This window comes from Paenibacillus barcinonensis (genome assembly GCF_003217495.1).
Classification (GTDB): domain Bacteria; phylum Bacillota; class Bacilli; order Paenibacillales; family Paenibacillaceae; genus Paenibacillus; species Paenibacillus barcinonensis.
Genome location: NZ_QJSW01000005.1, coordinates 230,687 through 288,357, shown reverse-complemented (window position 1 = coordinate 288,357; position 57,671 = coordinate 230,687). Strand labels below are relative to the sequence as shown.

Sequence of the window (57,671 nt, the reverse complement as noted above, 5' to 3'; positions counted from 1 at the left end):
ATCGAATGTATCCTTTCGCACTTTGGTCAATTTCTTTCCGAAACATGAAACATCTCTCATTCAACCTTCATGTTCCATACAACTCCTTTATAGTAAGCTTTATGGTAATGCCATATTAATAACCGTGTTGGTACACACGGTCACATAAGGGGGATCTTCAAGGATGAAAAATTTCATTGTGTTTGGGGCCAGTAAAGGACTAGGTGATGCATTTGTCAGAGGATTGCCGCAGGCTGGTGATAAAGTATGGGTTGTATCTCGTAGCCAGCCGGAAAGCCTAAAGCTGAACGATGGAGTGCAGCGTATATGGATTCAGGCGGATCTATCCGAGCTTCAGGCGGGCAAACACATTGCAGAACAGCTACGCGGCGAAACACTGGATGTGCTTATTTATAACGTGGGCATCTGGGAAAAGGAAGGCTTCGAGGAGCATTATACCTTTGATCAGGATGACCCTGCCGATATTCAACAGCTGATTCATGTCAATGTAACGTCCACCATTGTATGTATACAGGCACTACTGCCTCAATTGCGGCTATCGGCGGCAGGCAAAATTATTGTTATTGGCTCAACCGCCGGTTTAAGCAATGCGGGCAGTACACAGGTTTCTTTTGTCGCCTCCAAGTTTGCATTACGGGGTATTACAGAGGCTTTGCGGGAACATACAAGGCAGGATCGCATCGCGGTAACCTGCATTAATCCAGGAGAACTGGCAGCAGAAATTCCGTATGACGCAGGTCCAGAACGCGCATTATCCGAGTACGGCGGCACACGCATCCCTCTTCAGGACATCGTATCCATCGTGCAGTGTATTGTCAGCCTGTCCAACGCAGCCTGTGTCAAGGAGATTAACGTGCCTGCGCTTACCGATCTGAACACGTAAGGCAGCAGGCTGATTCCAAGCTGCTCCCTTTATCCGCCTGGCAGCATTTGTATCTGCTCACTGGATTGTGTATTGGGTTGTCTTGGATTCGATTAGATACACCTGGAATGGATTAGGGATACGACTTCGCATTCGATTCGACTACATTCTAATCTGATCGCTATTCCCTTCGCATTATTCTCTATGTCAAGTATCGGGATATATGCTCGATCGCCATGGATTGTACTTGAGCTTGTTCAGGAATATGCTCATACAGGATGTGTGACTTCCCTTGCCGTATGAGCTGTTCACGCATAGCAGCGATGCGTCCTTTATTAAAATCGATGAAGCGAAAATCAATCTGACGCAGCCGCTCAAGCTCGGACAGCCGGACGAATGATTCTGCTTTGAGTGCAGTATTGATCTCCTTCAGCTCCAGCACTTCAAGAGCTGTGGCCGTCCACAAATACTCCAGATTCCGAAGCGATTTCATATAACTCAGCTCAAGCTGTCTGAGCCGGGGCATTTGCGAGAAATCACATAATTGCTCCAGCTTGGACAAGGATAAATGCAGGAATTCCAGGCCATGCATACGTTCCAGTCCATGGATACTTGTCAGTTTTCGCACGGAGCTAAGCTTGAGTATACGGATGGATGACGGTGCCAATATCTCCAGTTCGCTTCTCAACTCACAGTTATCAAGAGACAAATATTGAAGCCTCGGAAGCGCTGCTAATACATCAAGACAATCGACTGGGCAGTTCAGGATAAGCGTCTCCAGAGACTTACATTTCTCAATCGAGGTCTTGCTTTCAAATTTCCCATGCAGCTCAAGATACGTTAACTGTGTGAAATGTTCAATAAAACTCAAATCCGTTTCCTTGGCAGGGGAGCTTATGATTAGAAAATGCATCTGACTCATTGTACCTAAAATAGTAAAATCCTGCTTCTGGGAAACATGCAGCTGTAAAGCAGATACATGTTTCAGCTGCGCCAATCGTCCGAGGAAACTGGATTCGTACTTTGCTTTGACATCTGCATTAGAGATGTGAAGAATGAGATCGGGTCTGACCGAGAAAACCTTCGCATCCAAATGGGCCAGATCCTCAACCGTATCCACACCGACGCGAAAATGAACCGTCGCCCTGCGCCGCAAATGCTGAACGGCCTGATTCATCTTCTCTTCATTCCAGGGCATGCCTTGCATGGAAGCATGCCAAAGCTGGGTCATCTTCATCTTTCTTCCTCCTGTCTCCACTTATATCTCAATCAGACTCCATCACTTTATTCCATTATAAACAAAATGCATTGAAGGAACGATCCTCCAAATTACATCAAAATTTAATTAAAACATTTTGATGTAATGAAAATATACATAATTCTATACCATATGCCGACATATAACTCAGGAGTTTAGCACTTCTTAATTAAACATCTGGGGAGATGGAACATGTTAAACATTTTCAAAAAACGGGGAAAAACGGGGACACGCAAATCCAGTATGGCTAATACGCTGTCCGTTGTGTTGTTAGTCATCATTGTCGTTGTGTTCGCTGTACTTGGCACATTTGTGTTCACCAGTACAAAAAACATTATGGTTCAACAGCAAGAATCTATGCTTCAGACCAAAACACAAGCCATCGTCAGTGAATTCGATGCACTGTTCAAAGAAAAAGGCGCATTGGTCAAGCAAATGTCTACGAACAAACTGTTCAAGCAATACATAGAAACAACAAAATCAGCAGCAGAAGCATCCACATCCACTTATGCTGAGGAAACCAAGGAAACACTCGCCGCTATTGTGGCAGCCGAGCCTTCTTTTGCCGATGCATGGGTTGCGGGGATGGATGGAAAAGGCTTCTGGATTCAAAATGACGGCGTTGTCTCTGCACCTGACTTTGATATTCAGGCTCGCCCATACTACCAGCCGGTCAAAGCTGCAGATGGACTTTATTATTCAGATCCCTACATCGACGTTGCAGCGGGTAGTGTGCTTATGGGGATTTTCTATCCAATCAAGGATGAGAACAACAATATGATTGGTTTTGTAGCTGCCGACATTGCATTTAAAGATATTCCGAATATCATGAAAAGTTATTCGTTGGGCAGTACGGGTTATTCCATTTTGCTCTCCAGGAGCGGAGAAATTCTGTACCACCCGGATGAGAGCAAGGTGCTGAAGGAGAACATTGTGAATAGTCAAGGCGATATGGCCGAAATAGGTAAAAAGATGATCGCTGGAGAATCGGGCGTAACCTTGATGAATGACAATGGGGAACATCGTTACATCGGCTATGCGACCAGCAAAGATACCGGATGGTCAGTAGGCTTGACCATTGCAGAAAAAGAGGTTTTGGATGAGCTTGGCAAGTTTACCTCCTTTACTGTCGGAGGATTTATTGTGGCTACATTGTTACTTGTAATTATTAGCAATATCACCCTTCGTCGTCAGCTGCGCACGATACCGCAGTTACTGGGCAAGATCAAACAGATTGAGCAAGGTGATCTGACGGTTAAACTGGATATCAAGTCCACGAATGAGATTGGACAGATTGCCGAAGGATTGAACACTATGGTGCATAAAATTCAGGGTATGCTGCAAATCGTGGGCAATTCAGCGCAAATTCTCAATCAATCATCCAATGACCTGCAAGCCATATCTTCAAGAACCGCAGTGACGATGAATGATACATCCACGGCGATTAATGAAATTGCCAACGCAACCAACTATCAATCCATTGAAACCGAAAATATTTTACGCAAAACGGGCTCATTATCGAACCAGATTGATGAGATTGCTGCGGATGCACAGGCTATGGGAGCTATGGTACAGACCTCTGCCGATCAGAGCGGTCATGGGCTTGCCGTCGTAGAGCAATTATCCAAATGGTCCGATGAAAACAATGCCTCAACTCAGGCGGTCTCCTCTATAATTCAGGAGATTGATCTCAGCCGGAATGAAATATCCAGCTTTGTGGATACAGTGAAACAAATCGCCTCACAAACCAATCTGCTTGCCCTCAATGCTTCCATTGAGGCCGCACGTGCTGGAGAGCATGGCAGAGGATTCGCCGTTGTAGCGGAAGAGGTTCGTAAGCTGGCTGAACAGACTGCACTGGCGACAGAGGAAATTAACAAGAAGGTCAATGTTATTGAAGAGAAAACCTCTCTATCAGTTGAACACACCATGCGCGGTCTGAAAATTGCGGAAGAGAACGCCAAGTCCGTGGAGAATACCCAGCAAGTATTCTACACCATTAACAAGGACCTGAAAGAGCTCCAGCTCCGCATGAAACAGATCACAAACAGTACAACCACTGTGCATCAGCACAAGGACGAAATTTTTCAGGCTCTGGAGATTATCTCCTCAACCACCGAGGAGAATTCTGCTTCAACAGAAGAGGTCAGTGCAAGTACACAGGAACAGCTCGATAGCATTAAGCAGGTGGCTGATCTTTCCGATGAGTTGAATCAGCTGTCTGCCAAGCTACGGGACGAATTGAGTCACTTCAAGGTGGAATAGACGGCACAGCTCTCTGCTCTTCTCTTTTGTGCGTTATGCATTTATTATTAATAAATATGCGTACGAAGAGCATTGGAGGCTGATGGAATCAACATGAAATTTGCTAAACGAATGAATCACTTTAGTGAAGGCATCTTCACCAAGCTGCTGGATATCAAACGTCGCCGGCTGGAACATGGACAGCCCGTCATTGATCTTAGTGTCGGAACCCCAAACATTCCACCGGCCCAGCATATTATGAATGCACTCTGTGAGGCCGCGGCTGATCCAGCCAATTATATTTACGCAGTGAATGACCAAAGTGAACTGCTGCAAGCGGCAAGCGAGTGGTATCAAGAACGATACCACGTCGAACTGGACCCGCAAACAGAAATCTGTTCACTGCTCGGCTCTCAGGAGGGGCTTGCACATATCTCCCTCTCGATCGTAGATGAGGGCGATCTCGTGCTGGTTCCTGATCCCTGTTATCCGGTGTTCGCAGATGGTCCTCTTCTGGCTGGGGCAGAGCTCTATTACTTGCCGCAAAAAGAAGAGCACAACTACGTTATTCAGCTGCATGAAATTCCTGAAGCTGTCGCACAGCGGGCAAAATTCATGCTGGTATCGTATCCGAACAACCCGACTACAGCGATGGCTCCCGACTCCTTTTATGGAGAGCTGATTGCCTTTGCCAAAAAATATAACATTATCGTGCTTCACGACAATGCATACAGTGAGCTTGTTTTTGACGGTAAAACATGTGGTAGCTTTCTGGCTTACCCCGGTGCCATGGATGTGGGAATCGAATTCAACTCCCTGTCCAAAACGTATGGACTGGCCGGAGCAAGAATCGGATTCTGTCTAGGCAACGCTGCCGTTGTCAGTACGCTGAAAAAACTGAAATCCAATATGGATTATGGTATGTTTATTCCGATTCAGCGGGCGGCCATCTCTGCCATTACAGGCGACCAAAGTGATGTGGCACGAGTACGGGCAATCTATGAGGAACGGCGTGATATGCTGTGTGAAGGTTTTGCTAAACTCGGATGGGCAATTAACAAACCGGAAGCGACGATGTTTATCTGGACACGGATTCCTGCCCATTACGATACATCGGAGCAGTTTGCGACCGACCTCGTTACCAAAGCAGGAGTCATCGTTACTCCGGGCAGTGCCTTTGGGCCATCAGGCGAAGGCTACGTCAGACTTGCTCTCGTTCAGGATATTGAACAGTTGCAGCAAGCGCTTGATGCTGTTGGAGAAAGTGGTATCCTTATTACGGATTAGGTCAGGCTGCTAAGCTTTACTGCAAAAAGTCAAAGCATCAAGCCATATTAAAGGGTTTGGTGCTTTTTGGCCTGCTGTCATCTCAGCTTATCTCACTATTATGGAGGCAACGCTCCCCATCATTGCTCAATTGATCAGCATACGTGATGATGGATCGTTCTTCAGATGCATGCTCAACAAGCAATCCATCCCATCCCCCGTATTCAATAAGCTTGACTGGCTTGAGAATACCTTACATCAACTGCATTGTTGTGATGCAGTTTTGATCATTTTTGTAGGTAGACAGCTGCGTCTCCGCCACCTTTCCGTCCTGAACAATACGGATCAGATAGGTTCGATCCCTCGGCACCCATAAATCCATGAACCCGTTCGCTCCAGACTTTAACACTTCATCCTTCATGAATGTGTTCCCTTCTGAATCATGAATCGTCACCGTGAATTCCTCATTCACCATCTCCCCCTGACAGCCCGTTAAACTATGAATTTCACAGGGATGGGTCTGCTGGACGTAAGGAGCAATGGACAGAAAAAATTCATTTTCCGGCAAAGTGTAGCTGGTTTCCTTGTTCCCTGCATCTGTCACTGTTAACGTTGTAGCACTAATCGAAGCAGACTTCGGTTTCTCCCGGCCTGTACTGATGTCCTCCACCAGCTTCCGAATATCCGTCTCTTCAGGCTGCTCAGCCTTATCCCGGCCTGCTGTGTTTGCAATCAGATACGTTCCAAGCAGGATTACAATAGCAACACTAGCAATGATCCATAATGGCTTTTTCATCAGGCAACTCCCTTCTTCTTTCCTCTAATTATATAAAGAAACAACCTTTAAAAGGGATGTGTTCCAGCATCGTTCACCATTTTTTCATATTTTTGGTGCATAGCTATATAGAAAAAGAAGCACGCCCATCACATCTGTGATCAGCTTGCTTCTTTGGTCTTTCTTTCCTCATTTCCTCAGCAGGAATATGGAAGGAATGCTTGGCGGGGATTACTTCGCAGAGGTCGTGCTTGCACGGAGCTGTTCATTCAGCTTCAATACATTTTCAAACTTAAAAATGCGTCCACCTTTTTCGGGTTTGTTGTAAGAACTTGGAATTGGAATCACGTAGTCTTCACCTCCTTTCAGAGTTCATTGGTCATCCCGACAGATCATGTATTCGTTTGAATCTTCAGATACACCAGCAAAGGGTCTAATTCAGCCGTATATACATGCTCCGTTCTACCATTACGTACCTGAACATCAGTACATACGGCAAATTTGCTGTATAACCGATTGATATAACGGTTGTTTGCGGCTGCGTGAAACTGTATGGTCTGAACATGCCTGTTCTCCTCACAAATCCATAAGACGACATCTCGAAGGCCTGCAAAAAACACTCTGCTGCTTCGATACTTTTTGTCCAGTACGGCTGAATCTATAAAGGCAGTATGCAGATCCTCTATGTAACGATATTGAATGAACGCGCTGAGCTGACCCTGATCATTATCGAATAAGAGCAGCTGGGTTTGCTGAATCGTATCCATTAAATGAAATAAAGCATCATGAAGCATATACTGCTCATCGAATTCATCACTGTTGGCCAGATAAAAACGGGCAAAACGGGCATAGTCCTCATCTTGTAAGGATTGATGGCCCTTTAGCTGCAAAATCAAGATGACGTCATCCTTTCCTTACACTTCTAAACACAGACTTCACGATCAAACGAAGCAAGATACGCACGAAGCTCAGCAAGCCTTACCACATAAGCATTTAAAGTACCTGCTTCAAGTGTTTTACTGGATACTTGTTCTGCAAATTTGGAGAAGAGCCGGTGCATGCGAACTTCGTGAGGAGCCCAAAATCGGATTTCCTGTACAGGCACAACCTCATCGACATGTTCATCCAGATGCTGTACTAGAAACCTCAACCCCTCCATAAAAACCCGGCTTCCGCGATATTTTTTTACGATAAAAGCAACCTGTAGCTGAACCACATGCTGATCCTCATAATTCCGCTCCCCCGTACCGTGAATAAAGCCAAATGCACCTGCTGGCTCATCTTCCTCATCAAAACACAATATTGCACTACCGGTCATGAATAGCGGACTGGAGATATAACTTAACGTGGTCGAAAAAGAATAAGGTAAATTTAATTCACTATAATGAGCCAGCAAAAAGTCCATATAGCGATGCTGGTACATAAATGTTATACAGTCCGAAAAGTAATACTTCATAAACCAATTCCCTTCCTCGTTGCCGGGCCTTAATGCCTATGTATTATGTGGACTATTGTACTTAGAGAAGTTTAAGTTTTGTTTAAGTTCATTGAGATTCAAGAACTTTTTCTTTCGACAAGCCCAACATCCATCTATAATAAAATATACAAATCCCCCTTGGCCGGAGGTCAAACCTGATGAAACAAAGCAAATCGGCATATGGTCTTATCCTCAAACATCCTGTCATGCTGGTTGGCCTGATGCTACTCTTTACTGCCATAGTCCTACTGAATCAATGGAGCCAGAAGGAGAGTATGTCATCCTCGGTTCCCATGACTCCTCCTGCTGCCAAGCAGGGAATGCTGGATTGGTCCAATCTGTATACGGATCAAGAAGAAAGCATCCCGCTGGATGGAGAATGGGAATTTTACTGGCGTCAGCTACTGGAGCCAACAGATTTCCAAGCCGCTCATACACCTGTATCCAATCTCGTGGAGCTGCCTGCACCGTGGACAAATTATTCGGATAACAGCGGTGGGTTTCTGTCCAGTGAAGGCTATGCAACATACCGGCTGCGTATCCTGCTCCCGCAGGAATTAAGCGAGGGGGCTCATCCTCTCGCGCTTTATCCCAAGAGCATTGCATCCGCTTACCGCATCTGGATCAATGGTCACCTTGTCGGCGGGAATGGCATTGTGGGTACGAACCGGATATCCGAGACCCCGAAAAGTTATCCTGAAGTTGTTTATTTTCAACCACGGACGGACTGGAACGAGATCATTATTCAAGTATCAAACTTCTCTCAGCGCAATGCAGGAATATGGCAGCACATCGAGCTGGGCTCAGCCGACAGCATCTCCTGGACCCGGATTCTGCATGTCTCTGCACAATCCGGTATTGTTGGCATTTTCGGCGTGATGGCACTGTACTACGCATTTGTCTTCTGGAATCGAAAAAAAGAAACCTCTGCACTGTTGTACAGTCTGCTCTGTATGGCGGTTGGTGTACGTACTGTAGTGCTTGGTGAATCTACTGCACTTTACCTGCTGCCCAGGTTGCCTTGGGAATGGGCGGTCAAAGCAGAATACATATCTGTTGCCATGACAGCTCTATTACTAATCTTGTTTATTAACCGGGAATACCCTGCGGAAGCCGTGCGCCAAGTCTCAGTCGTATCCGGCGTTATTCTGCCCGGCTGCATACTGCTATTTCTAATGACACCAGCACATGTATACACATATCTGTTAACGCCCTTTACATGGGGAGTTTTGTTTCCGGCTCTGCTGTACACGCTGTACATCTATCTCCGATCTGCGACAAAGCGCAGAAAAGGGGCGGTTAGCAGCATGATTGGCTTCCTGTTTTTCATGGCATTCGCTCTGAATGATATGCTGTTCTACACGGTCCATCTGCCCACAGAGGATATGCTGTCTATAGGGCTGCTGGTGTTCCTGCTAACCCAGGCATATAATCTCTCATCTCGTTTCTCGCGAGCATTACATGAATCAGAGCAATTATCACTACAGCTTCAGGAAACCAATCAACATCTGGAGCAGATCATCGAGGAACGAACAAGGTCACTGCGACGGACAAATGCGGAGCTTCAGGAGGCCAATCAAAAAATGTCTGATGCCGAGTTGTTCCGTACCCGACTGCTGTCCAATATCTCTCACGAATTGAGTACACCCATCACTTCGATTAAAGGCTTTGCCAAGGCGCTCCGGGATGGTATTATTACAGCCGATGCTCCGAAATATGTGAATCGGATCTACACCCGTTCGGTTATGCTCGAACGAATGATCCATGATCTGATTGACCTGACAAAGCTGGAGACGCATCAGGTACAATTCAGGATGCAGAACGTATATGTCATTCCATTTATGCAAGAGCTATTCCTTAAATATGAAACGGATGTTCAGGCAAACGGCATTCAGTACATAATGGATTTGCCTGCAGGATCGGACCTGCTGACTACCGGGAGCGAAGATTGGCTCGTGCAGTTGGACCCGATACGAATGGAACAAGTATTATCCAACCTGATCTCCAATGCACTGCGTTTTACTTCCCCTGCGGGCATCATTCATGTAAATTTGAGGTTAACTGAAGCTCCCGAGACGGAGAAGGGCTGGATGGCATGCATTTGTGTTAAGGACACAGGTGTAGGCATCCTGCCCGAATGGCAGGAACGGATCTTCGAACGCTTCGAACAGGCCAGCCCGCCCTCCGTTCAGGACGAGCATAAAGGGTCGGGGCTAGGGCTGGCCATCTGCAAGGAAATTATGCACTATCATCATGGAGACATAGGGGTAAGCAGCAAGCCGGGCTCGGGCAGTGAATTCTGCTTCCGACTACCTGCGTGGAAAGGAAGGTTGTCGCCGCATGACAAGCCATGAAGAAAAACGTCATATTCTCATCGTGGAGGATGATACAGATATTGCGGAGCTGGTACAGATTTATTTACATCATCAGCATTACAGCACTTCTGTAGCGCATACGTTAAAGGATGCATCCAGGCTGTTCGAAGAGCATGCTCCCGATCTCATACTGTGTGATATCGTCCTCCCCGATGGACTGGGGACAGATTGGGTGCAGCTGCTCAGAGAAAAAACAGAGCTGCCGGTTATTTTCCTAAGCAGCCGGCAGGAGACTGAAGATATTATTCAAGGATTAGAAATTGCCGATGACTATATGACCAAACCGTTTGATCCAGACATTATGGTCGCAAGAGTCAAGAAGAGAATTAAATCTTCAAAAATAAATCCACCCTATTCTGACGATTCGAGTGAAAAAGTATGGCGAGATGGCTGGCTGGATATACATTTTGATCGCTATGAGGTAGCCGTTGGAGGGAACGAGCTATCCTTGCCTGCAAAAGAGCTTCAGCTTCTGTTATTGATGGCCGGGCGCCCTGGACATGTTTTCAGCACCGATTACCTGTTTGAACAGATCTGGGGGCTCGACAACTGGAGTGATGTGCGTACCGTCATGGTGCATATGCACCATCTGAGACGTAAGATTGAAAACCCGCTTGACCCTCATCGTTATATTGTGACTGTGCGTGGTGTTGGATACAAATTCCAGACGCGGCAGAATCGCAGATAACTATGCTGCATGAACAGCGCCTCCGCTCCTTTGTCTGTTTAATTTCTTCATCATCAAAAATAACGAACAATAAAGGCTGCTCCATACAAGGTCACAACGGCATGACCTTGTGGAGCAGCCTCTATACTCTATATCGTGAGCGGAACAATCAGAACTTCATTTAACATTACTGCATCTTTCTTCTCATCATCATATAAGCAAATACTGCGGATATCACATAAGCTATGCCTACGCCGATACAAGTATGCAGCATATTCAACGTTCCCTCTTCAATGTAGAACGGAAGCTCCAGCAGACTTCCCGTTCCACCGATCACCAAGGATCTGACGGACAACAAGCCAAAATACAACGCGCCAAATGCACCGCCCAGCATAGCTCCACCAAATGTGGCCCAGCTTCTCATATTTACGGCGTACATTGCAGGCTCAGTTACGCCAAATAATGCGGCTGCACTTGCCCAAAAAGACAGTTTTCTGGACTGCGCCTGCTGGCTGCGTAAACCTGCTGCGAGTGCAGCGCCCGCCTGGGCAACGAAGGCAACCATCATGACGGGAACCAGGATGGTTGAGCCTGTCGTCATCAATTCATGAATCAAAATTGGAATTAACCAGTAATGCATGCCTGTGAGCATAAGAAGAGGCATGAGAGCTCCTAGCAGGATCAACAGGACGGTTGGAGCATCACTAAGAAGCGAGTTGATTCCCTCCGAAAACTGTTCACCACTCCATGTCCCCAACGGGCCAAGCACCATAAGTACAACGGGCACCATCAATCCGAGAGCTAATGCTGGTGCAAGGATACCTTTTAGCCATTCAGGACTGAGACGCTCCACATGTCTTTCCGCCCAGGATACGATAGCGATTGCAGCGATAACCCACAGTGAAGCCGAATAGAAGGGAGCCTGTGACACAAGCGGCACTTTCATAAAATGCACTTCTTCACCGCCGGCCATCAATTGAATCATCTGCGGGTACAGCATCAGTCCCCCTATCGCACCTGCTACATACAGGTTACTTCGCAAACGATGTGCCGTGCTTATTGCAACCAGGACAGGCAACAGATAGAAAGCACTGTCACCGATGGATTTCCAGATCATCCAGGTCTGACCGTTGATAAAAGAAGAACTGTCCGGCTCTCCGAAGGAATAGATAAATGCAATTAAGCCAAGTATACATTTCAGAACTGCTGCGCCCAGAAGCACAGGCATTAAGGGACTAAACACATCTGCAATAAAATGTAACAGCCGTGACAACCTGTTCGCTTTCATGACCTTGTTCTGGGAGCCCTCTTGTACCGCTTGTACTTCTTGCAACTCCTTCTCTTGATCGAGCTCCTTTGCTGCTTTACGTTCCTCCATTCGCTGCTCTTGTTCTACTTTTTGCTGTTCTTGCTTCTTTACTTCCTTGTTATCTTCCATATGTACCTGCTCCTTACGCTACGGTAAATCCGTGTTTTATGATGTATCCTAATTTATATAGACATATCCACGAAAAAACTTCAATAGGATTAAAACACTAATTATCCTGTTTTTTCTTTATTTTTACGCAAAAAGAATGTGGAAAATGCAAAGAACCTGCATCTGGTGCAGGCTCTCGTTCCTTCGATATATTCTAATTCAAGATAAAGCCAGCATAGCGTTCATATCCTCTTCCGCTGTCGTAATCAGCTTCAGACCAAACAGATCTACGAGCACATCCAGAACACCTTGTGAGATGAATTCGGGCGGTTTCGGCCCGATTCGAATATCCTGAATACCCAGACTGAACAGACCAAGCAGGATGGCAACCGCCTTTTGCTCAAACCAGGACAGCACAATGCTGACAGGCAGCTCATTCACGGTGCAGCCAAATGCGTCGGCCAGGGCCATTGCAATTTTCACTGTGGAACCGGAATTATTACACTGACCCAGGTCAATATACCGGGGGATTCCGGTGTTGCCCACTGTGCCGTAATCTACATCATTAAAACGGAATTTGCCGCAGGACGTGGTAAGGATCACCGTATCGTTAGGAAGCGATGTTGCCAGCTCCCGATAATAATGACCTCCCTTACCCGGTGCATCACAACCGGCAATGACGAAGAAACGACGGATATGTCCGTCTTTGACCGCTTGAATAATCTCTGGCGCAAGTCCGATGACTGTCTCGTGATGGTATCCTGTCGTTAATACCTGTTCCGATTGCACATTCGCCGCTGGCAAGGACAGCGCGCGCTTGATCAGAGGTGCGAAGTCTTCTCCCGTAATCTTGGTTACACCCTCAAGTCCAGCTACTTCATAGGAGTAGAAGCGATCCGCATACGTTCCTTTGATCGGCATCACACAGTTGGTTGTTGCCAGAATGGCACCGGGAAATTCCTCAAACAGTCTGCGCTGATCATACCAGGCCTTGCCGATGTTTCCTTTGAGATGAGCGTATTTCTTCAAAGCAGGATAACCGTGTGCTGGCAGCATTTCCGAGTGAGTGTAGATGTTGATGCCCTTGCCTTCTGTCTGGCGAAGCAGTTCTTCCAGGGCATACAGATTATGACCCGTTACTACGATGCACTGCCCTTCGATCCGGTTCTGGCTCACGGTAATCGGCTGTGGAATACCAAACCTGTCGGTATGCGCACGATCCAGTACATCCATAATTCGAATAGCTGCATTCCCTACTTTCATCGCCATCTCCAGATGCTCCTGCTGATTGAAATTGGAGTTGGTGAGCGTCATATACAAGGCCTCATGTGTAATTCGATCCACCTCAGGATCGGAATAACCCAACTGCCGTGCATGTGTGGCATACGCCGCAATGCCCTTGAGCGCAAAAATCATCGTATCCTGCAAGCTGGAAATCGTTTCATTTTTACCACATACCCCGATCACTTTACATCCACCGCTCGGTGTCTGCTCACATTGATAACAAAACATAAATATCCCCCTCCATATCTGGTTTAAACGCTCTTCGTTATAAAATCAGCGTACCAGACATGGGCAGTCACAAGTGTGATGAAGCACACAGTTTCACCTTCGGTGCATGGATTAATTTTCCATTAAAATATCTAGTGATTAATTACGATTGTACAGGTGCTCGATGATTTTTTGCTGCAATCGGCTGCTCTCCCTCATTTCTATATAATTCAGTGTCAGTAGAACCGTGATCAGGAGCAGAAAAACAGCCACAGTAACTCGAAACTTGTCCATTGTACCGTCCCCCTGTATTCCATACATTGTATTGATACGCCATCCTGCTCCGCTTACGTCTAATTCAAACTTCAATATGTGTTGTTGTCCTTACCCTGATTTTTACGAAAAATTATGACATTATTGCCATATATACAATTGAGGTGTAAAATAAACTATTGCTTTGTAGCAATTTACTATGCCCGAGCATAGATGAAACTCATTTTATTTCCATTAATATGATTACCCTATATACAGACAGGAATGGTTACGTGAAAGATAAAATTGTAATGCCGCTCTGGACCTGCTGCTTGTTCATCGTGGTGATGAACACCACCATGTTTAATGTGTCGCTGCCGGTTATTATTCGCGATCTGAAGATCACGTCCGACCTGGGGTCCTGGGTCATCTCCAGTTATTCCATCGGATATGCTTTATCAACCGTGATTTACAGTCGTCTGTCGGACCGTTTTCCAATTCGCAGACTGGTGACGATAGGTTTGCTGATTCTCGGCTGCTCATCCTTGCTGGGTTTGTTCGCACACAACTTTGCCTTGCTGCTCACAACACGTATTTTGCAATCAGCAGGTGCCGGTGTGATGGCCGGGCTCGGACTGGTTATTGCGAGCCGCTACATCCCGATTGAACGACGCGGTGCAGCGCTGGCACTCATCTCATCAGGCAGTGCGATGGCCTTTGGACTTGGCCCCATTGTCGGCGGTCTGATCAGTGAGTATTGGGGCTGGAACGGGCTGTTTGCCATAACGGTACTAGTGCTGCTTGCCCTGCCAATACTGCTTTATTTTCTGCCACGAGAAGCCGTCAACCGCGAGACCCCCTTCGATCTGGCTGGTGCCATGCTCACCATAATCAATGCAACTACCCTGCTGGTGGCGATTACACAGCGCTCATGGATATGGCTGATGGTTGGCGTCGTTTCACTGGGGGCGCATATTCTGTATATTCGCAAGGCAAATCTTCCTTTTGTGAACCCACATGTCTTTCGAACACCAGGCTTCGCCCGGCTTATTCTCATTGGCTTCTGCGTGCTGGTGGTTAATCTTGGAAATCTGTTTCTCATGCCGTTAGTGCTTGCCGATCTGTATCATCGCTCTGCCCTTTCCATTGGCCTGCTGATCGCTCCGGGCGCTCTCATATCCGCCTTCTGCACTCGTTATGTCGGGCGCTGGATTGATCGGTATGGTAATATGCGTTTTATGCTGATTGGACAAAGCATACTCGCTGCGGTGCTCCTGTTGTTCATGCTTGGACTTGACCAATCGGCCCTGATCATCACCGGCGGTTATGTGTTCTTCTCGCCAGCGCTGTCAGCATCCATGGCCTCCCTGAACAACGAAGCCTCACGTATATTGCCCAAACATCAGATCGGCTCAGGCATGGGCCTGCTACAGCTGATTCAGTTCTTCGGCGGTTCGGTATCTGTTGCTGTGTGTGGAATGTTACTCCATGGCGTACCTGGCTTCTCGGCAGAGCAAGCCTACCCTGTCGTATACGGCTGTCTGTTATTCGTATGTGTCGTTTCACTTGCACTGACCTTATGGCACAGCAAAGCAGCCTCCTATGCTAATCGTGATATCACTCCCGCTTCGTCTGCACGTTAATGTTAATACAGCATACTGCAAAAGGGCTCGCATATGCTTGCGAGCCCTTGATCCATGTTGATTCTAATGTTATCCCAGCGAGGGCCTCGCCTGAAGAAGCGTAACAAATGCCTCAAAATGCGTAGCAATCGGCTGCACATTTTCCTCCATGAACCGCTGTGCCTCCTCACTCGTGTCCGCTTCACTTTCGGCGTCTTCACGCACCATGGCCAGTTCATGCTCCATGAAGAGCACTGAGGGCGTCTCTTTGTTCTGACGATAGTCCAGCAAGTAGTTGTTGCCGCTGCTTACACTCCACACGATCGGAATAATCCACTGCGGATCAGGATTAACTTCATCCACCAGCTCCGCATTATTGGCAATAAACTGATCATCCAGCAGATGAAAACGAATATCCCAATCCTGCACCTCCGTACCCTGCATCCGATCAAAAGACATACCACCATGAAGTTGTATAAAGTCCAGATAACCTTGTGGAAATTGAATACCATAATGCTGCTGAATGCGAATCACCTTTGCATCTGCATCATTCATGCCAATCCACTCCTCCTTCGAGCCTGGTAAGTCGCTAACAGACTTCACCTGCTCCATGTTCACGTCACTTTGCTTCAAGCGCAGTTTTCCAGGCTTCAGTGATATGAATCGGCGCCTTGCTGCTGCTCTCTCCGCCGCCTTCCTTCGTCCATAGCGGGGGATAATATGCAAACACTTGTCCCGTTCCGAGCTGTGTCATATCCTCCTGCCACCCTTTCCAGCGAAACGTTTCATAAAACAGCTGCAAATCTCCCTCTGCCAGCCAAGTCATAAACTCCGAATAGGATAGATCTGTCGCTTCCCATTCAAGCGCGTCAGGAGCAAAATAGTAAACCTGTCCTGTGCCGCCATATTTGCCAGTATCCAGCGCAAAGAAACCACCTGCCACATCATATGCAACAACCATCATGCCTGTAAGCACGGGTAATGCAGGCTCATCACTCAGGCCATTCCAGCGAGTCAAGCTGCCATGCCCATTTTCATCGCCAGCACCCAGCAGTGTAATCCAGCCATGATCCACGACAATCCCCTGCGTCTCATAGGCCACCGCTCCAAGATAGGAGCGAGTGCTTACTTGCAGCCGGTACAATGCCTCCTCTCCCAGTTTCTGTTGTGCAGGAACATAGGTATATGTATGTTCTCCCTGATCAAGAAGCTCCTTGAGCTCCGGCCAGGCATGATTCTCTCGGTCCATTAATTCCTTAGCAGATAACCTGTTCATTTTTTGATCAACACCTCTCCCAGTTCCACGATTTTTCTAAAGCATAACATGGCTTATTCTTCCATTCAAATCCGGCATAATCCAGCTTCTCGAATCTGGTATAATTAGCATCCATACCGTTATTCAAGGAGGTGTCCCTTTGTTTCGTATAGCCTGGCTTTTCCCTGCTCTACTCCTGTCGTTAGTGACTTCCAACTGTTCGGATCAGGACCAGACCCTCTCAGTTACACAGCCAATGGCTGCCGAGACAACGTCCAACCAACGGACGATCTATTATATTTCACCACATGGAAACGATAAAAACCCGGGCACCATGCGCTCTCCATGGAAAAGCATTCAGTACGCGGCAGATCACGCAGCTCCCGGCAGCACCATCTATCTGCGCCAAGGTGTATACGCTCAGAAAGTCAAAATAACCCGCAGCGGGCTTTCCGCAAGCAGGCCTACCCTGCTCACCAGCTATCCTGGGGAGAGAGCCGTCCTCGATGGCAAAGGCCTTTCGGTGCGCGGCGTAGAGGGCTTGGTTGAACTGGATAATGTCAGCCATGTTACGATCCAGAATTTAGAGATTCGCAGCTTTGCCACTGCCCAGACAGGACAGGTTCCTGTAGGCATCTACGTACACGGAGCGGGGGAGAACGTGCAGCTTCTCGGCAACAACATCCACGCAATCGCCAATCGGGCTACGCCCAAGGGGGCTGATCTACAAGGCAGGGATGCTCACGGCATTGCCATCTATGGAACGGAGCATCCACAGGCCTTGCGCAGCATTATTATTAAAGATAATGAGCTATATGACCTCGTGTTAGGTTCAAGCGAATCCCTGGCGGTCAATGGCAATGTGGATACATTCGGCATCCTGAACAATACGATCCATGATAATGACAACATCGGAATTGATCTAATCGGATTTGAGGGTATTTCAGAGGATGATACGTATGATCAGGCAAGAAACGGTATCGTTCGTGGCAACACCATTTATAACATCACATCGAGCCGAAATCCATCCTACGGCTTTCCCCTTCCGAATCACAGCAACTCCGCAGGAGGCATCTATGTAGATGGCGGCAAAGATCATATCATTGACCAGAACAAAGTATATCGTAACGATATCGGCATCGAAATTGCCTCCGAGCACGCCGGACGCTCCACCAGTAACATTACCGTTCGTGACAACCTGATCTACGCCAACCGATTAACAGGCATCGCTATGGGTGGTTATGACCATGATCGGGGAGCAACGATAAACAGCAAAATCATGTATAATACCCTCGCTAACAATGATACGTTAAACACCGGCAACGGCCAGCTTCTGATCCAGACTCAAACCCGGAACAACCTCTTCACGCACAACATTGTTGCCGCCGGCCCATCCGGCGTCCTGGTCTACAACGAATATACGAGCAACAAGAACAATGTGTTTGACCACAATATCTATAATGTTGAGGATGATACAGCAGACCCCCTTTGGGTGTGGAAAAATAAAATCTATCCCGAGTGGACTGCGTACCAACGAGGATCAGGCAATGATGCACACTCACGCTACGTAGACCCGGCGTTTGTGAACAGTGCCCATGGAGATTATCGCCTGCGGAGTGACTCTCCAGCCAAAGCCTACGGCTATCTGGCTCCAAGATAACGGTAGACAGCCTCAGGGCTTCATAACAAATAAACGGATCAAGCAAGGCCAAGCCCCCTCTGCCTGCTGATTCGTTTTTTCTTTGAGTTGAAAAATATTAACTTTTGCGTTATTGTTCATCGCAGATCATCTTTCACAGAGTTACATATTGCCAAATATCTGGAGAGTGTAACCTCTACTCTATTGTAATAAAATTGATCAACGTCAGGAGGATTACCACACGATGCACACTTTGAAGATGGCTTTGACACGTTTTGTGGAACAGCAGGATCAATACAATGAAACATATGGACTTTTTCAAAATCACGATCTGCGACCTCGGGAAGTCCAGGTCCAGCCGGAAGTGGACACACGCATTCCCCTTTCACCCGAGCTTTTATATCTGTACAGTCACTATGAAATGGTCGATGCAAAAGCGGAAGGAACACTCAAAATGAAAAATGCAGCTGTGGAAATCGGTGACGCAGCTCTACTTTTTCTCGTGGCCCCGGAGCATCTGTATCGGCAACAGCTGGGATTTCGCTGGATTGGGATGCAGGAGCCGTATGAGGAAGCCCACGAATGGCCGCCTAATCATGTCGTCATTGGCAACGTGAATGATGATCCCTTAATTGTTGACACAGCAGCCCCGGATTCTGCTGTATATGTTGCATTTGAAGGAGGAGCACCGAAGCGTGCTGCCCATTCGTTGGCAGACTTTTTCAGCGCTCTCGCTCTTCTGATTGAAGCAGCACGTTCCTATTCAGGGGAAGTAAAGGACGAAGAAACATTTGAGACCAAGCCGGAATATTTTTCCGAGGTACAGCCACAGCTGGAGGAGCTGCTTGGGGAAGAAGGCGCTGCGCACCTTCTTGAATATCTATCCATATAAGAAACACAGGATGACTTCTGGTGGTTGAAGGCTGAGATCTAAATGAAGACAGGGGATGGATTGATGATCTATGTAGCTTTGCTGCGAGGCATTAACGTAGGTGGCAATAACAAAATCGACATGAAGCAGCTCAAAAAAACGTTTGAACAAGTGGGTATGCAGCAGGTAGTAACCTATATCAATTCCGGCAATATTATCTTCGCTGATCATCAGGACCGAACCAATGCCCAGGGTGAGATATCAGCATTGCTTGAACAGGCCATCACTGCCGATTTCGGCTTGCGGATTAAAGTGCTGGTGCTTGATATGAATGAGATCACCTCTATTATGCAGGCACTGCCTTCAAATTGGACGAACGATGATCAGGCCAAAAGTGATGTGTTGTTTTTATGGGATGAGTTGCATGATGTTGATATTCTGGAGAAACTGCCTCTGAAGCCGGGTGTTGGCGAGCTTATCCTTGTACCTGGAGCGCTTCTCTATTCGGTTAGCCGGGATGAAGCCTCTAGAAGTGGCATGAATAAGCTGGCTGGGTCCAAAATTTACTCCTACATGACCGTCAGAAACGTCAATACTACACGTAAAATCTATGAACTCATGCAAGCGGCGGTGGAGAAATAGACGTGCACCGCGATTCTGATGCTGCATCCCCCTGATACCGACTTTCATTCCTGAAGCAAAAAATTTCATTACACCATATAAAGGGCGTAACATTCTAGAAAGAATGCCAAGCCCTTTTGCAATGCTTCTATCTCAATCCTCTATCTCAAGCGATATACGGCGATAATCTTCATCTTGGTTCAATAGATGAGAAGAGGTATTTTTCATTCAATTTGACCATTTCTGACTTTCTGACTTTTCCTGATCAATTATTGATGGCTTCGCCGTACCTCATTGCACATGAATCTCCTGTCCAGACACCTCTACTTTCCTTTTGCTTGCCTCCCTAAACTGTAATATGGCCAACAAGAAAGCTATACCTACCGCTGCAAAGCCTGCCCAGTTCAAAACCAGGACAGAGGAGCGGCTAATCACAAGTCCGCCTAGACCGGAACCCAATGCAAACCCAAATTGAATAAATGACGTATTCACACTCAGGGCAATGTCCGGGCTGCGAGGAGCCAGCGTAACCAAATATAATTGCTGGGCAGGAGAAATACTCCATGTGGCTAACATAAATATCATCAGAACCAGGATGAGCACGATCAAATGTGCACCTGTCAGCGTAAATAAAAGAAGGGTCCCCCCTTGCAGCAGCAGCCCGAGATAAATCGTAAATTTTGATCCTTTCGTATCTGCTAATTGTCCGCCCATTTTCGAACCGATAAAGCTGCAGATGCCCGCCAGGAATAGGATCAGGGTGATCTCGGTCATGGAAAGGGACGAGGTCGCTTGCAAAAACGGCGTAATATACGTGAACAATGTTGCATAGCCGCCCACATACAACAGGGTCATCATCAAGGCGATCAGAATCGTTTTATTTTTCAGTATCGAGAGCTGCATCCCCATCGTAACCTTCTCTTCCTCTTTCATGGCCGGAACCTTTCGATAGATGATCAGCCATGGAACCATGCTTAGGATGCCAATGACAACGAACAGCACTTTCCAGCCAAACATCTCACTGAAAAAGGTACCGATTGGCACGCCAAGCACAAGCGAGCTGCTAAGTCCCATCAGAATAATGCCAATGGCATTGCCCCTCTTCTCGTTCTCCACAAGCCTTGTCGCCGCAGCCATGGCAACCACCGTTGTCATGCCGCCGCTTGCTCCCTGAATGATCCGTATCCAGAGCATCGCTCCATACGAAAGATCAAACATCATCATGCCATTGCTGACAATAAACACCCCAAGGGTAAGGAGCATCAGTTTCTTGCGATCAGCATTAATCGTTACAGCAATCAGAATCGGAGCCACAACAGCCGCAGCAAGGGCAAATACCGTCACAAGCATTCCGGCTTGCGCAGTTGATACACCAAAGTCCGTTGCCATCATCTCAATAATTCCAGTAATAATATATTCAATCGTACCGATCAGAAAAACTGCCAGCGCCAGAATATAGATCGTGCCTTTATTTTTCAATTGTTTTCACTCCATCTTCTATACGCTCTCACGTTAGGTGTTCCGTTACCTGCAGGTAATCGGTATTTGAATCTCGATATATTGTGCATCCTGCTCAAGGGATAAGGGCAAATATAGTTCTCTGCCCGGTTCATGCTCTTTAATCTGATAATTGTTATTCTCAATCCATCGTGCTAAATAAACACAGGCCGCCACATCAAAATTCGAATGCGAATGAAACGCCATGGAAGCCACCATGGGCTCCCGCGGCAGCGTTCTAAGCTGAAACGGTTCGGGAACAGAAGCTGGCTCACCCGTTAAGAAGTAACCCACTTCAAACTCGAATTCGTCCTCTTTTCCATCCACCTCTCGCCACAAAATGACCTGCGGACCTTGAATCCATGGACGTGTGTCTTTGGAGAGCAGTGAGTCCAGGTGAAGAAGCTGTGACGGAATAAGCTCTTCTCTCCCGCTTACGTTATAGAACATGAAGATCTGAGCAGCCTCGGCCTTGATTCGGATCTCCTGACCCGGCTCTAAATGTCCGTCTCTCTCCATAAGCTGGATACGCTCCTCAATGCGGGCAAGCTTGGTTTGCTCCATATCGATAATTTGCTGGATTTCACTTCGTTTCAGTCTGAGCATGCCCTGAATCTGCTCATGCGATATGTCTTCCTGAAGCAGCTGCGCGATCTGCGGCAGCGTAAAGCCCAATTCCTTATAGATCAGAATTCGGTTAAGTTCGAGCAACTGGTCTGCGGAATAGTATCGGTATCCGGTGTCATCGTGCACCTTGTGCGGCTTGAGGATGCCGATCTGGTCGTAATAGCGCAGCGTTTTCAGAGAGAGCTTGCTGAGCTTTGCAAACGTACTGATTTTGAACAAGATATCCTCTCCAATCCATAAGCTTAATGCGAGTATATAGTCTCCCGTACAGGGGAGAGTCAAGAGTTGTTCGATTATGTATAACCAAAGAGCAGGCAGACCATCGCGATTACCGATGTTCCTGCCTGCTTGCATAGTCTCTCCTCTGTCATGGAAGGAGGTTAGCATCTATCCAATATCTTATTGTATCTGACTATAACGAAACAGATTTTGCTGTTGTACGGGATGAATTATTTTTGCTCCCCCACAAAATAAAGCTCATGATCGCAACCAGTACAGCTACGAGCATAAACGGAAAATGCTTGTCCACCTGATACAACGTTGTAGTTAGTATCGGGGTAACTACTGCTGATATCCCCTGAACTGCTGCGACCAGCCCGGCGGCTCCTCCCTGCTGCTCTTTGCTGACGGCAAGTGAGGCACCTGCCATAAACCCCGGCATCATCAAGCCCGACCCTATACCGAACAGAAAAAATGAGAGATAATAAACAAATAGCTGGTTGTAGACCAGAAACAGGAGCATGCTTGCAAGCAAAAACAGCGAGCCCATCAGAATCATGCGGACCGGCTGCCATTTCAGCCACTTCATCTGGATAAGCTGCATAATCAGCATGGCTGCCCCGGAGAACATCAGTCCAAAGGATACCATTCGGGCGGTAGCTGCTGGTGATAAGGCAAGTTGATCCTGAAAATAAAACCCGCCAATAACTTGCAGCGTCATGATGCCAGCCATCGTAACCAAACCGGCCGCAAGGTACACTCCTAATCCGCGTTGGAAGGGACTCACCTTCGTCGGTTTCTCCTGAATGACGGGTTTAGCTGCCGGTATAAACCACAGGGCGATCATATATGCAGCGATCGCTATAACAATACCAAAATATAACGGCCACAGTAGCCCTATAATGGTAAAAGCACCTGCAATGGCAGGCCCAAATACGAGACCCAGCCCATTCGCTGCACTAATGATTGCCATTCCGCCGCTCCGCTCTTCGCCCTCCGTCACATCTCCCATATACGCCTGCGCAGAGGAAAGTACGGCAGGAATGAACATACCGATCAGACTGCGTATCACAATCAGCAGGGTAAGCAGGAGCCCACCTGTAATCCATTGATTTAAGCCGCCATACAATGTCACGGCAAATAATGTACAACTGATGGCCATGCCGATAAAGCCAATTAATATAACGGGCTTCCTGCCCTTCATATCACTGATTCTGCCCCACACCGGAGCCATCAAAGCCATCGCAATCGAGCCAAGCGAAATAATAAGCCCGGAATGACTTTCTCTCATCCCGAGTTCACGAATAAGTGGCGGCATAATGGGAGCAATAAGCATTAAACCCAGCATAGCCGCAAATACACTAAAAAAAATACTTCCTTTGATCCTGTTCATGCTTCTCCACCCCTCTGTATATTCAGTACAGTGCTCCACTGCATCTGAAGTATACATGGTGTGGATAAACTCGGACCGCCTCCATACGGAACAGTTTATCGCAAGACGGATTATTAATATATTTTTTTGACCTCTGAGGGCTTGACCCCGAATGTACGATGAAATTGCTGTGAAAATGCGCTGATATTGTTATAACCAACCGTGACTGCTGCCTCGGTAACGTTATTTCCCTGATGAAGCAACAATTTCATGGCTTGATTAAGCCGAACCTGACGCAAATGTTCGAATACAGTGCTTCCGAAAAGTGCCTTGAACCCTTTTTTCAACTTAAAATCATTCAGACCGACCTGTTTGGATAAGCACAGTAATGACGGAGGGTCCACCATAGAAGCCTCCATAATCTCGCGAGCAAGATATAGCCTTCTTATGTCTTCTCTGGAAAAGCCTGCAGGAAGCGGCGAAATATCAAACAGTTGAATCATAAATCGGTTTAATATTTCCAAGGCCGTAGCCTCCATTAGCAAGCATGATCTGTCGTTATTGTTCAATGCCGCAATCAGACTGTCGATCATCCATTGTATTCTGCTGTCCAGTTGAAAAACGATGGGCTTGAACACCCGATCCCCCAAAATTTGTTTAAATTGAAGCGAATTCATCGTGCTGAGCTGCGCCGCCGCGTAATTAAATAGAGGAATCGGGATGCCTAACGAAAAGGACGTGTAGAGCTCTTTGGCAGGAGGATGAAACCACGCTTCAAAATTATGCATGAAAATAAGGGCACCTTGTCCTATAGATAATGAATAATCCTCACCAGATATATCCACATGTCGCTCCCCTGACAAAGCAAATTGTAATTCCACAATAGGAGTTTCCGAGGCAAAATATGTAGGATACGGTTGCTGATATTCAACCTGTGAGCATAAGATTTCAATGCCGCTGTAGGTCGTTACCCTTTTGATCTGCCCGCTGCCCACTTTGGCTGAAAGCTGATATGTATGTGGATCCTCCTGACTGTAAGGTTCCATCGTTAAGTAATGCTGATAAACGGATGCTAATGCATCGTCAGTATACATGGGTGTTCACCTCATCTGTGTAGGTCATCTTCCTCAAGAAGATGTAAACTCAAAATAATTGAGAATTGTTCTCATACAATCTTAGCTTAATGGATCTATTGATGACAACCCTAATATCAGAAAACCGCCCAGCAATGATGCTCGCTGGACGGTTCAACTTGTCTTATATATTTACCTGTTCTTTCAACTTACTCCCAGAAGAAACGACCCGCAAACACTTTTTCAGTCAACAGTTTATAGGTTTCTTCAGGCAATTCCTTTTTCATCTTCGCCATTACGGCTTCTTTCCCCTGATTATATTGAGAAGACATACCAATCTCGGCCGTCGTATTGTTGGCATCCAGGCGCATGATCGGTGCCTTCGCATCCTTCGTCCATGGTGTCCATGCAGCAAGTGCTTCCGTGCCGCCTGTGCCCGGATTGCCTGTGTACAGGAATTGCTTCAGATAAGCTGCCATCGCAGCCGATAACTGCTCACGTCCTGGCTTGTTCACATCACTGAAGTAACCTTGCGGGAAGTAAGCTGCGATTCCAGCCGCATGCCCAGTGTAGAAGTCCATGTCTGCACCGTGAGGAGCACCAAGCAATGTTAACAGACGTTCCGAGATCACTCCCGGCTGCGTACCCCATGCAAAACGATATGCATATACTGGCGGCTGACCTGCTGCGCCGGTTAACTTCTCCGCTACACGCTCTGCATTAAAGCCTGCGTACGCTTCGCTGCCGTATTTAAGCGCCGCTGCATAATGCGCTGCTTTCGTCTGATCGGTAAACAGTGTTCCGTCATTAATGGATGGTGCAAAGTTTGGATCACCGAAAGCGAATGCCGAAAATTCCGTTTCCAGACTGCCCAATAGCACAGGAACTTTAGCATACTTGCCACTGTTAATCGCATCAAAGCCTTCTTTTGGAATCACTGTGCCATCACGGAACAGATGCGGGAATGGCTGCATGCGGATGGCTGTTGCGCCAAATGCAGTCACCAGTTTGTCCGCAGGAACTGCACGCAGATATGTTTCGAGCTGTGCTGGCGTCTGCTTGGCAATCCATGCTTTCGCTTCTTCAGCATTTGCTGCTTTGCCTTCCTGCACGAGAATTTTTACAATTGCATCCTCGGATTTCTGTTCTCCTTCTTTAGGTGAAGCTGTTGTCAGACCGCCACTGAAAGCAATAACTTTCTGGTATAGCCCTTTGCTCAGCGGGGAAATCATTGTTGCCAGCACATCACGCGCTCCGGCTGATTGTCCGGCAAGGGTAACATTTCCTTTGTCTCCACCAAATCCTTCAATGTTATCCTGAACCCAGGCTAATGCACGGAACGCATCCAACAGACCATAGTTGCCTGAATCGTCAAGTGAATTGCCTGTTTTTAGCGCAGCATTCTGGAAGAAGCCAAGCGCTCCCAAACGATAGTTTACGGAGATGATAATGCTGTTGGTATTGCGCGCAAGCTGTTCCCCCTGAAAATCCTTGCCAGATCCCGTCATATTACCACCGCCGTGCAGGAAAACCATAACTGGCAGTTTTGTGCTGCTTGTGTTTGGACGCCAGATATTCAGATATAAGGAGTCCTCGCTTCCCGCTGTGCTTTTACCCGAAATTTGCAGACTGTTCGCAGCAAATTCCTTAGCTTCTCTCGTACCCGTCCAAGCCTTCGGCTCCTGTGGTGCCTTCCAGCGCAGCTCGCCTACAGGAGGTGCTGCGTATGGAACGCCAAGCCAGCCAAGTGTACCGAATTGCTCATACGTTTTGCCATCAATGGCACCATACTTGGTTTGTTGCAGTGTCTGAGGTTTAAAGGCACCGTTCTGTGCATGTTTCGACCAGAGTTGCTCCAGCGTTCCTGTACCGTTTTTCAGTTGAGATTGCAGTGCCTGTGCGGTCGCTTCTGCCATCAGGCGGTTAGTCAGCTGTTCCGTTCCTTTGCCTTGAAGAGATTTGATGCCTTGGCCTGCTGCAAATACAGAAGCTTCTCCCGAGGGGTAATCCACACCTGCTTCATAACCAAGAACCTTAAGCAACAGCATAGCATATTCCTCTGCCGTCAGCGGAGCGTTAGGATTGAAATGTTCTGTATCTGTAACCAGTCCAGCCAGGTACGGATGCTGCTTCAGATACCCCACCACTGGTGCGAGCACTTTACCGGCTTGCGTAGCATCTCCATAGGTTTCTGTACCCTGATAAGCGAGTGCTTCTTTTTCCAGACCCGACAAACGCAAGTACAATACGGCAGCCTGAATACGTGAAGCCTTTTTATTCAAATACGCTGCATTTACACCTTGACCGTTGCCTCGAATCAGCTCTGCCTGAATCAGCTTCTCCATAGCCGGGGACATCACTGAACTTGTATTACCTGCACCTGCTGCATATACCGGAAGACCTGACACACACAAGCTTAGAATCGCTGCTACTGCAATAGAACGTTTCATTTTTTTCATTAGTTAATTCTCCTCGCTGTCTAATCGTGTATGATTCAAATGATTTCATCGTCACGCTGTGCTCTTTGCACAGTATGCCAATGTTTGGAGCTTTCTATTTCTCTGTAACGGCCTAACGAACGATGACCCTCCTTCCTGCTGGACATGGAATAACCGATGCACTTTCGATCATGGCCTCAGGCGATTTAGAATATAAAAAAACCTGAATCAAAGGCAATCCGACTGCGCTAAAGCGTAGTCTTCCGCCCTCAATTCAGGTTTTGCCTGCAATTTCGTAACAACCCTGAGCATAATGAGGTTTTGTTATTTGGTTATACTTCGAAAATTTGAAACGCAATCATACGTGAGAGTCCAATTGATCTAACGAATGAACTGGAACAGGTCTTGCCCTGAATTCGGTTACAATCCTGTTATTATCGTGATATTAGCACACTTTGAAAGCGTTAGCAATGTTTTTTCGTACTGAAATTATAATCTAGACGTGTTACTCCTGAAGCTTTTTGACTTGTTTGATCAGGTCCTTTACTAATAATCACAACAACTCGGGCAGGCAAAATATAGGGCTTTGGCTTTGGCTTTGGCTTTGACTCCTGTTCTGGCCTGAGCAAAATATGGCGAGCATCTAGAAGCTTACCCTGATGTGTATTCCACCATTGAATGGCTTCTGACCATTCTTCATTCTGTCCAGCCTCTCCGCTATTCAAGTCCTATATGTAATTTCTTACATTAATCGTAATTTTTACACTTATTTAACCCAATTCCAACTCTCATTTAGCAATTGTTGTATACACTAGATTCTGGATACTACACTATACATGTCTATTAGGAGGATGTTCATGTTAAATCGCTTCAGTACCCGTGCAGCCAAAATGATGCTCGCGGTGACCACCATTGTAACAGCTACGCTGGGAGGCAGTAGTGCAGCTTGGGCAGTAGAAGACGGTACGTCAGCTACATCAGGTTCAGCAATCAAAAATGTTATCATTCTCATTCCTGACGGTATGGCGAACGATGCTACTGCCTTAGCTCGTTGGTATAAGGGTTCATCCCTCACTATTGATTCCATGGCAAGTGGTATGGTTCGTACACATTCCGCGGATGCGCCGATTGCGGACTCGGCCCCTGCGGGAACAGCCTTTGCAACAGGTCATAAATCTCACACTGGTTACGTCGGTGTATTGCCGGATAAAGCAACCATGCCTGGGCAAAAGCCTATTGCTTCCGGAGATGAAAAAAAACCGGTTGCTTCCGTATTGGAGGCTTCCAGACTTGCGGGCAAATCCACCGGCATTGTAGCGACATCTGAAATTATGCACGCTACACCTGCAGACTTCTCTGCACATTACCCTGATCGTAAAAACTATGATGCTCTCAGCAAACAGCAGGTGTTCAATGGCATCGACGTTGTACTGGGCGGCGGTAGCAAATATCTGGAGCCAGCAGGACGTAAAGACGGTGATAACCTTGTCGCCTCCATCAAAGCGCTCGGCTACGATTACGTAACTACACCAGCGGCAATGAAAGCATCCACATCAAACAAGCTGTGGGGCATGTTCGCTCCAACAGGCCTGTCATACAACATGGACCGTGACCCTGCCAAGCAGCCAAGTCTTGCGCAGATGACTTCCAAAGCCATTGATGTGCTCTCCAAAAATGAAAAAGGCTTCTTCCTGATGGTTGAAGGCAGCAAGGTGGACTGGGCAGCTCATGCCAATGACCCGATTGGCATTATCAGTGACGTGCTCGCTTTTGATGATGCGGTCAAGGTTGCCATGGATTTTGCCAAAGCTGATGGACAGACCGCTGTCGTTGCAGTATCCGACCACCAGAACGGCGGTCTTACCATCGGTAACGCTGCTACAACACGTACGTATGATAAAGAGCCATTGTCTACATTTATCAGCCCTCTGAAAAAAGCAAAGCTCACAGGTGAAGGCGTGGAAGCAAAGCTGGATGCCAAACGCACCAACATCAAAGCAGTGATGAAACAATATTATGGCATTACCGATCTGACTTCTGAGGAAATCGCTGCAATTAAAGCTGCAGAGCCAGGCAGCCTGAACTATGTTGTAGGCCCAATGATCAGCAAACGTGCTGGCATTGGCTGGACAACAGGCGGACACACGGGCGGGGACGTTGTACTGTACACATATGCGCCTAACAATGATCGTCCATTTGGTGTTATTGACAACACTGATGTAGCCAAATACATGGCACGTGTGCTCAATCTGGATCTGGATGGTGTGAGCAAGCAGCTGTTTGTACCTGCCAAACAGGCATTTACAGCAAAAGGTGCAGCGTACAAGCTCGACCTGACGGATGTTAAAAACCCTAAAATCCTCGTTACCAAAGGCAGCACCAAGCTTGAATTGCAAATCTACAAAAACGTAGCACTTGTAAACGGCAAGAAGACAGCACTTGAAGGTGTTATTGTGTACAACGGTGTCGATGCTTTTGTACCGCAAGACGCTGTCGATTTAATCCAATAATAGAAGGTGTTTAACTTCTAAACAAGAGTATAAACCCAAAAAAGCTGCCGAGATGATCTCGCAGCTTTTTTGGGCGCTTGCCTATAGTGGACGATGACTCTTCAGCCTCGTATCCCCAATCCTTGTATTTTCCAGCCTTCTGCTTACTTGGAGAACGTCAGAATGCCATACTGGGAAGTGTTCTTCCAGCTATCATTGGTCACGTCATTCCATTTGGCTGTGCTTTTGTTATTATTCCCCTGATTATCGTTAACCTGAAGCTCGAATCCGATGACATCCCCTGCCTTAGGTGTGACCGATTGCAGTCTGATCTTTGCCTCCACCTGATACCCCTTCGCCGTTTTCTTAACGGCACTCACAAGACGTCCTGGAGAAGCACTGCCTGCAAATGTGGCCACATTATCTGCACTGATTCGGAACTGAGCATCGTCATACTGGAAAAATGGGGTGCGCTGATGATTCTCATCCAGGAAAATCTCAACCGAATCCTGATCCCAAGGATCGGTGGCGTTTGTTATAATGTTCGGATCGGTGACATCAATAAACAGATACAGGTCTTGACCAGACCACATTGCACGAGCTTCCGCAGATGCTCCCCCGCCTTGATTCAAAGGCATAACCTGGAATGGAGCAACTTTGTTCCACTTGGCATCCTTATCACCGTCAATCGTGACGGTCCCTTGCAATGCTTTAGCAGCTTTAGGCATGCTGGCCAGCTGGATCACACCGTATTTGCTCGTATCGGTATGCTGAGATAACGTTCGGTCATTCCAGTACAATATCTGATTGCCATTCGCTCCACCTGTCCCACCGTCCGTCACCCGTACATCCAGCCCGATCTCACGCGCAAGTGCACCTGGTGTGTTAGCCCAAGGAATGGATAACTCCACCTGATATCCGTTCGCAGTCTGGCGCACATGATACGTATGTGGCTGCGCTCCTGTCGCTGTACCTGAACGGTTTATCGTGATATGTCGATCATCCGCTTCATAAACGGGAGTTTTACCATTATTGAGATCTACAAACAACTCCACCTTGTCCTGCGGGTTCTTCATTGTGTCCTGCACATCAACCAAAACATACAAATTGTTGTTATCCCACAGCGTACGGAACGCTGCTGTCCCTGCACCCGAATTGCCTTTCAAGGCTGTAGCCACAGCCTTGCTCCAGACCGCATCTTGCTTGGATGCTTTGATATTCGGTGTGCCTGACAATGTAACAGCTCGATTCGTCAAAACAGGCAGGCTTGATGCATCCGCCAGACCCCAATAGGCCGGTTTGGATTGCAGGGCGCCATCAAACAAAAAGGCCTGATTGTTATAAGACTTCTCATCCTGAAGCCCCCATAAGGTCACGGAGGAGATGACATCACTATGCTTTTCATACAGATCGAGTAACTCCTTATACCGATAGGCCTGCTTCACTGCAACATCCTGTGGCAGCTTCTCGCCAAAAGGAATGCCGCTATCTACATCCAGCTCGGTAATCTGGATATCAAGTCCGAGCCCGGCAAACAGATTAATCGTTTTCTCAATTTCGGCAATAGGTGGAGATTCCAGATTATAGTGAGATTGCAGGCCTACACCGTCAATCAAGCCTTTTTCCTTTAATTTCTTCACCAATTGGTACATATGCTCCCTTTTCTCAGGAACCTCTGTGAAATACTCGTTATAATATAATTTTGCATCGGGGTCGGCGGCTCGGGCAAATTCGAACGTTTTCTCAACATAATCAGGACCAATCAGCTCATAGAACGGGCTCTTGCGCAACCCATTGGCATCCCCGTTGCTGTCCGCAATCGCTTCATTCACAACGTCCCAGGCATAGATTTTGCCCTTATATCGTTTCATGACCGTATCCACATAGTTCTGAATGCGGCTGAGAAGCATATCTCTGCTTGCGGGATTGCCTTGATCATCCTTGAACATCCACTCCGCTGCATCAACATGCCACAGCAAGGCATGTCCACGCAGACCCATTTGATGCTGCTCTGCAAATTGCACATATTCATCCGAAGCCTGGAAATCATATACCCCTTTCGCAGGGGATACAAATTTCGGCTTCATCTCATATGTTGCCGTCAGGCTGTTAAAGTGTTTGGATAACAATTGCCCGTAAGCCCCTTCGAGTTGCCAGCGATACACCGCAGCCCCGATTGGAAACTTGTTCTGGTACAGGTCTTGCAAGGATGCAATATTCGTCTCAATGGCGAGCTCTCCCGCCTCCTCAATCTGCACATCATCCACGTAAAAGGACAGTGTATCTACCGCGTCCTCCGAAACATAAGGCGTTTCAATAAACAAGTTCAATTCCTGGGGATTATCACTGTATTGAAACGTTGCAGTAATCTTGTGCCATTGCTGCCACTGGTCTTTGGGAATCGTCACCTTGTCCAGCATGTTCCAGCTCTCTGCCCCGTTTTTCTTATACGCTGTGAGTTGAATCGTCTGATCTGCAGCAGGCTTCTCCGTTAGTCTGACATAAACGGATATGTTATACGTTGTATTCGGCTTCAACAGCCCCTTCATCGGCAAACTCGGACCATAATAGGAACGCTCCCGATTCGTGACCAGCATGCTGTATGTACCTTGGTGTGCTTCCTGCTGCGTTACCGTCAGCTTCTCACTGCCAATACGAGGAACCCAGCCTTGAAGTGTGCCGTCCTCAAAGTCGGCGTTCAACGAACTACCATTCTTTTTGACCGTTGTCGCAGCCCCCGGGTTGAATGTCTTCTCCATCTGCTGCTCTTGTGCAAATACAGGCTGCTGGACAGGCAGCATGGTCATCACCAGCGTTGCAGCAAGCACGGTTGAACTCCATTTTTTTAACGTATTCATTATTTGCCTCCTCTCATTTTTTACATTATACTCCATAAAATAACGCTTACATATATATTTTTGTAAAATTTTTCAATATAATCAGGACATTTTGCTTTCTTCGCGTATAATAAACATGAACTGACAACATCCCTGTTACAAAGGAGCCCACAGCCATGTTAACCAAACTCAACTGGATTACACTGCGAGTACGTAATCTGGACGCATCCATTCACTTCTATCACGATCTGCTCGGCATGATCGTGCAGCGCAGATTCGAAAGCCGCGGACGGCAGATTGCCATGCTCGGTCTGGGTCTGACCAGTGAAACCCTGCTGGAGTTGATTGAAGGAAGTGAGCAGGTGCTTAAACCAGAAGCCGGCATATCCATAGGATATGAAGTCCCGGATCTAAATGTCGCAATGGAGCGCCTGGCTGAGATGCATATCCCCCTGCTGCGTGGACCTGTGCAGCCCAATTCCCGCCTGCGTTTTATTTACATTGCAGACCCGGACGGGTTCGAGGTACAGCTTGCCGAGCATCTGCATCTGGAATAACCATGCCTTACGCAAGCAGCAGAACAAGCCGCAAGCGGGCGTACGGGGAGTTACACAGCCCTGCTTATAGCTTCATGCGGCGCATCAGCGGCACACCTATGCGGTTCAGCAATTGATCCAGTAGCGCCCAGTACCACCGTCTATGCAGTGGAAGATGACGGTCATATACAGCCGAATATTCGAAATCCGCTTCCGCGCCGCGATTGCGCTTGAACTGGGCCGCCCCCGCACTCTCATGCAGCAGCACACCGTTGTCACGAGCTTGTTCAAGGAGACAGGCTGACAGCATGCGGTACAAGCCGACGGATTGTGGAATGTCTGTATCATATCCGAACAGTGGAGTGGTCATCATGCCATTCCGGCAAAAATAACCCATAACGGCATCCAGACGCCCCTGCTGGCGTAAGCCGTATATCCTTAATGAACCGTTCGTTCTTGCTGCGGCAATAAAACGTTCGTTGAACTGTGGATTATCGTAGGAGTATTTATCCAGATATAACATTCGGTACAGCTCCACAATTCGCGGAATATCTGCTTCTGTCATTTCTGCGTCTGAAACCAGCTCATAACCATGCTTGTCCAGCAGTGCTTTATCTCGCTTGAGCAGCCAGCGCGACTTGGCATTGCCAAAGCTCGGATCACTCGCTTGATACAGATAAATTTGCCTGCTCGGTATGGAACGGCATCCGGCACTCTGAAGCTTGGCTATCATCTCCGAATGCAGCCGGGCACTCAGGGAACGAAAGATCACCGTATGCTGAGGATATCGCTGTTTCACCGCTTCAAGAATACGAACTGCCTGTTCGCCCGTCATGGCTGGATACAGATTAGTGGATAACAGCCAGTTGTTTACATGAACAACCTTGTTGATTTTAGCTTTTTTCATGCCCCAGCCGAGCACACCGAGTAACAGGGAAAGCCCCTTTTCCAGCATCGGTCTCTGAAGCATACTCAGTTCCTGCTTGGCATACGTTACATAATGAGTATACGGCGAACAGACATACGCGTTATCATATTCTTCTTCATTTACAGTCACCGGCAGCACAAGCTCATCCATACAGACAAGGAGCAGCGTCGTACTCACATTGCTCATATATTCCATGGTCCCGTGCTTCATCATCGGTTCTAGATAAGCTCGAGCGTATTTCGCATCTGCAGTACCGGGCCAGGTCATATCCTGGATTGAATCGCGATCATAGAAGGTGACCTGTGCATCTATCACTCTTTTCCCCTCCATGTGTTATGGATGTAAGCAAAGGCTCTCTCCCCTTATTTCACACCAGACAGATTATCATCGGTCATAATGAACTACTTCGGAATCATTCCCCTGTTCTTCACCTAGTATTTCTCCACTCTTACTCTATCGAAAAAGACAGAGCGCTACAAGGGACCTTTGAACGCCAGAAAAAGCCCGTACAGCGCGCAAAAACGTGCTGACGGGCTCTGATGTGAGGTTCTTCTACACACATCGTGTATCCCTAGCGTATCTGTTCCTGTACCGATGGATACAGGACGTGACGATGCATGAAATTACTGAGCTGGATCAGAAGACTGCTGGTCCGAGATCAGTTCATTCAGGTTTACGATGAGCTTCTCCAGCTCTCCAAAGCTTTCCACCATATTTTGCGTCAGGTTGCGCTGCTCTTCCATACTCGCCAGAATCTCTTCGGTTGCTGCACTGGACTGCTGTGTCACGCTGGAGATTTCGGATACCTCGTTCACCACTCGGGTTGAAGAGGTCTTCATCGTGGCTGAGCTTGTCTCAATCTCCGTGGCCTGACTGAGCACCTCATGGGAGTTATCATTAATCGAATGGAATACATTCTCCGCGGTCTGTACACTTTCCCTTCCACGCTGTAACAACTCACGAATGCCTTCAAATCGGCTCGTCAATGCCTGTGTTTGTGCACCAAGTCCTGTGAGAATTGTTGTAATCTGATGAGCTGACTGGCCAGAGCTCTCCGCCAGCTTGCGTACTTCCTCCGATACGACAGCGAATCCGCGTCCATGCTCACCTGCACGCGCTGCTTCGATCGCCGCATTCAGTGCAAGCAAGTTCGTTTGTGTCGCTATATCAGAGATGCTGTTTAGCATCATCGTCATGGATTCACTCTGTTCATTAAACTTCTGCATATCATCGGCGGTTGTATTAATCGTCTCATACAATTCACTCATCTGCATATTTAATTGTTCCATCTTTTCACTGCCAGTCTGTGTGCTTGAGGCCATACTTGTAGACAGCTCTTTCATCTGTAAGGAATAGGAGGCCACATCCTTGATATGGCTGTCAGACAAGGAGAGAGATTCCGAGATCTCAGCAATACTTGTCGCTTGAAATTCCACACCTCTGGCAACCTCACTAAACCCTACCGTCACCTCATTGGTGATGGCTCCCGTTGCATCCACCTTTTGCTTCAATTGGTCTGTGTATCGGGACAGGCCAACTACAGCAGCCTTTACCCGATCCAGCATCACTTCTACACGTGTACGAGATTCTTCTACCTGTTCACGCCGTGTTTCGCTATCTTCAAACAATTTTTTGTTCACTCGGGACACCGTGATCATAATGATACCGGTTATGATGTACATACTGTAATTGATCAGATCAGCAAAGAGCTGAGTAATGGTAGCTGAAGATACGAGTACCAGTTGAAGCGTGAAAAAAGCAACCATCGCTGAAAATGCAATGTTGTAATATTTGCTGTTTGGATATAACAGTAGCGGCGCAGTAACAAGAATGCCTTGCAACGCATTCATTCCGTCAATGCTGACATACACACCACTTGCAAGAATCGCTGCGGTTACAAACCAGGGAATGATGTGAATGCCTTTTTTCATAAGATTGCACACAGTAACCACCGAGGTAACCACAATCGAGAGTAGCGTGGACAGCCACAGATCAGGGACAATAATGGTGATACCCGCGCTGATGGCCGTAATGGCCCACATCATGTAACTCACTAGCTTGTTTCTTTGCCACGTAATTTCGTCGATACGATTCATGCTTACCCCGTCCTTTATGTAGGTTAGAAATTGTGGGCTGCTGAAGGTTTCTCCTAAGACCATAGTCCTGCTTGTACACAGATCGGAAATCACTGCGCCATAAGCTAGTACATAATCACTTCATAAACATGCAGTAGCCGTCACTTTATGTATATCGGCATTTTGAAATATAAATGAATATGTACATAAAAATATATAATTCTATGACAAATGAAGCTCATTTGTCTTCTGGATTCAGCTTTTGCAAAGGAAAAAAAAGCCCACATATGCGACATCCTTACGCACATGCGGACTCCCTTTCAGCTTGTCTCCATTCCATCAAACCTGCTCGTGTATTGCTTCCTTTCCATCTGCGGTCTAACCTGAAACTAAGCTGTCTTGGCTTCCAGACTGACCTTGGCTGCTTCCGGGTTTGTACGAAGCTTTGTCTCCTTCACCGCCACTACGCTGTCGGCCTGGTGATCTGATACCAATGCACTTAAATCCACAATCAGCCTCTCCAGCTCAACAAAGCTCTCCACCATATTCTGTGTCAGATTACGTTGTTCCTCCATGCTCGCCAGAATCTCTTCCGTGGCCGCACTGGACTGCTGTGTTACACTCGAAATTTCAGATACCTCATTCACCACTCGGGTGGAGGACGCCTTCATCGTTGCCGAGCTTGTCTCAATCTCCGTCGCCTGTCCTAGTACATCCTGCGAACTATGATTAATAGATTGGAACACTTCACCTGCTGTCTGTACACTTTCTCTTCCTTGCTGCAAGGACTGGCGAATGTCTTCAAACCGGCTTGTCAGTGCCTGTGTTTGTGTTCTCAACCCTGTTAAAATCGTTGTAATCTCTCTGGCAGAATGACCCGAGCTTTCAGCCAGCTTGCGTACTTCCTCTGACACCACAGCGAATCCCCGTCCATGCTCGCCTGCACGCGCTGCCTCAATTGCCGCATTCAGCGCAAGCAGGTTCGTTTGCGTTGCAATATCGGAGATGCTGTTCAGCATCATTGTCATGGATTCACTCTGTTCGTTGAACCTCTGCATATCATCAGCGGTGGTATGAATAGCTGTATACAATCCTTGCATTTGCTCATTCAACTCATGCATTTGGTTGCTGCCCCTTTGTGTACTTGAGGCCATGCTTGCTGAAAGTTCTTTCATCTGCTGGGAATAGGAGGCCACATCTTGAATATGACGGTCAGACAAAGAAAGCGACTCTGAAATATCAGCAATACTTGTGGCCTGAAACTCTACTCCTTTGGCAACCTCGCTGAACCCAAGCGTTACCTCATTCGTGATGGAACCTGTAGCATCCACCTTTTGCTTGAGCTGCTCCGTATAACCCGAAAGTCCTATTACGGAACTTTTCACCCGTTCCAACATAGATTCTACACGATTTCGAGAACCCTCTACCTCGTTCCATCTCTTCTCGCTCTCTTGAAAGAGCTTTTGATTCAATGTAGAGACAACAACTAAAACAATCCCTCCCAATGCAAAAGTCACCACACTTGTAATGTTCGTGATCATCTGCGCCTGAGTTGATACAGGAACGATCAGAAGCTGCAAAATGCTGTTTGCCAGTGAAACCACAAAGCCACTCAGATATAAACGTTTGTCAGGATACAGCAGCAGTAGGAATAAAACCAAAAAAGAGCTTACCGGATCAATATCGCCCCAAGTGCTGGAGATACCAACTCCCGATAAAAGCGCTGTAAATATCCATGGTATTTGATAGATATGCTTCTTTTTCGAATTAGCATAAGTCACCCAGAGAATAAACAAAAACGAAATCGCGGTCGAAACATACAACTTTGGATCATTGAGAGCTAACACTAATCCAAAAATTAACATCGCCCATAAGATCATCGTAATCAATTTGTTTCTTTTCCATATTATTTCGTCATTACGATTCATGTATATCCCGCCCTTTATGTAATTTAAGCCAATGTAGAACGCGCACTTCACAGGCAAGTTGGAAGCGCTACTTAAATATATATCGGCAGCGATTTATACAAATGAATATGCTCCGAAAAATAATATAGTTACATATCATATAACACGCAAAATAAAGAGCCTGCTCGTGCGCTGAATAACGCACAATGCAAGCTCTGCTCTTCCTTCTAATCTCGTTTCAGAATCCTCTGTTATTTACCAAACACCAATGTTGTATTCGATGATCCAGCATATTTTGTAACAAATTCACGTGCATAAGCGGCGCTCTCCACCTGATAGCTGTAGTTGGAGCTTGGTCTCCAATTGGTTTTTGGGGAAACTTTGCTGCTCAGAGCGGGTGTGCTGCCTGTATCTGTGAACTCTCCCTTGCCCTTATCATCCAGAATGCCGCCTTTTTCGGCACCTGCGCCAAAGTAGTTATTTTCCGAATAGATGCGTGCCTTCTCACCGATCGTAATGGCTTGATTAAAGTTGTTAGCATAATTGTTTTTGATATGGAAATAGCCATAACGCATAAGGCCAGGACCGCGTACATACAGATTTTCGAAATAGTTGTTGGACATCGTCACATGAGGCACACCGTTGTAACTGCTGTTGCCATCATTCGGGTGTCCCAAAATAATACCGTATTTATGATTGGCAAATTTGGAATTGCTGATCGTAATATAATCTGCCCGGTCACCGACATACAAAAGCTTGTCCAGATCACTGCCGCCAGAGCTGTAGCTGTGGCCGGAGAAGGTTACATGGTCAATCCAGTAGTTTGATCCAGAGGTGATGTACATCTGGATGTCATCGTTCGCGTTGATATTAGCTGAATGATTAAACGTCAGATTTTGAAATATAACGTTGCTCGATCCTGAAGTGGATCTGAAGTGAATGTTCGTTAACGTGTGTTTGTCAAAAGAGCCTACCAAGGTTTTGTTGGAACCAAATTCAACTTTTTGCAAGCTGGAGGAAGAAATATTTTGTTCAACAACGACAATCTTGGCCGTGGAGCCCGCCATATGGGTTCTTAGATCATTCAGATTACTGACATACACCACTTGACCATTACGGCCGCCTGTTGTAGCCGACTTGGATGCACCATTCTCATTTTTGGCATTACCTGCAAAACCCGTCAGACCGTTCGTGCCTGTGTTCGGATAGCTGGCTGCACCATAAGTAGCAGGAGCCGTGGACACGGTCAACAACAGCAATGTAACGGCGAGCAAAAGCAAAGAAAATTTCTTCAAAATATCACCATCCTTTGTAATTTGTCCCTTCAAACAACTCGATTATAGCTTGTAACCTGCACTGTGACAATACAATCCTTGCAAAAAGACAATAATTTTATCTTTTTTGCAACAGCAGGTCAGATATAGTGAAAAATAAAAAGATGAGAGCCATTCACACTTCACTCGTGAACGCATCCCATCTTTTGGTATTAATTTAATTATGATCTCAAATGGATCCTTCGCAGCAGCCTGTGCACTCTCGTAGACCTTACCAGGCTTTCCCTGTACCACTGCTTACAGATTGCCTGTCACTTCAATGCCGTCAGCATGGTCCAAAACCTTTCGAATCCAAACCGTAAGTTTATCCAAAAACATCTGCAAATCGGGATCAGCGCTGTTCACCTGCTTGAAGTCCGCAACTATCGTCTGCCATGCTTCCTTCGCAATGGGATTGTTCCAGCACGGATCAAACGCCTGCACCGTTTCTCCGCTCCACGGGTCCGTTATCGGGAAAATATGACTGATAGCTGGCCGAATATGCTCAAAATCCTCGTCATAAATAAACAGCATGTCTTCCTGCCGAACTTGGGACGTATCTTCATTCAAATATAAGGGGGAAAAGGTAAACCCGATATTCCGCGCCGGACCTTCATATCGGTACAGAAGTACCGGGATTTTGCTTTTAGATGTTCTCGCCACAAAAAATCCCTTCCATTCCTGTGTTATTCACTCACTCACGTTATCAAAGCTCAAACCATTCAAGCATACCCGAGTACTGGCTCGTCACGTCCTGCAGCTGCTTCATCCAAGCACGTCCTTCTTCACCCCAGATATGAAACAAGCAATAGAAGTAGTGTTCTCCGTCATCAACTTCATCCAGGTCGCTCGCTTCCTCCAGCCATACTTCCAAAGCTCTCGGCCAGGATGCATCATGCCGCAGAAGAACAAAACCGTCGGGGGTGATGTTCCAGACTATACCTGCTGCTGTACGTAAGTGAAGCTGCCAGCCGATGCATCACTTCCGTTAACCCAACCGACGCCAGCGTTCGGATTCCATACTCCCACCCCATAGATCCCCCCACCTCTCAAACGATTCCACTCCGGCCCACTGCACCGCGTATCCGTAATGTTGCAATTTTTCTTGTGCTACCAGCTCAAACTGTGGATCAAGTCCTGTTATGTAATCAGTAATCTCACTAAATCCGTATCAAATCGTGCAGCAGGTTCTGCCCCAGAACACTTGGCGAGAGAGTAACCGTGATCTGGTTTGCCTTTCTGAGTACAGCACAGGCATAATTCCCTGGTTTCAATTGCAAAAAGATGCCTTGAGACAGCTCGTCCGGCTCCAGCTCCCCGCCGCTTACATCATCAGCCGAGCCCAAGTAAACATTGCCTGAAGGAGCCTGAAAATAAAAGCACATCCCCTGCTCTGATATCAACGGCGCTTCTTGCACACCCCACTGCACTTCATATAATCCATCGTCACCCAGATTCATAAACAGACAATGACCTGCATTAACCTCCTGCAGTTCATCCTCCGGAATTGACCACCAGTCGCATGTATCCTCAAGTCGATGCTCCAGGGCCGCCAGATCATAGCAGCAGAGCGTCGCTGTGTCTGTATCCATATGAAATGTTCCTCGCATGATCACCCATCCTCTCTTTCTTTCATTATAACAAGCTGACAACACCCGTAAAATGCAACTCGCGAACCATCTATGCCGCCATACTCTTCATTTCTCATTCGAAACTGTCGATATAACGATAACTCAATTTTTTGGAATGTGATGGAGGAATCTATGCCAATTAACAATAGGAAAGAACCTTTTCGTTATACTCTGAGGGAACCGATGTCCTTCGAAATCTACATTTTGAGCATTAACGGCATTGACGGCCCATCCAAGCCAATTCAGGCCGAATTGTGCGACATCAGCCGGTCTGGCTGTCAGCTAGCCTTTCCGCTGTCCCTGCCTGTAGAAAATAACGACATTCGCATCGCGATCAATCTCAAGCTGTTTGAAGATTTATTATATTTTGAGGGCACTCTTCGATGGGCACTGGAAAAAAACACGGTGTGGCACTATGGCGTTCAGCTTGAGGTTGAAAAGGAAAATCAGGACCGCCTATCCAGAGAGATGCGTATGCTGGCAGGTCAGGGTAGAATTGTTGTGAAGTAAGAGATGCTCCCTTACCAGCCATAACAGATGCTTATACATAAACCAGATATAGATATCTTCATTTAGAGCGTGTCCTCAAACCTAATCATCCGAACTCCAAAAAAGCAGCTGCTTCCCGGATATCATCTGGGAAAACAGCTGCTTTGTCGTTTTCAGTATACTATTGGGCTTTAAGCTTTGGCAGTGAACAACAGTTCTTGTTCCTTCACGGCTGTACGACCCGCAGATTCGATGGATGCATACTGATGCATATTCGTAATAATGACTGGAGTAATCGTGGTGTAACCTGCTTTTTCGATCTCTTCCCGGTCAAACTCCATCAGAACATCCCCTACAGAAACCTTGGCTCCTGCCTGAACTTTTGGTGAGAAGAACTGACCTTTCAGCTTCACCGTATCAATTCCGATATGAATCAGCATCTCGGCTCCGGTATCACTAACCAGACCGATAGCATGTCCGCTCTTCGACAAGGAGAACACCGTACCGTTAATTGGAGAAACGACGCGGCCTTCTGTCGGTTTGATCGCAAAACCTTGACCCATAATTTCCTCGGAAAACGCAGGGTCTGGCACCTCGCTCAATGGTCTCACTTCACCCGTGATGGGGCTGAACACTTGCTCATCCTGCACTTTTGTTGCTTCCGTTACAACCGGAGCTGCTTCTCGGACAGGTTCTGCTACAGGTGCTGCAGTCTCAGCTACCGGTGCGGAATCTTCTTCCTGGAATCCAAGGATATACGTCAGAACAGCTGCAACCGCGATTGCAATTGCACCACCCGCCAGTGCATACAGCAGTGTGCTGATCGCTGGACTGATAAACGCAGCAATGCTTGGCAGACCTGCAAGACCAGTGATAACGTACGATTTTACATTGAAGATACCCATAAATGCACCCGCAACCGCGCCACCGATCAGAGCTGCAATAAACGGTTTTTTGAACTTCATGTTAATCCCGTACATTGCCGGCTCTGTGATCCCCATGACAGCTGTAAGTCCTGTAGAATAAGCTAGGGACTTCGTTTTGCTGTTTTTTGATCTCAGACCTACACCAAATGCTGCGCCCCCTTGTGCAAGGTTCGCTGCAAACATCAGTGGAATGATGAAGTCATAACCCAGTGTTGTCATCGAACCAACAACGATTGGCAACAGGGCATAGTGCATACCTGTAATAATCAACAGGGACATCGTACCACCAATGAGAATACTAGCAAAGATCGACATATTGTCGAACAACCATGAGATTCCGCCGGACAATCCGTTACCCAGTACCGTACCCAATGGACCTACTGTCATCAATGTAACAGGAACCATAATAAGCAATGTAACTGTTGGTACAACTAACAGCTTCAGCGAAGCGTGTGTAATGCGATCAATCGCTTTTTCTACATACGACGCAATCCAGACCGCGAGAATAATCGGAATTACAGTGGATGAATAGGTTGCTGCAATAACTTTAATCCCGATAAACGTGGTGTCTCCTTGAGCAAGCAGCGCCGTAATTGATGGATGCATAATGCCCGCTGCGAGTGCGGACGCGATGAACATATTGCTGCCTAGCTTACGTGCCGCACTGATCGCCAGAATGATTGGCAGGAAGTAGAATGCACCATCACCAATGGCAGACAAAATAGTGTATGTCGAGCTTTTATCTGATAACCATCCCAGGGCGACCAGAATGGCTACAATCCCTTTGATCATACCTGCACCCGTGATCGCTGGCAGGATTGGAGTAAAGATTCCTGAGATAAAGTCAAACAGAGCACTTATCGGATTTCTTTTTTGCTTCTCAACGCTTCCGGCACCTGACGATGCATCCACATTTGGAGATTTGGACATATTGCCTACCAATGCGCTATAAACTTGCGGTACATCATTTCCAATAATCACCTGGAACTGGCCGCCATTCTCCATTACGCCCATAACACCTGGTGTATTTTTAAGTGTTGCTTTGTCCGCTTTTTTGTTGTCGTTCAGGTTAAATCTGAGTCTTGTCATACAGTGGGTAACTTGATCAATGTTCTCCTCGCCACCGACAAGCTTCAAAATATCTTTGGACAATTGTTGTTTATCCATTGTGCTTTGCTCCTTTTATGTGTATTGAAAGGTTAAAAAAAACCTAAACACCGAATAATGATTCAAGCTTCATCGCTTATCATTAATCAACGTTTAGGTTTTGCCTTTTGTGTAGTAACAATCCCATTTCTATTCAATTGGCTGTTCATTTCGTACAACACGTTCAATGTGAATGGTAAGATAAAGCACTTCTTCCTTGGACAAGACCCGATGATATATTTTGCGTGTATAATCGTTAATCTTGACGGCACAGGCATGTGCTTCCGGATATTGCTTGCTCACCAGATCATGAAGCGGGTTGTCCTCTTCCTTGTCCTCAATCGCCATACCTTGCAGTACACGCTGAGCAAAAAACTTCAGATGAGTCAGGAATCGGTAATAACTCAGTGAATCTTCATCCAGTTCGATGACAAAGCTGCGACGAACAATATTCAGAATATCCTTCACGATATTTGTAATGCTGATCGTTTCCCGCATCTCACCATTCATCTGGGCGTTAACCAGATGCATAGCGATGAAGGCGCATTCGTCCTCAGGGAGCAGAACTCCCAGTGTTTCTTCAATAATCTGCAATGCCTTCAGACCAATCGCATATTCCTTGCGATACATCCGCTTGATCTCCCAGAACAGTGCATTACGAATCTGTAATCCTTGACGATGCCGATCAATGGCGAAATGAATATGATCGGTCAGTGAAATGTAGATGCTTTCATGAAGCTTCTCACCAAGTACCGTCTCGGCGTAACGGATAATCTCATCCGAGCACTCCACATATTCAACCGGAATATCGGACAGAAGCGTCTTCAATTTCTGGGAAACTTCCTTGCTGTCGAGTGAAAATATTTTTTCGACGAGAGTTTCGTCGATCAATTCACCAGTATGCTTTTTGAAGGCAATTCCGCGCCCCATAACGACCAGTTCATTACCTTCCAGGTCAATTACAGTAACCACATTGTTGTTGAGTACCTTCTCAATTTTCATTTTCTCCACATCACCTTGCACCGCCAAAGTAGTAAAAGGCAAAACCGAAAACAGGTTACAAAGTATACCTGCCCTCTGGTTTTGCCTGATTGAACAGTAACAATCCAGTATTCAATAGCCTTAGGTCTATCTTACCATACAAGCTTGCAAATGACAACGTTTTTCTGAAAGCGGTTAATGTGTGTCAATACAAACCAAAAGGCTATCTTACAACCTGGTTCAAAACCGTGCGTGATTACTTTTGAAGACTTGCTCCATTTGTACTAATCACTTCTTTGTACCAGTGGAACGATTTTTTCTTGTAACGCTCGAGTGAGCCGGAACCGTCATTGTTGCGGTCTACATAGATGAATCCATAACGTTTCTTCATCTCTGCGGTTGAGGCACTTACCAAGTCAATGCAGCCCCAGGATGTGTAGCCCATCACGTCAACACCATCCTCAAGAGCTTCCCCGACTTGCACCAGGTGGTCGTTCAAGTATTGAATGCGATAGTCATCATGTACCGTTTTATTGCCGTTTTCATCCGTGATCAGTTCATCCACGGCACCCAGTCCATTTTCGACAATAAACAATGGTTTTTGATAACGGTCCCAGTATTTATTAAGGGTTACACGCAGACCCTGCGGATCAATCTGCCAGCCCCAATCACTTGCTTTCAAATGTGGATTTGGCACCCCTGCAAACAGGTTCCCTTTACCTTCTTTACGTTTCTTCGGGTCCCCTGTCTCGCAGATGCTCACATAATAACTGAAAGAGATGAAATCAACAGTATGTTTGAGAATCTCCTCGTCTCCATCTTCAAACTTGATGTTAATATTGTTGGCTTTGAAATAACGATTGATGTATTTTGGATAATATCCGCGTGCATGAATATCGGCAAAAATATCGTTTCTTTGCTCCGCATGCATCGCCGCAACCACATCATCCGGGTTAGGTGTGAGCGGATACGTCGGCATGCTCAGCACCATACAGCCAATTTTGGCCTCAGGCATAATCTCATGTCCCAATTTTACGGCAAGAGCACTGGCTACCAGCTCATGATGGATCGCTTGATACAGATCCTGCTTGGACAGTTTTTCTTTTGGCGTAAAGATGCCCCCGCTCATGAAAGGCTCCTCCAGAATGGAGTTGATCTCGTTAAATGTGAGCCAATACTTCACCTTGCCTTTGAATCGGTTAAACAGCACCGTAACGTAGCGTTCGTAAAACTCAATCATTTTGCGATTAACCCAGCCATCATAGGTTTTGGACAGATGCAACGGAGTTTCATAGTGTGAGATGGTTACAAGCGGTTCAATGCCATATTTATGACACTCGTCAAAGAGATCATCATAAAACTGCAGCCCCTTCTCATTTGGCTCCAGCTCGTCTCCTTTTGGGAAAATCCGTGACCATGCAATAGATGTGCGGAACACCTTAAATCCCATCTCGGCAAATAACTTAACGTCCTCTTTGTACCGATTATAGAAATCAATGCCGATCAGCTTCAGGTTATCTTCCGTTGGCCCTTCCGTTCTCGGTGTTGTAATGCCATGGGGCATAACGTCCTGTACAGACAACCCTTTGCCGTCCGTATCATAGGCTCCTTCAAGCTGATTGGCGGCTACTGCCCCGCCCCATAGAAAGTCTTTTGGAAATGCTGTTGTCACATTCATCGTTCCTCTCATTGATAGCTGATTCCATCTTTATCATGCCAATGAAATCGGCTAATTATTTGATATAGAAAGAGCGGACAAGCGCCAACCAGAAGGCTTGTATGAAGCAGAGCCTTTCAAGTCAGGTTTTGCCCGCTCCTAGCGGTAACAATCCTAGAATCGTTCTATTTCGTTTGATTTATGATTTACAACTGCTCACCGTTGCTGGCAATGACATTTTTGTACCACTCAAATGAATCCTTTTTGGAGCGTGCAAGTGTTCCGTTGCCTTCATCATCCAGATCCACGTAGATAAAGCCATAACGCTTGGACATTTCGGATGTAGACATACTTACAAGGTCAATTGGGCCCCATGCAGTAAAGCCGATGAGTTCAACCCCATCCTTAATCGCTTCCTTCATCTGTTCGATGTGTTTCTTGAGGTAGTCGACGCGATAAGAGTCATGGATTGAACCATCCTCCTCCACTTTGTCATACGCACCCAGACCATTCTCTACGATAAAGAGTGGCTTCTGATAACGATCCCAGAAGCTGTTCAGTGTCACGCGCAGACCAATCGGGTCGATCTCCCAACCCCAGTCGGAAGCTTCCAGATAAGGGTTTTTCACACCACCCGTCAGATTACCTGTAGTTTCAGCTGCATCCGCAGAAGCCGATTTGGTCACGGACATGTAATAACTGAACGAAATGAAATCTACGGTGTTATTAAGCAGAATTTCATCATCGCCTGCTTCTTTTTGAATAACAATGTTATTCTCCTCAAAATAACGAGCCATGTAGTTCGGGTATTTACCACGAGCATGCATGTCCGTGAAGAAGAGGTTAAGCTGATTCTCATGCTGAGCCAGTTGAACATCAACCGGGTTACAAGTCGCCGGATAGGTTTCCATACGAGCAAGCATACAGCCCACTTGAGAGCCAGGGATAATCTCATGTGCAAGCTTCGTTACCATAGCACTTGCTACGAATTGATGATGCAGTGCTTGATAAGTGGTCTGCAGCTTATTGTCCACCTTATCAATCAGAATACCGCCGCCAGTGTACGGACTGAACACCATCACATTAATCTCATTGAATGTCAGCCAGTATTTCACTTTATCTTTGTAACGTTTAAATACGGTTTCTGCGTAACGCACATAGTGTCCAATAACTTCACGACTTGCCCAGCCGTTATATTTTTGCGTCAAACCAAGTGGAGTCTCATAGTGAGACAGGGTAACGAGCGGTTCAATGCCGTATTTATGCAATTCATCAAATACTTCATCATAGAATTTCAGACCTGCTTCATTCGGCTCCTGATCGTAGCCATTTGGGAAAATACGAGCCCAGTGAATGGACAAACGGAAGACTTTGAAGCCCATCTCAGCAAACAGTGCAATATCTTCTTTGAAGCGATGATAGAAATCAATACCAAAGCGTTTTGGGAAACGTTCTTCGATTTTGCCAGAGAGAATCTCTTCGATTCGGGAAGAGGAAATTTCCATGGCATGTCCACCTGTACGCTTCTCTTTTGGCACATGAGCGATCATGTCCGCTGTGGATAGACCTTTACCGTCCTTATCGAATGCGCCCTCCAATTGGTTTGCAGCTGTAGCGCCGCCCCACAGAAAGTTTTCAGGGAATCCTTTTTTTGCCGTGGTCATCTTAACAACCTCTTTTCGAAATAGTTTTTGGTCTTTCATCGTTTAAGAGCAGCTCAAAAACAGAGCAGAAAACAAGAAAAACCTAAACTCAGGGTAAAATGGCACCAGAAAAAAAGGGCCTTCATTTCACCATCAGTTTAGGTTTTGCCTGTCTTCACAGTTACAATCCATCAAAAGATGTTATAACATATTCTGTTGTTTTGCTCTTGTGATGTAAGCGTAACACATTTATTTTGTAAAATCAAATTCACCAAAACAAGTCGATTCAGGTCTCACTCAGCCTCATCTAACAACCAATATTAACGTGGCATTTGCATAATTGCTACCCTAAGCGCGTTACCTCCTTCGAGCGTTTCCAAATAACTTGCAGGACTTTGGTCCCCCAGAGCCGGAACCTTTTTGTCCATCCACTTGAACACATAGTCCTCCATTTCACACAAAAGCACCTTGCTTATATCATCTGGAATTCCTTTTAATCGCGCGTCTGCTTTCCATTCATTCGGTACTCGGGTATACCATTCGTCAAACAGACGGATGAAGGAGTCCCAGTGCTCCTGTATAAATGCAGATGAATAAGTATCTTTCATACTCATGTAACATTCCTGCCTTTCCTAGGAGATGTGCCCCGCTGGTCCTATCTCACATAATTCAGCCTAAAGCTCCTTGCAACCATTATTGTAACGATTACACTTAATTTTAAATAATCTTCAGGCCAAAGAACAATCAGGGAGGAATGGAATGATTATGTCACATGAAGAAAATACATCCGGCTGGGATGCAATTGATCAGGCATTGCAACAATTATACGGAGAACAAGAGCCTCAGCATTACGGCACTGCCATTCCCTATATGCTTGGCGGACCCGATCCCTTGGATGGCATCAGCGCCTACGCGGTCGATACCCCCATGCCGCACTGGCATTTTGTTACGTATGGCTTTTCGGAGCTCTATGACAAAGAGGCCGAGGATGCGTCACGCAGCGGATATGGATTTGAGCTGACGTTTCGCCTGACACGCGCAGCGGATGAAACGCAGCCCCCGGCATGGGCACTAAATCTGCTACAGAACATGGGACGTTATGTGTTCAGCAGCGGTAATCTGTTCCAGCCTGGCGATTATCTGGATGCGAATGGCCCCATCTGTCTTAACTCCGATACACTGCTGACTGCACTTGCCTTCGTAGAAGACCCGGACTTACCTGAACAGATGACCCCTAACGGTGCAGTGCAGTTCATTCAAATGGTTGGCATAACGTGCAGGGAACTTGAGATGATCCAGAGCTGGAATACCCGCGGTTTTCTGGCCGCTTGTGAAAGCTATATGCCCAAGTATGTCACCGATTTGATGAGAAACTCTTGCGCAGATATTCCTTCCGTGATCCAGGCGACTGAACGTGGCATTGCATTGGACGGTTCAAGCACAGCCATTTTATTCATACAACAGCTAGGCTGGGAACCTGCACGCAAAAAACTGTTACAGAAAAATATCCCCGCCAAGCTTGTGTTGGGCGCCCAGCAGGCTACACTTCTATGCAGCATTCTCCGCAGTCGAATCGCCAAAAAAGCGACCTTGTCCCTGATCGGAACTGACGTCAATATCATCTTTGAAGCCGGTGACCAGCCGTCTATCATGGAAACAGAGCGAGAAGTGAGGCTGATTGTCAATCAGCAGGCGGTCGATGAACTAACAGGTCAGCTCCGTCCGCACGCTTGTTCCTTTGAGCTCCCTTCACTGGATAAGCTTCAGATCGAAATTGTGCCAACACAGATTAAGGATCAAGAAGGCAACGTGATCAAAACGATTGGATAACCAACATATCCATAAGCTTCAGCCGGTTCATTCTCCAAAATAATCGGTTCGCAATCCGGCTCAATTGCTGTTTCAAGAACTCATCCATTGTCTTATTTATAGGAGAGAACTGTCATCAAAGCTTAAAGCACATTATACAAAGAGAGAACGCACACACATCATCTCAGGAGGGTCTTATGTCTATGATCAAAAAAAACGCTTTACTCGCCATGCTCATTATGATGATGCTTGTTGCCGTTGCTTGCGGAAACAAAGCAGATAACACGGCAAAATCCAATGAGTCCACTACAGCAGAAACGACAACTGCAGGCACCGATAATGCTGCATCCCAAACCGATGATATGCACAAAACCGACGAAGCTGGTACAGACAGCACCGACACATCCAGCGAAAATAACAAAGCATCCGATGATACATCCAAAGTAGAGCTGGGCACAACTCAGAAGGGCTCATACACCAATGATTATTTCGGCGTATCGTTGAAATTCCCGGAATCATGGGAGTATGAGGATGTGCAAGGCATGAACAAGCTAACTAACGCCGCTTCCGATGACATTGCAGGTAACGATGAGAAAAAGAAAAAACAGATCGAGCTGTCTCAAGCCAAAACACTGAATCTGCTTATGGCATCACAATACCCGCTGGATGGAAGTAAGGCCGGTCCTTCCGCGATGGCTATTGCCGAAAAAGTCAACTTATTGCAAGGTATTTTTACAGGGAAAGACTACTTGAAAGCCACGAAGAGGTTTATGGAAGAAAGCAACTTCCCTTATGAATACAAAGATTTCACAACGGAGACCATCGGCGGCAAAAAGATGGATCTAATGCAGATTACGATGGATGCAGGCAATGGCACGACCCTTACCCAGGATTACTACAGCACCATCATTGGGGGGTATGCATTTAACTTTATTTTCACTTACCTCGATGAACAAACAAAAACAGAGATCGACACCATCAAAAAGTCGATTCAATTCAAATAAAACAAAAAAACTCGGTGAGTGATCTGTACAGATCATGCCGAGGCTCTTTGTTTTCCACATGAAACAACCACTTAACCTGACATAGCCACCCAATGTCCTTCCTTCACCTCAACCCATCGGGATTGCTCCAGATGATATCGGTCTCCTGTGTCTACACCTTCCTTGTCTTGCTCACCCGTAGCGACACGAGGCTTATTCTTCTCCACAGCAGGATCAGGAACCGGGATAGCCGACAGCAACGCCTGGGTATACGGATGTTGCGGATTGTTGTATAGTTCTTCACTTTCGGCCAGCTCTACAATTTTGCCGTTATACATGACAGCGACCCGATCACTGATATGTTTCACCATCGAGAGATCATGTGCGATAAACAGATAGGTTAATCCCAGACGCTGCTGCAGCTCTTCGAGCAACTGCACAATCTGTGCCTGGATCGAGACATCCAGTGCCGACAACGGCTCGTCGCAAACAATAAACTCCGGCTCAACGGCCAGAGCTCTGGCAATACCGATTCGTTGACGCTGTCCACCCGAGAACTCATGCGGATATCGCTGTGCATGGGATGGATCGAGGCCCACCATCTCTAGCAGTTCCTCAACCCTTTTTTCCCGCTGTTCGGCATTGCCCGCAAGCTGATGAATATCGAGGGCCTCACCGATGATATCTATAATTCTCATTTTGGGATTAAGAGAAGCATACGGGTCCTGAAAAATAATTTGCATATGTCTTCGCATTGTTTTCATCTCGGCAGGTGTGAGTCGCTGTAATGGGATGCCCTTGAACAACACGTCACCGCCCGTTGGCTCATGTAAACGTAAAATTGCCCGCCCCGTGGTTGATTTGCCGCTGCCCGACTCCCCCACAACGCCAAGAGTCTCCCCTTGACGGATATGAAAGCTGATATCGTTCACGGCTTTTAACGTATTGCCCTTGCCGAGATTAAAATGTTGTTTAAGCGATCTGACTTCCAGCAACGGCTGGTCGTCATGTACATCTTGTTGAACCAGAGAAGCCGGTTTCGGCTTTTTCTTCTCGTCCAAACGTGGTAATGCGTTCAGCAAACGGATCGTATACGGATGCTTCGGATTCGCAAAGATTTCCTCCGTAGTTCCAGACTCGACGATCTCTCCTTCTTTCATCACGACAACACGGTCACACATCCCCGCAACGACACCCAGATCATGTGTAATGAGAATAATGGATGTGCCCAGCTGGTCCTGCATATCCTTCATCAGGTTCAGAATTTGAGCCTGAATCGTTACATCCAGAGCCGTTGTCGGTTCATCGGCAATCAGCAGTTCAGGACGACATGCAAGAGCAATACCAATCATCACCCGCTGACGCATCCCCCCGGAAAATTCATGGGGATATTGGTTGTAGCGTATCGCACTTTGTTTGATGCCCACCCGCTCCATCATGGCAATGGCCTGCTTTTTGGCTTCCCTTTTGGACAGCTTCTGATGTTTGATCAGACTCTCCGAGATTTGTTGTCCCACTTTAATGGTCGGATTAAGCGAACTCATCGGATCTTGAAAGATCATGCCGATGTCCCGGCCGCGAATATGTTCCATTTCCTTTTGTGTTTTCCCGGCAAGATCCACACCTTTAAACCAAATTTCACCCGACTTCATCTGTGAGGGAGGTGAGGCGAGCAGTCTCATAATAGAACGTGCGGTTACACTTTTACCACTGCCCGATTCCCCGACGATGCCTAACGTTTCGCCTTTCTGCAGTTCGAAGCTAACCCGCTTGACCGCCTGAAATTCACTCTCTCCCGTGTAAAAAGAGACCGACAAATCATTCACTTGCAGCAAAGGTTCCACGTCTACACCATTCCTTTCATACCCGTTCCATCATTTTATATGTATACAATTCCACACCTTGACATTTAAACAGCCTCTCCATAATATATACTATATTGATCGGAATAATGCAATTAATCTTCGGCGAAAGGAGGTATTACCGTTTGACTGCTGGAGTAAATAGCCGAAGCACCTCACGTTTGGCAACACATCTGAGCTTCATTTATGGCAAAATGCTGCTTCATCCCGTTTATCGCTATGTACTGCTGCTTCTGGGTTTACCGATAAACCTGATCGTTTATCTGATCTGGCGCTCTGATCGCAAGCAGGATGAATGGGGAACGGTCCGGCAGCAGGTCGAACAAGAGCTGCGAAGCACCTCCTACCTTGAGAGCAAGCGTCTGGAGCTTGAAGAGCAATTAAGAAGAAAACATCGGTTCTTCAAGCAGGAGGTCAGTGAAGCCTCGTTCGACCAGCAGCTCCGCAACTGGCTTGAGGAAACGTTTGAGAAGGAGCTACAGGAACGAACGGCGCGTGAACTTGAAAAACAAGGACGATACCGCCTTGAAATGCAAGATACATTCGGTCAGTTGCTTGCGAAACCCTGGTTCATGATTTTATCTATCCTTCCAGGTTGTCTGATGTACCTCATCCTGTTTCTATACGGTAATGCGTATCTCAAGTACATATTTGAAAGAGTGCTCATGACAATCTTTGTCATTCTGGGTGTGGCAACACTTGTATTCACAATTTTGTACCTGTCTCCGTTTAACCCGGCAGCCAACATTCTTGGTGTAACAGCGACTCAGGAGCAGATTGCAGCGTTTAATCATGTGTATGGTCTGGATCAGCCTTATCTGACTCAGCTGTGGAACAATATCAAGGGTGTCGCCATGTTTGATCTCGGCAAATCTTTTGCGGGAAACGAGAACGTAACAGCCACGATTGCCCGAAAGTTTCCCATTACACTGACTCTCGCCGTGATATCGCTGCTGCTGGCACTGGTTATCGCTCTACCTATCGGAATTATATCGGCGATCAGGCCCAATTCCTGGTTTGACTACACGTTTATGTTCATCGCCCTGATCGGATTATCCATCCCGAACTTCTGGCAGGGACTCATCTTCATCCTGAATTTCTCGATTAAAATGCAATGGCTTCCCGCCACCTTTAATCCGCAGAACTGGCTGTCCATGATTATGCCGGTCATCGTGCTTGGTACAGGACTCACGGCTGCCGTGGCCCGAATGACACGCTCCTCCACGCTGGAGGTCATTCATGAGGATTACGTCATGACCGCTCGGGCCAAAGGATTAAGCGAACGTCAGGTCATGCTGAGACACGCCGTGCGCAACGCTTTGATTCCGATTATTACAGTCGTAGGGCTTCAATTCGGAGCTATGCTGGGCGGGGCAGCAGTAACGGAAAAGGTATTCAACATTAGCGGACTAGGCAGTTACATTGTAGATAAACAATTCATTCCTGATATTCCGAGTATTATGGGCGGAGTTATCTACACAGCGATCACCATCTCTATTGTGAATGTTGTGGTTGACCTGTTTTACGCGTTTATTGATCCAAGGGTCCGCTCCAAAATGAAACAATATTAAAGCAGGTGTACTATGAAAAAATCAGGCTCCTTCACACAGGAAAAACGCTTCCGGCTCAAGTCCTCACAAGAATACAGTCAGGCAAGCTTTGCATGGATTACTTCGGGGCTGTTGACCCTGCTGCTGTTAATCAACAGTTATGACTGGAGCGAGCAGACCCTCCAGCCTGTATTAGCCGGAATGACTGGCGTATATCTGTTCTTCACGCTGATGCAAGGTCTGCTGGTCCTTCTAATCAGACAAAACCTGATACAGCATGGCACGGTAACACCTTTGACACGCAGGCTGGCCTGGGTGCAAACGCTGGCCGCTTTTACAGGCAATATCTTTATCGTCACTGCGGCTCTGCATTTGATCCGGAAACGGAAAAGCATTGAATATACGTTTGCCGTATATACGCTGCTAACCCAGCTGTTTGTGATCGGTGTATCGGCACTCAATGTGTTCAAGCCTTATGTTGCCGATACCTTTCTGCCGTCCATGGCGGTGCTCTTATGTATCCTTGTTATTGATCTGATCGTGCTGATCCTCCTATCCCGGTATGATGCGGCTTCACCTCTCCCTCGCTGGATGACGGTTGTAGGTTTGGTGATGATCATTAGCGTGATTACAGGCAATCTGTTCGCTCTGCTGCTTGGCATATCTATCCTTCGTCGGTTGCGCAGACAAGGAAAACAGGGAACAAATTTCTGGAATGATCTGTGGGAGCGCCTTGCTCCGAATATGACAGCAATGTCAGGACTTTTTTTCATCATCTTCCTGTTCTCGATCTCGATCTGCAGCTTCTTTACGTTTGACTACAGCATGGCTGTAGAAAACAACTATGGAGCTCTGCTTCAGCCGCCTTCTCTGGCTTATCCGCTGGGAACGGATGACTTCGGCCGATGTTTGTTTTCAAGAATCGTCTTCGGGGCCCGGATATCCTTGATCGTCGGTTTTATGTCAACACTGATTCCGGTTGTAATTGGCGGAGCACTGGGGGCCTTCTCGGGATTCTATGGAAGACATACGGATAACATCATCATGCGCCTGCTGGATATTCTGTATGCCATACCGGGCATTCTGCTCGCCATCGCGATCATTGCCGCTTTCGGTGCAAACACGGTGAATCTGATTATCGCGCTGAGTCTGGGCTCCATTCCTACGTATGCACGAACGATGCGGGCCAGTGTGCTTTATGTATCCACATTTGAGTTTGTCGAAGCGGCGCGTGCCCTAGGGTATAGCAATCGTACGATTATTTTCAAACATATCATTCCCAATGCACTGGCACCGATGATTATCAAATCCACACTCACGATTGGAGGGGCCGTCATTGCAACCAGCAGCTTGAGTTACCTTGGACTTGGTGTAGAGCCGCACATTCCCGAATGGGGCAACATTCTGAAGCTGGGTAGCACCTATCTGGAGACTCATTCATATCTGGCGATCTACCCCGGGCTGGCAATTATTCTGCTTGTGCTTTCGTTTAACTTTCTCGGTGACGGATTACGGGATGCACTTGATCCCAAGCTGGAGAAGGCGTGACGATAAATTTATTCAGTTGAACTAAAAAAGTAATTTACACGGGACACTCCGATGACAGAATAACCTTCCAATCGCTGTTATCCCCAGATTTTTTTGATTCCCCTTTCTAAAGGGGAAAATCCGGTGATAAAGGCGACCGCTCCGCTTTTCCAGGTTTTTTCTGTCCTCTCCGTTTTTTGTGTAAATGAAATAGTTCAAAAAAAAAATCATACATCACATCTATAAACATAATGGAGGGTAATTTCATGAAAAAACGTACACTTGTCGCCTTGCTGCTCATTCTTGTGCTTGTGATCTCCGGCTGCAATGTGAAAACAAAGACCGAATCCCAGGAGGAGAACAAACCTTCCGATACTACGGAGACTGCACCAAAATCAGTAGACATCGAACTGCTCGCTATGAGTTCTTCCGAGAATGATGTCAACATCATCCGTGACCAGCTGACCAAGAACGGCTTCAATGTGAAGCTGAATCTGCAGCCGGATTACGGCAGCTTCAAATCTCAGCAGGACGCCGGAAACTATGATATCGCCGTGTCCAGCTGGACAACGGTAACGGGCAATCCAGACTATGCGGTTCGCTCTCTTTTCAAAACAGGCGGGGATTACAGCATCCTTGCGGATCAAGAGATTGACAAGCTGATTGATCAGGCCGCAACACAGACACCGGACGAATACAAAGAAACGTATAAGCAGCTGGAGGATCGTTTGGTTACGGATCAGGCATACATTGCCCCACTCTATATCTCTCTGAAAAGTCAGGCTGTAAACAAGAATATTCTGAATGTGGATACCGTTCGCTTGTCCAAATCTCGTGCACTGGCTTGGGAGCCGATTGAATTCAAGGACAGCTCCAAAAACAGTAAAGACCCTTTGATTCTGACACAGGCTGCATCCGTGCTGACTTCCCTTGATCCGATCAAAGGAAACGACGGTTCGATCAACCAGATCAATACAAACATGTATGTACGTCTGGTGAATCTGACCGATGATGATCAGCTGACACCTGATGGATCACTCTCACGTAATTTTACGATTGCAGATGGTAATTCCGAGTATTATTTTGTGCTTCGTGACGACATCAATTTTGCCAAAATCGAGAACAAAAAAGCCGTCGATACAGGTGAGCGTGTAGGCGCAGATGACGTGATCTTCTCGCTTGACCGTGCCAAAAATAAAGATTCCGTGCCGGATCACCGCACATACAGTCTGCATGAGCATATCAAGCAGGCAGAACTCGTAACAGATCTGAGCGCACTGGAATCAGTGAAACAATCCGGGGGCAGCGGAACTGTTCTCGAAGCGCTGAATAAAGGCCTGGATAGCGACATCAAGGAGCTGGTGAGCGATAAAACTCAGGCGAATAACGGTGCTGGAAAATATCAGGTCGTTAAGGTGACTACCACTGAGCCGTTCCCGCAAGTGCTGAATTATCTGGCGCACCAATCCGCTGGTATCGTATCCAAGAAACAAGTGGAAAGCATCAATACGTATGACGTCGCATCCTTCGATGTAAACAAGGATATCCCTTATGGCGATCAGAACACCGTAACCGAAGGTGCAAGCTACAACAACACGCTGTATACCAGCGGCCCTTACATTCTTTCTTATAAAAATGACTATGAAGGTGTCTTCCTGAAAAATCCGGGATACCGTAAAGGCTCAGACTTCGCACCGAAGATTGATCAAGTAAACATGCGTTTCATCGCAGATGCCGACAGCGCCCTGTCTGCCCTTCGCAGCAGTGAAATTCACCTGTACTACGGCGTGCCTGAAACGAAATATGACATCATCCAGAGTGACAGCAAATTGCAGCTGCAGAGCATTCCAAGCAATGCCGTATCCTATCTGCTGTTTAATACGGCTAACCGTGAAGTGTCCAAGAGCAGTGATCTGAGAAAAGCCGTGCTGTATTCCATTAATCAGGATGAGATTCTGCAATTCTACAAAAACAACAAGATCAAGGCTTACTCCACTGTTAGCCCGCTCGTACAAACCGGGAATGAACTCAAGGCTGATCCGGCCAAAGTGAAGGAATTCCTGA

At 46.8% G+C, this 57,671-nt stretch carries 46 protein-coding genes (1 of these 46 cut by a window edge); 17 read left to right on the top strand and 29 right to left on the bottom strand.

Annotation, left to right across the window (positions count from 1 at the left end):
* Nucleotides 1–163 precede the first annotated feature (163 nt).
* Nucleotides 164–883 carry an SDR family NAD(P)-dependent oxidoreductase gene (locus DFQ00_RS10570; RefSeq protein WP_110896439.1) on the top strand — a complete coding sequence of 240 codons (720 nt, stop codon included), beginning with the start codon at nucleotides 164–166 and terminating at the stop codon, nucleotides 881–883.
* Nucleotides 884–1,064: 181 nt separating this feature from the next.
* Here DFQ00_RS10570 and DFQ00_RS10565 read toward each other — a convergent pair whose 3' ends face one another.
* Entirely contained in the window at nucleotides 1,065–2,099 is a 1,035-nt protein-coding gene (locus DFQ00_RS10565) for a leucine-rich repeat domain-containing protein (RefSeq protein WP_244213774.1), read from the bottom strand.
* Between the two features lie 213 nt (nucleotides 2,100–2,312).
* Between DFQ00_RS10565 and DFQ00_RS10560 the strand changes: the two genes are divergently transcribed.
* Both DFQ00_RS10560 and DFQ00_RS10555 read left to right on the top strand, forming a co-directional pair.
* Nucleotides 2,313–4,385, top strand: coding sequence for a methyl-accepting chemotaxis protein (locus DFQ00_RS10560; RefSeq protein ID WP_110896438.1), 2,073 nt, complete (start codon nucleotides 2,313–2,315; stop codon nucleotides 4,383–4,385).
* Nucleotides 4,386–4,478: 93 nt separating this feature from the next.
* The gene (locus DFQ00_RS10555) at nucleotides 4,479–5,651 is read left to right on the top strand and encodes an aminotransferase class I/II-fold pyridoxal phosphate-dependent enzyme (RefSeq protein WP_110896437.1); all 1,173 of its coding nucleotides are present in this window, start codon (nucleotides 4,479–4,481) and stop codon (nucleotides 5,649–5,651) included.
* A gap of 232 nt (nucleotides 5,652–5,883) precedes the next feature.
* On the opposite strand, the gene DFQ00_RS10550 is transcribed toward DFQ00_RS10555, so the two are convergent.
* The 3 genes from DFQ00_RS10550 to DFQ00_RS10540 all read right to left on the bottom strand — a co-directional run bounded on the left by DFQ00_RS10550 (nucleotide 5,884) and on the right by DFQ00_RS10540 (nucleotide 7,861).
* The gene (locus DFQ00_RS10550) at nucleotides 5,884–6,426 is read right to left on the bottom strand and encodes a CueP family metal-binding protein (RefSeq protein WP_110896436.1); all 543 of its coding nucleotides are present in this window, start codon (nucleotides 6,424–6,426) and stop codon (nucleotides 5,884–5,886) included.
* 371 nt (nucleotides 6,427–6,797) lie between these two features.
* Entirely contained in the window at nucleotides 6,798–7,301 is a 504-nt protein-coding gene (locus DFQ00_RS10545; protein ID WP_110896435.1) for a hypothetical protein, read from the bottom strand.
* Nucleotides 7,302–7,327: 26 nt separating this feature from the next.
* The gene (locus DFQ00_RS10540; RefSeq protein WP_110896434.1) at nucleotides 7,328–7,861 is read right to left on the bottom strand and encodes a hypothetical protein; all 534 of its coding nucleotides are present in this window, start codon (nucleotides 7,859–7,861) and stop codon (nucleotides 7,328–7,330) included.
* A gap of 179 nt (nucleotides 7,862–8,040) precedes the next feature.
* Between DFQ00_RS10540 and DFQ00_RS10535 the strand changes: the two genes are divergently transcribed.
* Together DFQ00_RS10535 and DFQ00_RS10530 are read left to right on the top strand one after the other, a co-directional pair.
* Complete coding sequence (locus DFQ00_RS10535) at nucleotides 8,041–10,236, top strand: sensor histidine kinase (RefSeq protein WP_244213773.1); 2,196 nt, start codon at nucleotides 8,041–8,043, stop codon at nucleotides 10,234–10,236.
* Nucleotides 10,223–10,945, top strand: a complete 723-nt coding sequence (locus DFQ00_RS10530; protein WP_110896433.1) for a response regulator transcription factor — start codon at nucleotides 10,223–10,225, stop codon at nucleotides 10,943–10,945. The genes DFQ00_RS10535 and DFQ00_RS10530 overlap by 14 nt, the downstream gene beginning before the upstream one ends.
* Nucleotides 10,946–11,111: 166 nt before the next feature.
* Here the strand turns inward: DFQ00_RS10530 and DFQ00_RS10525 are convergent, their stop codons facing one another.
* From DFQ00_RS10525 to DFQ00_RS30130, 3 genes are all read right to left on the bottom strand, one after another.
* Nucleotides 11,112–12,362 (bottom strand): PTS sugar transporter subunit IIC, encoded by a 1,251-nt coding sequence (locus DFQ00_RS10525; RefSeq protein ID WP_110896432.1) that lies wholly within the window; start codon nucleotides 12,360–12,362, stop codon nucleotides 11,112–11,114.
* Between the two features lie 198 nt (nucleotides 12,363–12,560).
* Nucleotides 12,561–13,853: a hydroxylamine reductase gene (gene hcp / locus DFQ00_RS10520; protein ID WP_110896431.1), complete on the bottom strand. Its 1,293-nt coding sequence runs from the start codon at nucleotides 13,851–13,853 to the stop codon at nucleotides 12,561–12,563.
* Between the two features lie 138 nt (nucleotides 13,854–13,991).
* Nucleotides 13,992–14,126, bottom strand: a complete 135-nt coding sequence (locus tag DFQ00_RS30130; protein WP_279630399.1) for a hypothetical protein — start codon at nucleotides 14,124–14,126, stop codon at nucleotides 13,992–13,994.
* A gap of 251 nt (nucleotides 14,127–14,377) precedes the next feature.
* On the opposite strand from DFQ00_RS30130, the gene DFQ00_RS10515 reads away from it, so the two are divergent.
* The gene (locus DFQ00_RS10515; protein WP_110896430.1) at nucleotides 14,378–15,727 is read left to right on the top strand and encodes an MFS transporter; all 1,350 of its coding nucleotides are present in this window, start codon (nucleotides 14,378–14,380) and stop codon (nucleotides 15,725–15,727) included.
* A 69-nt stretch (nucleotides 15,728–15,796) separates the two neighbouring features.
* On the opposite strand, the gene DFQ00_RS10510 is transcribed toward DFQ00_RS10515, so the two are convergent.
* Together DFQ00_RS10510 and DFQ00_RS10505 are read right to left on the bottom strand one after the other, a co-directional pair.
* Nucleotides 15,797–16,339, bottom strand: a complete 543-nt coding sequence (locus tag DFQ00_RS10510; protein WP_244213772.1) for an SMI1/KNR4 family protein — start codon at nucleotides 16,337–16,339, stop codon at nucleotides 15,797–15,799.
* Nucleotides 16,326–16,982, bottom strand: coding sequence for a DUF2625 family protein (locus tag DFQ00_RS10505; RefSeq protein WP_110896428.1), 657 nt, complete (start codon nucleotides 16,980–16,982; stop codon nucleotides 16,326–16,328). The genes DFQ00_RS10510 and DFQ00_RS10505 overlap by 14 nt, the downstream gene beginning before the upstream one ends.
* 139 nt (nucleotides 16,983–17,121) lie before the next feature.
* On the opposite strand from DFQ00_RS10505, the gene DFQ00_RS10500 reads away from it, so the two are divergent.
* The 3 genes from DFQ00_RS10500 to DFQ00_RS10490 all read left to right on the top strand — a co-directional run bounded on the left by DFQ00_RS10500 (nucleotide 17,122) and on the right by DFQ00_RS10490 (nucleotide 20,113).
* Nucleotides 17,122–18,621 carry a right-handed parallel beta-helix repeat-containing protein gene (locus DFQ00_RS10500; protein WP_244213771.1) on the top strand — a complete coding sequence of 500 codons (1,500 nt, stop codon included), beginning with the start codon at nucleotides 17,122–17,124 and terminating at the stop codon, nucleotides 18,619–18,621.
* Nucleotides 18,622–18,844: 223 nt separating this feature from the next.
* Nucleotides 18,845–19,492, top strand: a complete 648-nt coding sequence (locus DFQ00_RS10495) for a hypothetical protein (protein ID WP_110896427.1) — start codon at nucleotides 18,845–18,847, stop codon at nucleotides 19,490–19,492.
* A 63-nt stretch (nucleotides 19,493–19,555) separates the two neighbouring features.
* Complete coding sequence (locus DFQ00_RS10490) at nucleotides 19,556–20,113, top strand: DUF1697 domain-containing protein (RefSeq protein WP_110896426.1); 558 nt, start codon at nucleotides 19,556–19,558, stop codon at nucleotides 20,111–20,113.
* A gap of 270 nt (nucleotides 20,114–20,383) precedes the next feature.
* Here DFQ00_RS10490 and DFQ00_RS10485 read toward each other — a convergent pair whose 3' ends face one another.
* The 6 genes from DFQ00_RS10485 to DFQ00_RS29500 form a co-directional block, all read right to left on the bottom strand.
* Nucleotides 20,384–21,571 (bottom strand): MFS transporter, encoded by a 1,188-nt coding sequence (locus DFQ00_RS10485; protein WP_110896425.1) that lies wholly within the window; start codon nucleotides 21,569–21,571, stop codon nucleotides 20,384–20,386.
* A gap of 45 nt (nucleotides 21,572–21,616) precedes the next feature.
* Entirely contained in the window at nucleotides 21,617–22,435 is an 819-nt protein-coding gene (locus DFQ00_RS10480; protein WP_110896424.1) for a MerR family transcriptional regulator, read from the bottom strand.
* 193 nt (nucleotides 22,436–22,628) lie between these two features.
* Nucleotides 22,629–23,828, bottom strand: a complete 1,200-nt coding sequence (locus DFQ00_RS10475) for an MFS transporter (protein WP_110896423.1) — start codon at nucleotides 23,826–23,828, stop codon at nucleotides 22,629–22,631.
* Between the two features lie 113 nt (nucleotides 23,829–23,941).
* The gene (locus tag DFQ00_RS10470; RefSeq protein ID WP_244213770.1) at nucleotides 23,942–24,853 is read right to left on the bottom strand and encodes a helix-turn-helix transcriptional regulator; all 912 of its coding nucleotides are present in this window, start codon (nucleotides 24,851–24,853) and stop codon (nucleotides 23,942–23,944) included.
* A gap of 236 nt (nucleotides 24,854–25,089) precedes the next feature.
* Nucleotides 25,090–27,339 (bottom strand): carboxylesterase/lipase family protein, encoded by a 2,250-nt coding sequence (locus DFQ00_RS10465; protein WP_110896421.1) that lies wholly within the window; start codon nucleotides 27,337–27,339, stop codon nucleotides 25,090–25,092.
* A 443-nt stretch (nucleotides 27,340–27,782) separates the two neighbouring features.
* Nucleotides 27,783–28,043 carry a hypothetical protein gene (locus tag DFQ00_RS29500; protein ID WP_208643773.1) on the bottom strand — a complete coding sequence of 87 codons (261 nt, stop codon included), beginning with the start codon at nucleotides 28,041–28,043 and terminating at the stop codon, nucleotides 27,783–27,785.
* A gap of 165 nt (nucleotides 28,044–28,208) precedes the next feature.
* Here DFQ00_RS29500 and DFQ00_RS10460 point away from each other — a divergent pair, with 165 nt between their 5' ends.
* Nucleotides 28,209–29,828 carry an alkaline phosphatase gene (locus DFQ00_RS10460; RefSeq protein WP_167433673.1) on the top strand — a complete coding sequence of 540 codons (1,620 nt, stop codon included), beginning with the start codon at nucleotides 28,209–28,211 and terminating at the stop codon, nucleotides 29,826–29,828.
* 143 nt (nucleotides 29,829–29,971) lie between these two features.
* On the opposite strand, the gene DFQ00_RS10455 is transcribed toward DFQ00_RS10460, so the two are convergent.
* On the bottom strand, nucleotides 29,972–32,665 hold the full coding sequence (locus DFQ00_RS10455; RefSeq protein ID WP_167433661.1) for an endo-1,4-beta-xylanase: 2,694 nt from the start codon (nucleotides 32,663–32,665) through the stop codon (nucleotides 29,972–29,974).
* Nucleotides 32,666–32,820: 155 nt separating this feature from the next.
* On the opposite strand from DFQ00_RS10455, the gene DFQ00_RS10450 reads away from it, so the two are divergent.
* Nucleotides 32,821–33,201 (top strand): VOC family protein, encoded by a 381-nt coding sequence (locus tag DFQ00_RS10450; protein WP_110896418.1) that lies wholly within the window; start codon nucleotides 32,821–32,823, stop codon nucleotides 33,199–33,201.
* A gap of 64 nt (nucleotides 33,202–33,265) precedes the next feature.
* Here the strand turns inward: DFQ00_RS10450 and DFQ00_RS10445 are convergent, their stop codons facing one another.
* The 7 genes from DFQ00_RS10445 to DFQ00_RS10420 form a co-directional block, all read right to left on the bottom strand.
* A complete protein-coding gene (locus DFQ00_RS10445; RefSeq protein ID WP_110896417.1) occupies nucleotides 33,266–34,438 on the bottom strand; it encodes a GNAT family N-acetyltransferase in 1,173 nt (390 codons plus the stop codon).
* 293 nt (nucleotides 34,439–34,731) lie between these two features.
* On the bottom strand, nucleotides 34,732–36,204 hold the full coding sequence (locus DFQ00_RS10440) for a methyl-accepting chemotaxis protein (protein WP_167433660.1): 1,473 nt from the start codon (nucleotides 36,202–36,204) through the stop codon (nucleotides 34,732–34,734).
* Between the two features lie 368 nt (nucleotides 36,205–36,572).
* Nucleotides 36,573–38,111 (bottom strand): methyl-accepting chemotaxis protein, encoded by a 1,539-nt coding sequence (locus DFQ00_RS10435; protein WP_110896415.1) that lies wholly within the window; start codon nucleotides 38,109–38,111, stop codon nucleotides 36,573–36,575.
* Nucleotides 38,112–38,341: 230 nt separating this feature from the next.
* A complete protein-coding gene (locus DFQ00_RS10430) occupies nucleotides 38,342–39,385 on the bottom strand; it encodes a pectate lyase family protein (protein ID WP_110896414.1) in 1,044 nt (347 codons plus the stop codon).
* A gap of 276 nt (nucleotides 39,386–39,661) precedes the next feature.
* Nucleotides 39,662–40,066 (bottom strand): hypothetical protein, encoded by a 405-nt coding sequence (locus DFQ00_RS10425; RefSeq protein WP_110896413.1) that lies wholly within the window; start codon nucleotides 40,064–40,066, stop codon nucleotides 39,662–39,664.
* 43 nt (nucleotides 40,067–40,109) lie between these two features.
* Complete coding sequence (locus tag DFQ00_RS29130; protein ID WP_167433659.1) at nucleotides 40,110–40,277, bottom strand: hypothetical protein; 168 nt, start codon at nucleotides 40,275–40,277, stop codon at nucleotides 40,110–40,112.
* Nucleotides 40,278–40,563: 286 nt separating this feature from the next.
* A complete protein-coding gene (locus tag DFQ00_RS10420; RefSeq protein ID WP_110896412.1) occupies nucleotides 40,564–41,013 on the bottom strand; it encodes a DUF6386 family protein in 450 nt (149 codons plus the stop codon).
* Nucleotides 41,014–41,217: 204 nt separating this feature from the next.
* Here DFQ00_RS10420 and DFQ00_RS10415 point away from each other — a divergent pair, with 204 nt between their 5' ends.
* Complete coding sequence (locus tag DFQ00_RS10415) at nucleotides 41,218–41,544, top strand: PilZ domain-containing protein (RefSeq protein ID WP_244213769.1); 327 nt, start codon at nucleotides 41,218–41,220, stop codon at nucleotides 41,542–41,544.
* A gap of 170 nt (nucleotides 41,545–41,714) precedes the next feature.
* Here DFQ00_RS10415 and DFQ00_RS10410 read toward each other — a convergent pair whose 3' ends face one another.
* The 5 genes from DFQ00_RS10410 to DFQ00_RS10390 all read right to left on the bottom strand — a co-directional run bounded on the left by DFQ00_RS10410 (nucleotide 41,715) and on the right by DFQ00_RS10390 (nucleotide 48,490).
* Nucleotides 41,715–43,616, bottom strand: a complete 1,902-nt coding sequence (locus tag DFQ00_RS10410) for a beta-glucoside-specific PTS transporter subunit IIABC (RefSeq protein WP_110896410.1) — start codon at nucleotides 43,614–43,616, stop codon at nucleotides 41,715–41,717.
* A gap of 129 nt (nucleotides 43,617–43,745) precedes the next feature.
* The gene (gene licT / locus DFQ00_RS10405) at nucleotides 43,746–44,597 is read right to left on the bottom strand and encodes a BglG family transcription antiterminator LicT (protein ID WP_110896409.1); all 852 of its coding nucleotides are present in this window, start codon (nucleotides 44,595–44,597) and stop codon (nucleotides 43,746–43,748) included.
* A gap of 235 nt (nucleotides 44,598–44,832) precedes the next feature.
* The gene (locus DFQ00_RS10400) at nucleotides 44,833–46,254 is read right to left on the bottom strand and encodes a glycoside hydrolase family 1 protein (protein ID WP_167433658.1); all 1,422 of its coding nucleotides are present in this window, start codon (nucleotides 46,252–46,254) and stop codon (nucleotides 44,833–44,835) included.
* Nucleotides 46,255–46,439: 185 nt separating this feature from the next.
* Complete coding sequence (locus DFQ00_RS10395; protein ID WP_110896408.1) at nucleotides 46,440–47,897, bottom strand: glycoside hydrolase family 1 protein; 1,458 nt, start codon at nucleotides 47,895–47,897, stop codon at nucleotides 46,440–46,442.
* Nucleotides 47,898–48,196: 299 nt separating this feature from the next.
* The gene (locus DFQ00_RS10390; protein WP_110896407.1) at nucleotides 48,197–48,490 is read right to left on the bottom strand and encodes an antitoxin Xre/MbcA/ParS toxin-binding domain-containing protein; all 294 of its coding nucleotides are present in this window, start codon (nucleotides 48,488–48,490) and stop codon (nucleotides 48,197–48,199) included.
* A gap of 151 nt (nucleotides 48,491–48,641) precedes the next feature.
* On the opposite strand from DFQ00_RS10390, the gene DFQ00_RS10385 reads away from it, so the two are divergent.
* Nucleotides 48,642–49,706: a suppressor of fused domain protein gene (locus tag DFQ00_RS10385; protein WP_110896558.1), complete on the top strand. Its 1,065-nt coding sequence runs from the start codon at nucleotides 48,642–48,644 to the stop codon at nucleotides 49,704–49,706.
* A gap of 182 nt (nucleotides 49,707–49,888) precedes the next feature.
* A complete protein-coding gene (locus DFQ00_RS10380; RefSeq protein WP_244213768.1) occupies nucleotides 49,889–50,689 on the top strand; it encodes a hypothetical protein in 801 nt (266 codons plus the stop codon).
* 71 nt (nucleotides 50,690–50,760) lie between these two features.
* Here DFQ00_RS10380 and DFQ00_RS10375 read toward each other — a convergent pair whose 3' ends face one another.
* A complete protein-coding gene (locus DFQ00_RS10375; protein WP_110896405.1) occupies nucleotides 50,761–52,512 on the bottom strand; it encodes an ABC transporter ATP-binding protein in 1,752 nt (583 codons plus the stop codon).
* 212 nt (nucleotides 52,513–52,724) lie between these two features.
* On the opposite strand from DFQ00_RS10375, the gene DFQ00_RS10370 reads away from it, so the two are divergent.
* The 3 genes from DFQ00_RS10370 to DFQ00_RS10360 all read left to right on the top strand — a co-directional run.
* Complete coding sequence (locus tag DFQ00_RS10370; RefSeq protein ID WP_244213790.1) at nucleotides 52,725–54,101, top strand: ABC transporter permease; 1,377 nt, start codon at nucleotides 52,725–52,727, stop codon at nucleotides 54,099–54,101.
* Between the two features lie 12 nt (nucleotides 54,102–54,113).
* On the top strand, nucleotides 54,114–55,628 hold the full coding sequence (locus tag DFQ00_RS10365) for an ABC transporter permease (protein ID WP_110896403.1): 1,515 nt from the start codon (nucleotides 54,114–54,116) through the stop codon (nucleotides 55,626–55,628).
* A gap of 245 nt (nucleotides 55,629–55,873) precedes the next feature.
* Nucleotides 55,874–57,671, top strand: partial view of an ABC transporter substrate-binding protein gene (locus DFQ00_RS10360; protein WP_110896402.1) — the 5' portion only. It continues 23 nt past the right edge of the window; the window shows 1,798 of its 1,821 coding nt (coding positions 1–1,798); the start codon lies at nucleotides 55,874–55,876; its stop codon lies beyond the right edge, outside the window.

What these genes read in the sequence shown, in the direction of transcription:
- DFQ00_RS10570 (WP_110896439.1), top strand. Translation starts at nt 164, where the DNA reads ATGAAAAATTTCATTGTGTTTGGGGCCAGTAAAGGACTAGGTGATGCA.
- DFQ00_RS10565 (WP_244213774.1), bottom strand. Translation starts at nt 2,099, where the DNA reads ATGAAGATGACCCAGCTTTGGCATGCTTCCATGCAAGGCATGCCCTGG.
- DFQ00_RS10560 (WP_110896438.1), top strand. Translation starts at nt 2,313, where the DNA reads ATGTTAAACATTTTCAAAAAACGGGGAAAAACGGGGACACGCAAATCC.
- DFQ00_RS10555 (WP_110896437.1), top strand. Translation starts at nt 4,479, where the DNA reads ATGAAATTTGCTAAACGAATGAATCACTTTAGTGAAGGCATCTTCACC.
- DFQ00_RS10550 (WP_110896436.1), bottom strand. Translation starts at nt 6,426, where the DNA reads ATGAAAAAGCCATTATGGATCATTGCTAGTGTTGCTATTGTAATCCTG.
- DFQ00_RS10540 (WP_110896434.1), bottom strand. Translation starts at nt 7,861, where the DNA reads ATGAAGTATTACTTTTCGGACTGTATAACATTTATGTACCAGCATCGC.
- DFQ00_RS10535 (WP_244213773.1), top strand. Translation starts at nt 8,041, where the DNA reads ATGAAACAAAGCAAATCGGCATATGGTCTTATCCTCAAACATCCTGTC.
- DFQ00_RS10530 (WP_110896433.1), top strand. Translation starts at nt 10,223, where the DNA reads ATGACAAGCCATGAAGAAAAACGTCATATTCTCATCGTGGAGGATGAT.
- DFQ00_RS10525 (WP_110896432.1), bottom strand. Translation starts at nt 12,362, where the DNA reads ATGGAAGATAACAAGGAAGTAAAGAAGCAAGAACAGCAAAAAGTAGAA.
- hcp (WP_110896431.1), bottom strand. Translation starts at nt 13,853, where the DNA reads ATGTTTTGTTATCAATGTGAGCAGACACCGAGCGGTGGATGTAAAGTG.
- DFQ00_RS30130 (WP_279630399.1), bottom strand. Translation starts at nt 14,126, where the DNA reads ATGGACAAGTTTCGAGTTACTGTGGCTGTTTTTCTGCTCCTGATCACG.
- DFQ00_RS10505 (WP_110896428.1), bottom strand. Translation starts at nt 16,982, where the DNA reads ATGAACAGGTTATCTGCTAAGGAATTAATGGACCGAGAGAATCATGCC.
- DFQ00_RS10495 (WP_110896427.1), top strand. Translation starts at nt 18,845, where the DNA reads ATGCACACTTTGAAGATGGCTTTGACACGTTTTGTGGAACAGCAGGAT.
- DFQ00_RS10490 (WP_110896426.1), top strand. Translation starts at nt 19,556, where the DNA reads ATGATCTATGTAGCTTTGCTGCGAGGCATTAACGTAGGTGGCAATAAC.
- DFQ00_RS10475 (WP_110896423.1), bottom strand. Translation starts at nt 23,828, where the DNA reads ATGAACAGGATCAAAGGAAGTATTTTTTTTAGTGTATTTGCGGCTATG.
- DFQ00_RS10470 (WP_244213770.1), bottom strand. Translation starts at nt 24,853, where the DNA reads ATGGAACCTTACAGTCAGGAGGATCCACATACATATCAGCTTTCAGCC.
- DFQ00_RS10465 (WP_110896421.1), bottom strand. Translation starts at nt 27,339, where the DNA reads ATGAAAAAAATGAAACGTTCTATTGCAGTAGCAGCGATTCTAAGCTTG.
- DFQ00_RS10460 (WP_167433673.1), top strand. Translation starts at nt 28,209, where the DNA reads ATGATGCTCGCGGTGACCACCATTGTAACAGCTACGCTGGGAGGCAGT.
- DFQ00_RS10455 (WP_167433661.1), bottom strand. Translation starts at nt 32,665, where the DNA reads ATGAATACGTTAAAAAAATGGAGTTCAACCGTGCTTGCTGCAACGCTG.
- DFQ00_RS10450 (WP_110896418.1), top strand. Translation starts at nt 32,821, where the DNA reads ATGTTAACCAAACTCAACTGGATTACACTGCGAGTACGTAATCTGGAC.
- DFQ00_RS10445 (WP_110896417.1), bottom strand. Translation starts at nt 34,438, where the DNA reads ATGGAGGGGAAAAGAGTGATAGATGCACAGGTCACCTTCTATGATCGC.
- DFQ00_RS10440 (WP_167433660.1), bottom strand. Translation starts at nt 36,204, where the DNA reads ATGAATCGTATCGACGAAATTACGTGGCAAAGAAACAAGCTAGTGAGT.
- DFQ00_RS10435 (WP_110896415.1), bottom strand. Translation starts at nt 38,111, where the DNA reads ATGAATCGTAATGACGAAATAATATGGAAAAGAAACAAATTGATTACG.
- DFQ00_RS10420 (WP_110896412.1), bottom strand. Translation starts at nt 41,013, where the DNA reads ATGCGAGGAACATTTCATATGGATACAGACACAGCGACGCTCTGCTGC.
- DFQ00_RS10415 (WP_244213769.1), top strand. Translation starts at nt 41,218, where the DNA reads ATGTCCTTCGAAATCTACATTTTGAGCATTAACGGCATTGACGGCCCA.
- DFQ00_RS10410 (WP_110896410.1), bottom strand. Translation starts at nt 43,616, where the DNA reads ATGGATAAACAACAATTGTCCAAAGATATTTTGAAGCTTGTCGGTGGC.
- licT (WP_110896409.1), bottom strand. Translation starts at nt 44,597, where the DNA reads ATGAAAATTGAGAAGGTACTCAACAACAATGTGGTTACTGTAATTGAC.
- DFQ00_RS10400 (WP_167433658.1), bottom strand. Translation starts at nt 46,254, where the DNA reads ATGAATGTGACAACAGCATTTCCAAAAGACTTTCTATGGGGCGGGGCA.
- DFQ00_RS10395 (WP_110896408.1), bottom strand. Translation starts at nt 47,897, where the DNA reads ATGACCACGGCAAAAAAAGGATTCCCTGAAAACTTTCTGTGGGGCGGC.
- DFQ00_RS10390 (WP_110896407.1), bottom strand. Translation starts at nt 48,490, where the DNA reads ATGAGTATGAAAGATACTTATTCATCTGCATTTATACAGGAGCACTGG.
- DFQ00_RS10385 (WP_110896558.1), top strand. Translation starts at nt 48,642, where the DNA reads ATGTCACATGAAGAAAATACATCCGGCTGGGATGCAATTGATCAGGCA.
- DFQ00_RS10380 (WP_244213768.1), top strand. Translation starts at nt 49,889, where the DNA reads ATGATCAAAAAAAACGCTTTACTCGCCATGCTCATTATGATGATGCTT.
- DFQ00_RS10370 (WP_244213790.1), top strand. Translation starts at nt 52,725, where the DNA reads ATGCTGCTTCATCCCGTTTATCGCTATGTACTGCTGCTTCTGGGTTTA.
- DFQ00_RS10365 (WP_110896403.1), top strand. Translation starts at nt 54,114, where the DNA reads ATGAAAAAATCAGGCTCCTTCACACAGGAAAAACGCTTCCGGCTCAAG.